Below are 56,403 nucleotides of genomic sequence, written 5' to 3'. Positions count from 1 at the left end.
CTGCCCGCCGGCAACGCTTCTCTATGTGGCGACGGCGCTTTGCACCGACAGTCCGTTGAAGATCGGCGCCCAGGATTGCCATACGGCCCAGTCGGGTGCTTTCACCGGCGACATCTCCGCTACGATGATTGCCGATTGCTTCGGTACCTTTGTGATCGTCGGCCACTCGGAACGCCGTACGCTGCATGGCGAAAGCGATGCGCTGGTGCGTGCCAAGGCCGAGGCCGCCCATGCCGCCGAACTGGTGGCCATCGTCTGCATCGGCGAGACCGAAGCCGAGCGCAAGGGCGGTGAAACGCTCGATGTGCTGAAGCGCCAGTTGGCCGGCTCGGTGCCGGATGCCGCCACCGCTGCCAATACCGTCATTGCCTATGAACCGGTCTGGGCGATCGGCACCGGCCTGACGCCGACGGCCGCCGATGTCGAGGAGGCACATGCCTTCATGCGCTCGGAACTCGTGGCGCGCTTCGGCGCCGAGGGCAAGAAGGTGCGCATTCTCTATGGCGGTTCCGTCAAACCGTCGAATGCAGCCGAACTGATGGCGATCGCCAATGTCGATGGTGCCCTGATCGGTGGGGCGAGCTTGAAAGCAGCCGACTTCCTTGCCATATCCAAGGTCTACGAAGCGCTTTAAGGCTCAGTGAGAACAGTTCGTGCGCTTGAAAGGCGAGGCGAGGGGCTTTCCAAGCGGGCGGGCCTCGTGTAAGAGCGCGCCAAACACATTTAGGTTCGGAACTTCCGGACAGGATTGGACATATGCAGACGGTATTGATCGTTATCCATCTGATGATCGTTCTGGCGCTGGTTGGCGTCGTGCTCATCCAGCGTTCCGAGGGCGGTGGTCTGGGCATCGGTGGCGGTTCCGGTTTCATGAGCGCGCGCGGTGCTGCCAACGCCTTGACGCGGACGACGGCCATTCTCGCGACGCTGTTCTTCATCACCTCGCTCAGCCTCGGCATCCTTGCCCGCTATCAGGCCAAGCCGACCGACATTCTCGACAAGCTGCCGACGACGACATCGGGCGACAATGGTCTTCTTGATGCGCTCGGCGGCAATGAAAAGAAGCCGGAAGCGCCGGTGGCGGCTGACCCGAATGCCATTCCGACCGATGGTGATAACACCCAGCCTGCTGCACCTGCGGATGCCGCCAAGCCGGCGGATGCTGCGAAGCCTGCAGACGCGGCAGCACCTGCTGATGCTGCCAAACCTGCGGATGCGACAGCCACGAAGCCGGCAGATGCCGCTCCGAAGACCGAGAACAATTCGACGCCGGCCCAATAATCCGGCACATCACTTCAAAAAGCCGGCGGGTTTCCTGCCGGCTTTTTTTGTGGGCCAATGACAAATGGTCTGGCCCTGGAACTCGTGGATAACAATTTTTCTCTGGCGGAATCAGCCGGGAAGCAGTATCGGGTAAAGCCCATGGCGCGATATGTATTCATCACTGGCGGTGTGGTTTCCTCTTTGGGGAAAGGCATCGCGTCCGCAGCTTTGGGAACGCTCCTGCAGGCGCGCGGTTACCGGGTTCGGCTCAAGAAGCTCGATCCTTATCTCAACGTCGATCCGGGCACCATGAGCCCGACGCAGCATGGCGAAGTCTTCGTCACCGATGATGGTGCCGAAACCGACCTCGACCTCGGCCATTACGAGCGGTTCACCGGACGTTCGGCCACTAAGACCGATAACATCACCACCGGTCGGATCTACAAGAACATCATCGACAAGGAACGGCGCGGCGATTATCTCGGCGCCACGGTTCAGGTCATTCCGCATGTGACGAACGAGATCAAGAATTTCGTCACCGACGGCAATGACGGCTACGATTTCGTTCTCTGCGAAATCGGTGGCACTGTCGGCGATATCGAAGCGATGCCGTTCATCGAGGCGATCCGCCAACTCGGCAATGAGTTGCCCCGCCATTCTGCCGTCTATGTGCATCTGACACTGATGCCCTACATTCCGGCGGCGGGCGAACTCAAGACCAAGCCGACGCAGCATTCCGTCAAGGAACTGCAGGCGATGGGTATCCATCCCGATGTCCTGCTGGTGCGTGCCGACCGGGAAATTCCGGAAGCCGAGCGCAAGAAACTGTCGCTCTTCTGCAATGTGCGCCCGTCGGCCGTGATTCAGGCGCTGGATGTCGCCAGCATCTATGATGTTCCGAACGCCTATCACAAGGAAGGCCTGGACGACGAAGTCCTGGCTGCGTTCGGCATCGAGCCCGCGCCGCAGCCGCGCATGGAGACCTGGGAAGAGGTTTCCCGCCGAATCCACAATCCGGAAGGCGAGGTCACCATCGCCATCGTCGGCAAGTATACCGGCCTCAAGGATGCCTACAAATCGCTGATCGAAGCGCTTTATCACGGTGGCATTGCCAACCAGGTCAAGGTGAAGCTCGAGTGGATCGAATCCGAAATCTTCGAAAAGGAAGATCCGGCCCCCTATCTTGAGAAGGTGCACGGCATTCTGGTGCCGGGCGGTTTCGGCGAGCGTGGTTCGGAAGGCAAGATCCTTGCGGCCCAGTTCGCGCGTGAACGCAAAGTTCCCTATTTCGGGATCTGTTTCGGCATGCAGATGGCGGTGGTGGAAGCTGCCCGTCACCTCGCCGGCATCGAGAAGGCCTCATCGACCGAATTCGGCAAGACGTCCGAACCGGTCGTTGGCCTGATGACGGAATGGGTGAAGGGCAACGAGCTCGAAAAGCGTTCGGCCGCTGGCGATCTCGGCGGCACGATGCGGCTTGGTGCCTATCGCGCCAGCCTCAAGAAAGAGAGCCGGATAGCCGATATCTACGGAACGACGGAAATTTCGGAACGTCATCGTCATCGCTATGAAGTGAATGTCGATTACAAGGACCGGCTCGAAAAATGCGGCCTCGTCTTCTCCGGCATGTCGCCGGATGGCGTGCTTCCGGAAACGGTCGAATATGCCGACCATCCCTGGTTCATCGGCGTGCAGTATCACCCCGAGCTCAAGAGCCGTCCGTTTGAACCGCATCCGTTGTTTGCGAGCTTCGTCGAAGCCGCACTCGAACAGAGCCGGCTGGTGTGATCGCATCAGGAAATCGAATGACCATTTAGAGCGTAGATCGGCCTTATTGAACCAATTCTGTTGGCTCAAACTGGTTTTCCGCGAGGAGAGCGGCGCGAGCTGTAGCCGTCGCGTACAGCCAAGCCGCTCGACGTTGCGGAGAGCCAGTTTCAGCCAACCCACCGCAGATTTGCTTACGTAAATCTGCGCATTATGAAAGTCGGGCGTGCTTTCGCTTCGCAAGAGCGAAGCGGCCGCCCGATGGGCGACATGAATTTTTGTCAATCTCTACGGTCTTTGTCGTCGACCGTGCCTATAGGTACGCTCTCGACAAAGTCCTTGATCCTAACAAAAATTCCTTGTCGCAGAATGATTCAATCAGGCCGATCTACGCTCTAAAACGCGGCCATGGCCGCGTTTTTTATACAGCAAGCCTGTCGTCGTTGGCGACCTTGAGCTTTTCGCCTTCCGAGGTGACAACCTGATTGCGGCCACCGGTCTTCGCCTTGTAGAGCAGGCTGTCGGCGGTGCGATAGACATCTTCGAAAAGGCTGCCGGATGAACAGGTAACACAGCCGATGCTGACGGTCAGCCGCAACTTGCTGTTACCATAACTCGGTTGCAGTTCGGTTCGCTGAATGGCCAGGCGGATTTCTTCGGCTTTTTTCGGTGCCGTCTCGCGGTCGGTGTCGGGAAGGAAGATCGCGAATTCTTCGCCGCCCATGCGCCCGACCAGATCCGTCTTGCGCACGGTGCTACGGATGATGCCTGCGACCAGCTGCAAGGCTTCATCGCCGGTGATGTGGCCATGCGTGTCGTTGACCTTCTTGAAATGGTCGACATCGATCAGCAGAAAGGCACTGGGGCTTGTGGCGCCCTGGCTGTTGGCGCGCTGGAACCACGTGTGAACACGATGGGTGAAGGCCGCCCGGTTAAGACAGCCGGTCAGGCCATCGATCGATGCGAAATCCTTGAGCTTGTGGTTCAGGATCGCCGTTTCGCGTAACTTGACGGTCAGATAGAAGAACATCGGGCCGGCGATGATGATCGGCAATACTATCGCGCTGATGATCGACTGAATGAACGCAGCCCGCCCAAGATCCCAGAACGCGGTGACATTATAGGTGACTGAAACCGCAATGCAGCCCAGCGTGCCGAATATGGTCCAGGCAGCAAGTTTGATCTTGCCCTTCCTTGAGATCGTCTGCAGCGATTCAAACAACGCACTACCCTCATCACCAATAGCCCATTGCTAGCGAAAACAGGTGAAGAAGTGGTTAGAGTCTTGATGCGAAGACGCTGAAAATCTCGAACAAATCACTCGATTTCGTGAGTAAAGACCGCATTTTTCGTCACGACATGACCGCGTCTGTATTCTTGTGAGCAGCCTGGCAAACCGTAGAGACTTTTGATGAGCAAGAATTTGCCGGCAGATCAGGATACCCGCCGGCAATAACAGCGTTACACAAGCATATCCCATCCGGACGCAAGGCCGGCATCCGGCGTGAATTCTCCGGTCAAAAGGTTGAGTTTGCCATCAGCAAACCAGGCTCGCTCTATATTCTCGAGATGATCAGTCCCACCACCAAGCAAGCGGATGGTGTTGGCATCCTGATCAAAAACGTAGGCCGAATAGCCATAGGCATAGAAGGCGCGGTCGAAGCCATGTCCGCCATCCAGCCTGTCATTGCCGCTTCGGCTCACGAACTGGTCGTTACCGTCTCCACCCTGGAGAATGTTGCTGCGTGCGTTGCCGAACAATGTGTCTGCGAAAGCGGACCCAACCAAGCCTTCGATCGACCTGTATGTATCGCCAGCGGCTTCACCACCGTTTTCGGCCGGCTTGTCCAGTCTGGCGACGATCCCTTCGCTGGCCATCTTGTAACTGGCGATGTCATAGCCATCGCCGCCAAAAAGCTCGTCGGAGCCCCTCCCGCCGACGAGATAGTCGTTGCCGTTGCCTCCGACCAAGGTGTCATCCGCCTTCAAGCCGTAGAGAAAATCATTGCCGGCGCCGGTTTTCAAAACATTCGCATTGTTGCTTCCGATCACAAGGTCACGATAGGGTTTCCAGAATCTGCTGCCGTCGACATCGACAGTCGTATCGTGATCTTCCGGTAAGTCCGCCCATTTGTGCACCCAGGCATTGTCGATACGCTGGCCATTCGTATAGTCCATTCCTCGCTCGATGATGGTGCCGCTGGCATCATAGCCCATGTAGGAGAGCTGTTCGATATAGCCGGCCTGACGGTAGATCCGATTGACGAAGGCCTGGTTGCTGCCTGCGGGCTCGGCTGCCGTCCAATCGTCCAAGCGTGCGGTTAGCGCATGGCCAAGTTCGTGGATAATGGCTGTAAAGGGAAAATCCTGAACGGCATTGCCATGGCGATCGATATAGCTCGCATTGTCGAGTTCGCGCATGTCGAGATAGACTTCGCCATTCCAGGCGCTGAAATCACCTTTGTTGTAGATGAAATCGATGTCGCGTCCCTTATCGATGACCCAATGATCAAACATCGCGCGGGCGATCGAGGATTCCGAATAGGCCTCCTTGATCACGGCGAGAATTGCCTTTTTATCAGCAGCCGAGAAATCCTCATCTATATTGATCGCAGCAGCGATATCCTTGTAGCTCATTGCATACTCCCAGCTTCCTCTTGGTCACGGCATAGCAGACTGGCGCATTGCCGTGATCGTTGCTCACTGAGTAGCTGATTCATGAGAGCTCAACGACTGGAAAAACCGCGCTGCTTGAGCGAGCGGTCCATGGCGCTGACGGCAAAGCCTGCCTGCTTCGGCCAATCGCCGTAAGCCGTTCGGGACGGTTCGAGCGACAGGCGGGCATGCAGGGGCCAGTTCGGTTCGTCGAGGGCGCCGCGACCGAGCGCGACCAGATCCGCCTTGCCTGAGGCGATGATGTCTTCGGCATCGTTCGGATCCGTAATCAGGCCGACTGCCATGGTGGGAATGCTAGCGCCTTCACGGAGGGCAGCAGCAAGGGGAACCTGATAGTTGGGGGCCGGATCGAAGCGGGCACCATCGAAACCGCCGGATGAACAATCGACAAGGTCCACGCCCAGGGCCTTGAGTTTGGCTGCCAGCCGGATGGAAAAATCGACACCATTGCCGTCCTGATGATTGTCGGAGGCCGAAAGCCGGACGAAGAGCGGCTTGTCTTCCGGCCAGGCCGCGCGCACGGATTCGGCGATTTCGAGCAGGAAGCGCATGCGGTTTTCGTCCGACCCACCATAGGCATCGGTGCGCTTGTTGGCGATCGGGGACAGGAATTCGTTGATCAGGTAACCATGGGCGCCGTGGATTTCAACGATATCGAAGCCGGCGCGATCGGCCCGGCGTGCGGCGTCGACGAAGGCCTGCCGAAGTGAAGCGATCTCATCGACTGTCAGTTCGCGCGGGATCTTGTAATCCGGTGACGATGCATGCGGGATTGCGCTCGGTGCCACCGGTTGCCAATCTTCAAAGCCGACCTCAGGCTTTTCCGCTTCGGTTTCCGTGAAGCCGCCGCGCCACCAGAGCGGTGTTGCAGCCTTTCGACCGGCATGTCCGATCTGGATTGCCGCGGCAGTCGACTGGGTATGAAGAAAATCCACAATACGGGCCAGCGGCGCAATCTGTTCATCCGACCACAGGCCGAGATCGGCATAAGTGATGCGGCCCTCCGGAACGACTGCCGTCGCTTCGACGACAACGGCACCGAAGCCGCCAAGACCGAACCGCGAAAGATGGGCAAAATGCCAGTCATTGGCCAGGCCATGCTTGGCCGAATATTGGCACATCGGCGAGACGACCGTTCTGTTCCGTAACGTTAGCTTACGTAAGGTAAAGGGAGAAAACAAAGCAGACATGGATTGCCTTTCGGGGAGATCATGCGTGGGACGCGGGATGTGGCAAGTCGGCAGGGATGTTTCAAGATGCAGGTTAGCACGTTGCTGCGCGATCATAGTCGCCAGCGGCATCTCGGTCAGATCAACCGCAGGCCCTTGAGGCTGGCATGGCCATCCTTGCCGATGATGATGTGATCATGAACGGTAATGCCCAGAGGCTTTGCGGTGGAGACGATGAGGGCCGTCATGTCGATATCGGCACGCGAAGGCGTCGGATCGCCGGACGGATGGTTGTGGACAAGGATGATGGCGGTCGCCGAGAGTTCGAGCGCGCGTTTGACCACCTCTCGCGGATAGACCGGGGTATGATCCACTGTGCCGCGCTGCTGTACCTCATCGGCGATCAGCTGGTTGCGTTTGTCGAGAAAGAGAATGCGGAACTGCTCGGTCGTTTCATGCGCCATGGCGGCATGGCAATATTCGATCACCGAAGACCAGGAGCCGAGCACCGTCTTGCCCCGGATCTCACTCTTCAGCGTGCGGTGGCCGATGGCCGCGACCAGCTTGAGATCGGTGGCGACGGCTTCGCCGACACCCTTGATCTCGCAAAGCAGGTGATGTGGTGCCCCGAAAACCCCGGCCAGGGTTCCGAACCGATCGAGGAGGGCCTTGGCGACCGGCTTGGTGTCGCGGCGGGGAATCAGCCGAAACAGCATCAGTTCCAGCAATTCATAATCCGCCAGACTGCCATCGCCCTGTTCGCGGAAGCGTGAGCGCAGGCGCTCACGGTGGCCGTGATAATGTTCGGCAGGCTGTTGCGACTGACCGTCCTTGACCGGCTTGGCTTTTTTCAGGCCGGAACGACCTGTCACAGGCTCGAAGAAAAAACCGCGTTCGTCGATGGCTTCGTTCTGCCCGTCTTCAGCCTGTTCGATCGGATCGTTCCGGCTTTCGGGCGTCGTTGCCATGATGCCTCACATGGTCAGGCCCGGCGTATCGAGACCGCCGGGTGAAAGCGTGAAGATTTCGCAACCGGTCGCGGTGACGCCGATGGCATGTTCATATTGTGCCGACAGCGAACGATCCCGCGTCACAGCCGTCCAGCCATCCGAAAGCACTTTGACATGCGGCCGACCGAGATTGATCATCGGTTCGATGGTGAAGATCATGCCTTCGCGCAGTTCCGGCCCGTCATTCGGTTGGCCGTAATGAAGGATGTTCGGAGCGTCGTGGAAAAGTTGGCCAAGGCCATGGCCGCAGAAATCACGCACCACCGAACAGCGTTCCGCTTCGGCATAGGTCTGGATCGCATGGCCGATGGCACCGGTGCGGGCGCCGGGCTTGACCGCCTGGATGCCGAGCATCAGCGATCGGTAGGTCACTTCCATCAGCCGTTCGGCCGCGCGCTTCACTTCGCCGACCGGATACATGCGGCTAGAATCACCGTGCCAGCCGTCGACGATGAAGGTTACGTCGACATTGACGATATCGCCTTCGCGCAGCGGCTTGTCGTCCGGAATGCCGTGGCAGACAACATGGTTGATCGAGGTGCAGGAGGCCTTGCGGTAGCCGCGATAATTCAGCGTCGCCGGCAGGGCTCCGTGGTCAAGGCCGAATTCGAGAACGAACTTGTCGATCGCATCGGTTGTGACGCCCGGCTTGACCAGCGGCCAGATCGCATCGAGGCAGCGCGCTGTCAGCTGGCATGCCTTGCGCATGCCTTCGAACGCGTCAGCGCCGTAGATCCGGATCGCTCCGGTGTTTTTCATCGGCGCTGTCATCGCATCGATATAGGTGACCATTTCACGCAATTCCCGGCAATATTCTCCATTCGAACCTGTATGCCGGGTTCATCCCGTGCAATCAAGCTCTTTGACGGGGCTAGACCCGCACGCGCACATAGGAACCCGGCGCTTCCTCGATCGGATTGAGCTGATCGCCACCCGGGCGCCGTGCCGGAACCGTCTTGGAATGATGTTCAAGGATCCAGCCATGCCAGTGCGGCCACCAGGACCCCGGCGTTTCCTTGGCACGTTTGGTCCAGTCTTCGAATTCGCCATCGAGCGACGGATCGGTCCAGTATTGGTATTTCACCTTGTCCGGCGGGTTGACGACACCCGCAATATGACCAGAACCGGACATGACATAGGTGACTTCGCCGCCGAACAGTTTCGAGCCGATATAGACCGATTTCGCCGGAGCGATATGGTCCTCTCGGGCCGCGAGATTGTAGATCGGGATCTTGATGTCATGGAGCGACAATGTCTGGCCGGCGAGCTCCATGCGGCCCTGCGCCAATGTATTGTCGAGATAGCAGTTGCGCAGATAATAGGAATGATTGGCCTTCGGCATTCGGGTGCTGTCCGAATTCCAGTAGAGAAGGTCGAAGGGCATCGGATCCTGGCCCTTCAGGTAGTTGTTGACGAAATAGGGCCAGATCAGTTCCGAAGCCCGCAGCATGTTGAAGGCGAGCGCCATCTTCGATCCGTCGAGATAGCCGTCCGCCTCCATCATCTTTTCGATGTTCTGCAACTGGGCTTCGTCGGCAAACACCTTCAGATCGCCGGCATGGGTGAAATCCACCTGGGTCGTGAACAGGGTGGCGGTCTTTATGCGTTTGTCGCCCTCGCGTGCATGCAGGGCAAGGGTTGCGGCCAGAAGCGTGCCGCCGACGCAGTAACCGATCGCGTTGACCTTCTCTTCGCCGGTGGCCTTGGTGATCGTGTCGAGGGCGAAATTGATGCCGTCGCGCGAATAATCAACCCAGTCCTTCTCCGCATGGCGCTCATCCGGATTGACCCAGGAAATCACGAACACGGTATGGCCCTGTTCGACGCACCATTTGATGAAGCTCTTTTGCGGATTGAGATCGAGCACATAGAACTTGTTGATCCAGGGCGGGCAGATGAGGAGAGGGCGCTTCAGCACCTCCTCGGTGGCCGCCTCATACTGGATGATCTGGCAGATCTCGTTTTCCGCGATCACCTTGCCCGGCGTCACGGCCATGTTCTCGCCGACCTTGAACTTGCTCGCATCGGTCTGCCGGATGCGGAGGTCGCCCTTTCCGGCTTTGATGTCTTCGGCGAGCTTTTTCATACCTTCGACAAGGTTGGCGCCGTTCTGGGCCACAGTCTCCTTGTAGAGAACCGGGTTCGTCAGCACAAAATTGGCCGGTGAAAGGGCCGAGGTCAGCTGCCGGACATAGAACTGCGCCTTGTGGCGGGTGTGGTCATCAAGGCCTTCGGCCTTGGCGGTCAGGGTTTCGACCCAGTCAGCCGTGACCGTATAGACCTGACGGAGAAAATCGAAGAAGGGTGTCGCCTTCCAGTCGGGATCGCTGAAGCGCTTGTCGTCGCGAACAGCAACGGCCGCCTTCTCCGACTGCCCCGCTGTGGCAGCAAGCGTCTGCATCCAGATGTTGAAATAGGCGGACATGAGGTAGGTCTGCGCTTCGAGCGTGCGCTGGGGATCCTTGATCCAGTATTCGACCACGCTCGAGAGCGTCTTGACGATATCTGTCACGGGCTCGATGACGATATCGACCTTTTCGCCGCTTTCACGCGGTTGCAACCATTCCGAGGCCGCCTTGCCGAGATTTTCAAGCGATCGGGCGATATTGACGGACAGAGCCTCCGGATTCTTCACCAGAAACGGTTCGATCATTTTCGGATCGAATTGCGGTGGCGGTGCTGCCCCTCCGGCTTCGGCCTTCGTATTGCTCATGTCCTCGCTCCCAGAATTCTTATTGTCTTTATACATTTAGTTTGCACGAAACCTGTCTGCAATTCTAGCTTTGTCATATCGATAAATGGTAGGGTCCGGTTCGGAGATTTACCTCCAGAGCGCATGCGCAGGGCCGGATATGACAGTCGTGATCAGAATCGCTTTCCTCCTTCTCCTCGCCGGAGGTCTGTCTGGCTTGCTTTCCTCGTGCAATTCGAGCGGGAATGCGAATGATGCGCTCAATCCGGTGGCTGGAGCCAACCATTCGGAATTTTCCAAGCCGCTGACAACAGCGATGCCGCAAATGAGCGATGCAGAAGCGGCAAAAATGTCCAAGGATCTCTCTGCCCTGGCGCAGGGCCGCCGCGATGGGACGATTTCTGAAGCCGAATACTGGCGTCGCGTTCGCGAGATGCAGGCACTGGCGGGAAGCAACGCCGAATAGGCACGATGGGCGCCAACGTCCTCTGTTTCGGCGCTTCGATCGTCCGGACGCCAATTTGCGCTTGCCTTTCTCGACTTTTGGAAGCAAAGCGTGATTTGCGGCAGGTTTGTGCCGCTTTGAAGCCACGAGGTTCCCATGGAAGAGTTTCACAAGGTCCGGCGCCTTCCGCCTTATGTGTTCGAGCAGGTCAACCGTCTGAAGGCGGCCGCGCGAGCCGGTGGCGCCGACATCGTGGATCTCGGCATGGGCAATCCCGATCTGCCGACCAACAAGTTCATCGTCGACAAGCTGATCGAATCCGTGCAGCGGCCGGATACGCATGGTTATTCGAGCTCGAAGGGCATTCCGGGCCTGCGTCGTGCCCAGGCTGCCTATTATGAACGCCGTTTCGGCGTGAAGCTCAATCCCGATACGCAAATCGTTGCGACGCTCGGTTCGAAGGAAGGCTTCGCCAATATGGCGCAGGCCATTACCGCGCCGGGCGATGTGGTTCTGTGCCCGAACCCGTCCTATCCGATCCATGCTTTCGGCTTCCTGATGGTCGGCGGCGTCATTCGCTCGATCCCGATCGAACCGGATGCGGAATTCTTCCGGGCGCTGGAACGCGCCGTCGTCCATTCGATTCCGAAGCCGATCGCGATGATCCTCTGCTATCCGTCGAACCCGACTGCTTCCGTGGTCGAGCTCGATTTCTACAAGGATGTGGTCGCCTTCGCCAAGAAGCATGGCATCTTCGTGCTGTCGGACCTTGCTTATTCCGAAATCTATTTCGACGGCAATCCGCCGCCGTCGGTCCTGCAGGTTCCGGGCGCCATCGATGTTGCCGTCGAATTCACCTCGATGTCGAAGACATTTTCCATGGCCGGCTGGCGCATGGGTTTTGCCGTCGGCAACGACCGGCTGATTTCGGCGCTGACGCGTGTGAAATCCTATCTCGATTATGGTGCCTTCACGCCCATTCAGGTGGCCGCGAGTGCTGCGCTCAATGATCCGGATGCGGACAAGCATATCGATGAGGTGCGTCAGGTCTACAAGCGTCGCCGCGACGTGCTGGTCGACAGTTTCGGCCGTTCCGGCTGGGACATTCCGGCGCCGAAGGCCTCGATGTTCGCCTGGGTTCCGGTGCCGGAAAAGTTCCGTCATCTCGGCAGTCTCGAATTCTCCAAGCTCCTGATCGAAAAGGCCGACGTTGCCGTCGCACCGGGCATCGGGTTCGGGGAACATGGCGACGATTATGTCCGTATCGCACTCGTCGAGAACGAACATCGCATCCGTCAGGCGGCGCGCAACATCAAGCGCTTCTTCTCCACCGCCGATGAAAACCTCCACAATGTCGTCGCGCTGAAATCGGCGCGTTGAAGTTTTAATTGAAGACAGGATTTGGATATGGCTGAGGCCCTCAAGATCGGTATTGCGGGGTTGGGAACCGTTGGCTCTGCGCTTTTCAAGATCATTGAAACGCGGCAGAACATGCTGGCCATCACATGCGGCCGCAAGATCGAGATCGTCGCCGTTTCGGCCCGTGACCGCAACCGTGACCGCGGGATCGATATGTCTGGGGTTGCCTGGTACGATGATCCGGTGGCCATGGCATCGGAAGCCGGGATCGATGTCTTCATCGAACTGATGGGCGGTGCTTCGGGTGCGGCGCACGCGGCTGTTAAGGCAGCGCTTGGGCGCGGTCTCCATGTGGTGACAGCCAACAAGGCGCTTCTTGCCGCCCATGGCGTCGATCTGGCCGCACTTGCCGAAGAGAAAGGCGCCATTCTCAATTTCGAGGCTGCGGTTGCCGGTGGTATTCCGGTCATCAAGGCGCTCAGGGAATCTTTGACCGGCAATACGGTCAGCCGCGTCTATGGCATCATGAACGGCACCTGCAACTACATCCTGACCCGGATGGAGAAAGAGGCAATGTCGTTCGAGGCCTGCCTCAAGGAAGCGCAGCGTCTCGGTTATGCCGAAGCTGATCCCGCCTTCGATATCGAGGGCAATGATACGGCCCACAAGCTGTCGATCCTGACCACGCTTGCTTTCGGAACCCGGATTGCCGCCGATGACATCTATCTCGAAGGCATCACCAATATCTCGCTTGAGGATATTCGGGCTGCCGGCGAACTCGGCTACAAGATCAAGCTGCTCGGCGTGGCGCAGAAAACCGCAACCGGCATCGAACAGCGCGTGCATCCCACCATGGTCCCGGTGGATTCAGTCATCGCTCAGGTGGATGGCGTCACCAATGCGGTGGCGATCGAAAGCGATATTCTCGGCGAATTGCTGATGGTTGGCCCCGGTGCCGGTGGCAATGCCACGGCTTCGGCCGTGCTCGGTGACATTGCGGATATCGCCAAGAGCCGCCCCGGTGCCCAGCTCGTGCCGAGCCTCGGACGACCGGCCCTGCAGCTCGAACCATTCGTGCGCGGTGAAATCCAGGCGCATGAGGGCGGCTATTTTATTCGCCTGACGGTCGAGGACCGGATCGGCGTTTTCGCGAGCATTGCCAAGAACATGGCGGACAACGGCATCTCGCTCGAATCCATCGTGCAGCGGCCCAGCGAAACCGCCGACGAACTGGCACGCAAGACCGTGATCCTGGTCACGCATGCGACGGCGGAACATGCCGTGCGCAAGGCGGTTGCCGCGATCAAGTCGGAAGGCTATCTGTCGGGCGAACCGCAGGTCATCCGCATCGAGCGCCCTAAAGCGGGGTGAATGGTGGCGGGGTGATTGTCTCAGCGGGGTTGCTGCGGTTCGGCTCTGGCAATAAAGGTCAGTGAATGGAAGAACGCGCCGATCCCGTTGAACGAGCCTTTCTCAATGTCGAACGCTCGGTGCTCGGCCAGCGATGGGTTTCGCGTATCGATCAGGCCGGCCAGAACCGGGCGCTGGCGATGGCCCAGCAGCATGGCCTGCCGGAGCTGACGGCGCGGGTATTGGCCGGGCGCGGCGTCGGGGTTGCCGAAGCGCTTGCCTTTCTCGACCCGACCATCCGGTCGCTGATGCCGGACCCCCATACACTGACGGATTGTCAGAAGGCGGCCGAGCGGATTGCGCTTGCCATAAGGCGTCGTCAGCGGATTGCGATCTTCGGCGACTACGATGTCGACGGCGCATCGTCCTCAGCCCTGATAGGGCGGTTTCTCCATCATTTCGGCATTGACTGCGAAATCTATATTCCCGACCGGATTTTCGAGGGTTATGGACCCAATCCCGCCGCGATCAACCAGCTGATCGATGGCGGTGCGCAACTGATCGTGACGGTCGATTGCGGTTCCACCAGCCATGAATCGCTCAAGGTGGCTGAGGAGCGCGGGATCGATGTCGTTGTCATCGATCATCATCAGGTGACCCATGATCTTCCGGCCTGCCATGCCCTCGTCAATCCCAACCGGGAAGACGATCTGTCCGGGCAGGGGCATCTTTGTGCGGCCGGCGTGGTTTTCCTGGTGCTGGTGGCTGTGCAGCGGCATCTACGCCAGCAGGGCGATGAGAGGGCGGCGGCGATCGACCTACTGGCTATGCTCGATCTCGTTGCTCTGGCGACGGTCTGCGATGTGGTGCCACTGAAGGGGCTCAATCGCGCCTATGTCGTCAAGGGACTGGTGGCGGCCCGCCATATGCAGAATCCCGGGCTGACGGCACTCCTGGTCAAGGCCGGCATCGGCGGACCGGTCACGCCCTATCATCTTGGCTTCCTGATCGGTCCGCGCATCAATGCCGGCGGTCGCATCGGCGATGCGGCGCTGGGCGCGCGGCTTCTGATGGAAGACGATGCCGGACGCGCCGCCGAGATCGCCAGCCGGCTCGACGAGCTCAACAAGGAGCGTCAGGCTATGGAGGCGGCGATGCTGGCGGAAGCGGAGGCCGAAGCGCTTGCCGAATATGGGACTGGGGAAAAGGCATCGGTGATCGTCACCGCCAGCGATCGCTGGCATCCCGGCATCGTCGGGCTGCTTGCTGCGCGCCTGAAGGAAAAATTCCGCCGACCGGCTTTTGCGATCGCCTTCGACCCGTCCGGAAAGGGAACCGGTTCCGGTCGCTCGATCAACGGCTTCGACATGGGCCGCATGGTGCGCGCGGCGGTCGAATCCGGTTTGCTCGTCAAGGGTGGAGGGCACGCGATGGCAGCAGGCCTGACGGTGGAGCGCGCCCAGCTTGGCCGCCTGCGCGGCTTTTTCGATGAACAGGCACAGCGCACCGTATCCGAACTTGTCGCCAACGAGGTGTTGAAAATCGATGGCGCGCTTGGGGCTGCCGGTGCGAGTTTTGATCTGGTGGATCAGCTGGAGAAGGCTGGGCCCTATGGTTCGGGCCACCCGCAACCGGTTTTCGTGCTGCCGGCGCATCGTGTGATCGATAGCCGCTACATTGGCACGAACCATGTCAAGGTGACGATGCAGGGATTGGATGGTAGCCGGATCGATGCGATCGCCTTCCGGGCGGCGGAAACCGATCTGGGACGCCTGCTGCTTTCCGGGCGGGGAGACCAGATCCATGTCGCCGGGACGCTCGGTGCCGATCACTGGCAGGGAAGCCGCCGGATCCAGTTCCGCATTCTCGACGCGGCCAAAGCCCACTGATGTCAAGCTCCTGGTCCTTCGGATGGTCCGGAAGACACAATGACAGGCTACAGCGCTGGGAAGCGTTTGCTGGTCCATATTTTCGGGGAAATCAAAGAAGTGGCACGCCCTAGGGGAGTCGAACCCCTCTTCCCAGAATGAAAATCTGGTGTCCTAACCGATAGACGAAGGGCGCTTCCTTCGTGGTGGCGCCCTTATAGTCAGGCACGGAGATTCCCGCAAGCGCCAGTTTGCATTTTTTTGCAGAAAATCGAGAAAATCTTTGAGGGAATTTTATTCGGGCAAAACATTAGGAAAATAGCGCAAGCCATTCTGTTTGCGTTTCAATTCGACAATGCTTGTGGAGATGATGGCACGCCCTAGGGGAGTCGAACCCCTCTTCCCAGAATGAAAATCTGGTGTCCTAACCGATAGACGAAGGGCGCTTCCTTCGTGGTGGCGCCCTTATAGTCAGGCATGGAGATTCCCGCAAGCGCAAAAAAGCGGAAAATGACAAAAAAATGTAGAAAAAAGCACGAGCGTAAAAAATGCGTTTCACAAAACAAAACAGGCGCTTACGCGCCTGTTGATCTCAACCCCGCCGTTTGCTGCGCCGGCATCGCCAATTCCAGTCGCGTTCGCCGCCGACATCGATATGGACCGAGTTGGTGTGGCAGTAGGTGCCGACGCCGCCGCGTCCGGGGATGGAGCGCAGGTAATCGGCCAGCGCCCATTTGGAAACGCCCTGAACCTGGATATCGGCCGCTGCGCAAAGCGTGTGGAGCGAATGACGCACCCCGCCGGCGCGACGGTTATGCCGCGGATCCCGATAGCCTGAGGTTACCACGACCGGCCGTTTGTAATGATCCTCGACAAATTTGATCACGTTGACGAGTTCGGGGCGAAGGCAGGAGACTTCCACTTCCGGCGTCTGGGTCCAGATGCCGTTCGAAGCCATCCGCGTCATGCTGGGCAGAGATGCGAGCTTCATGAGCCCCACAGGCTCGCCATCATCCTCGTCGCCCTGATCGAGCGGCTGGGCCTGCGGGAACATGGCATTTGTGGTGACGCCGGGCAGGGCGGCATTCGGCAGTGCAGCTGTGCGCATGTTGGGAATCGACGATGTGCTCAGACGCTTGCGCGACGAATCGCCGAAACGGGACGAATCGAAATTCTCTTCATCCTCTTCGTCATCGGCATTGCCGAAGAAATCTGCGAGCGTGCGGGCTTTGCGAACCGGTTTCTCCTTCGGCTCCTCCGTCTGTTGCACCACTTCAGGGGTTAGCACCGCGGGATTGACCATGGCCACCTGTTCGACCGGCTGGTTTACCGCCGCATCCGGATTGATTTCGGCAGCAAGCGGCGCTTCATCCGGCGGCACGAGACCCGCAAGCGCCATGTCCTGCGCCTGTGCCACCGTTTCGGCATTCGGCAGCGGCACCGTTTCGCTGGTGACGACCGGAGCCGTCGCCCCGGCATAGATGCTGTTCTGCGTCGCATTCATGGCGGCGCTAACAGGCTTGCCCGTGACCGGATCGATCGTCTCGGTCAGCGGACGGTCGGCTGTTTCCACAGGGACAGGCTGGGTCGAAAACAGGCTGGTCTTGGTTGCCGCGACATTCTTGCGACCGGGAACGATGGCGTTTTCGGTCGCGTTCGGATTCTCATTGAGCATTTCCGCATCCTGCGCTGCCTGCGAGGCGATGTCAGAAGGCGGATTTTCAGCCGACGTATCGGCAACAACCGGTGCGTTGGCGGCTGCGAGCGTCTGCGGTTTGGTGGTGCTGATGGATTCCAGCTGATCGGTGGTTGACGACATGCATCCACCAAGCCCGAGCATCGTCGCAGCGAAAAGGGCAAACTTCAGTGATTTGCCGGCTCCGAACGTTGTTGTTCGCTGGTTCTGCAATAATAGGCTCCAACTCTACACTTCGCCGTCGCGCGTCAACATGTAACCAAGAAATCGCGGAATGTAAACTGAAGTAAACATTCCGTGATCGCGAGACGGGGCGCGGGCAGGATGACCCACGCTTGAATGGCCGGATCTATGGCGTCAACCTTGCGCCAGGAGTTCCGTCCTATGAAGACGGATTACCAGACGCCTGTATTCGGCATCGAAGCCCAGGGTTCGCTAGAGGGAAGGGCGGCTCCCTTCTGGAGGATTTCGATCGAGATTCCATCCGGCGAACGGACGAAGGCCATGCGGCCATCGCGCGGCGGCCGGTTGATAGTAACGCCCATATCCATCAGTCGCTGGCAGGTTGCATAGATATCGTCGACTTCGTAGGCGAGATGGCCGAAGTTGCGGCCGCCAGTATAGGCTTCCGGGTCCCAGTTATAGGTGAGTTCGAGAAGCGGTGCCGATTCGGCACGGCCGGAATCGATATCCTCCGACGCCGCCAGGAAGACGAGCGTGAAACGGCCGGCCTCGTTCTCCATCCGGCGAATCTCGGTCATTCCGAACTTGTTGCAATAGAAGTCCAGCGATTCCTCGATATTGGTGACGCGCACCATGGTGTGCAGATAACGCATTGTATTTTCTCGCTCCAGTCACAAAGTCCGGCAAGCTTCTCCAGAAAGCCAGTTTGAGGCAAGCCTTTTGTGCGAGCTATCGACGTGGGTTTTCAACAGCCGGGACTTGCATCTGTATCATTTCGGGATGTTAATCACGGTGGTGAAGAATCAATTAACCGGTAGCGTGCGTAACGAGGGGCAAGACAATATGGCGGATAGGATTTCTTCCAAAGATTCCTCGCTCTTCGGGGATATCGTCCAGGATCCGGTCGATCTCGTCGAAATCACCGGCGTCATCAAGTGGTTCGATGTTGCCAAGGGGTTTGGCTTCATCATTCCTGATAATGGCATGGCAGATGTTCTTCTTCACGTCACCTGCCTGAGACGCGATGGATACCAGACCATTCTGGAGGGTACGCGCGTTGTGGCTCTGATCCAGCGGCGTGATCGCGGCTTCCAGGCCTTCCGCATTCTCTCGATGGATACATCGACGGCCGTGCATCCGTCGCAGATGCCGCCGGTCCGGACCCATGTTCAGGTGACCCCGTCGAGCGGGCTTGAGCGGGTGATCGTCAAATGGTTCAACCGCACCAAGGGGTTTGGCTTCCTGACACGCGGCGAGGGCACCGAGGACATCTTCGTGCATATGGAAACGCTGCGGCGCTACGGTATTACCGAACTCAGGCCGGGCCAGAGCGTTCTGGTGCGGTTCGGCGATGGCGACAAGGGGCTCATGGCGGCCGAAATCCATCCCGATATGGCTGTGCCGACCAACCGGGCCCATTGATGCGAGTGGGCGGCAAAACCATCACAAGCGCCGTTTCGGCGCTTTTTGTGTTTTTAGGTCTCGTTCAGAGCGTCTGGGCGCTCGAGCGGCAGGCGCTTCGCATCGAAGGCGAGGGTGGCGTCAAGGCGCGCTACCAGGTCGAACTGGCAAGCACATCCGACGAGCGGATGAAGGGGCTGATGGACCGGCAGGCGCTCGATGCCGGCGCCGGCATGCTGTTCGATTTCGGCACGCCACGGCGTGTCTATATGTGGATGCGCAACACCTATATCCCGCTCGACATGATCTTTATCGGCACCGATGGCCGCATCGGCCATATCCATCGCAACGCTGAGCCGCTGTCGGAGACGATCATCGATTCGCACATCATGACGCTCTACGTGCTGGAGGTGAATGCGGGCGAGGCGGATCGGCGCCATTTGAAAGAGGGCGACAGGGTCATTGCCCCCGCAATTGCGGCCACCACGTCCAACCCTTGAACGGAAGGGTGTGAAAGTGGAAATGGGGGTTGCGGTGCCGGTATGAACCGTGTAATCCAGCCAGCGTTTCGACAGTCGGAGTGTAGCGCAGCCTGGTAGCGCATCTGGTTTGGGACCAGAGGGTCGGGAGTTCGAATCTCTCCACTCCGACCATTTCAACAGCCTGAAAATCGCTCGGGATTGCGGCCGGACAAGTGGCTTGACTTGCGGCCGGCGACTTGTCATTGCCTGATCGTCAGATCGGTGGGCCAGCGCGGCGGATATCGCCAATTCCGGCTTGCGAGGTCTGTTGGAATTTGCCTTCGATGTCGTTCACAAACGGGTGAATCTGTGGCAGAAGGGGCAAGCAAGTCCGCGCAGTCGATGAGGAAAAGAGCATGTCGGCGAAGATCTACCGCCCCGCCAAGACGGCGATGCAGTCAGGAAAAGCCAAGACCCATCTCTGGGTGCTGGAATTCGATCAGGAAAAGCCGAAGACGATCGATTCGCTTACCGGATATACCGGCAGCAGCGAGATGAAGCAGCAGGTTCGCCTGAATTTCGAAAGCTGCGAGCTCGCCAAGGCCTATGCCGAACGTCACGGTATTGCCTATCGGGTGATCGAGCCCAAGGAAGCGACGCGCAAGAACGTTTCTTACACGGATAACTTCCGTTTCAACCGCATGCAGCCCTGGACTCATTAAAGTCCCTGCCGCCGGTCAACGGCGGCTGATGGCCCCTTAGCTCAGCTGGATAGAGCACCTGCCTTCTAAGCAGGTTGTCGCAGGTTCGAGTCCTGCAGGGGTCGCCACCCACTTTTTAAGTAATTGAAAATCAATCGTTTTTTTGATTTTCGCCCACACCTGTTTCGAGGTGTGGGGATAGGATGTTCTCATTTAGTTTCTCGGCGGCTGACAAGGCCATCCGGCGGCGGTCTGCTTTTCGGGTGTAGAGAGACGCCATGGCGTCCGAATTCCAGCCGAAGAGCGCCTTCAGTTCGCTGTTGCTGCCACCCAGTTCTGCCAGCTTTTGCGCGACAGATTTGCGGATGCCATGAGCCCGAACCGAAACCCCGGCTTCGCGGCACATTTCACCGAACCAGTTGCCGAATGATGCTGCGGACTTGAACGGGCGCCCGTGGATGGGCGTCACCAGATAGGCCATATGCCCGGTCTTTACAGCGGCAAGGGATGCCTTGAGGATTGGATGTAGCGCGATATAGAGATCTTCGCCGTTCTTGGTTGCCCGGTATTCGATGACATCGCCACGGATATGTTGCGGCCCGATTCTGTAGACGTCCGATCGGCGAAGCCCGGTGAACATGAGCAGCTCCATTGCAAGCCTGGCCTGGCTTCCGGCGGGATGCTTTCGGTAGAAGGCAATGATGTCCTCTTCGGACCATGGTTTATGGCCGTCGGTCTTGACCTTCGGGCGCTTTACCCCCTTGCAGGGGTTTTCGTCCATGTAACCGGCATCGACACCCCATTCGAACAGATAGCTCATCATCTTCATGAAGCTGATTGCAGCGAAAGGTGTATCGGCGCGCTTGTCGCGGCCGCCGGCGATCGTGGCGCGCCCGATTTGCGACAGGAGTGCGGATCCAGCATCACCCTTGCAGACGTTCTTGTACATGTTGCGCCTGACAGACTGGGTGGCCGGAGACAGTTGCTTGAACGCCGCTGATTCCTGGTACTGATCGACCAGCCATTGAAGCGTCATTTTCCCGGCCGGCCTTTTGGGCGCTATCGTCTCGCCGGCCAGAAGCCTGCGGTGCGCTTCCATGAATTCCTTGTCGCCATATTGACCCGGCATTCTGGTTCGCGGGCCGGTGCCAATGCGAAAATACCAGACGATTTTTCCGTGTCTGGTGACATGCTTTTGCACATAGAGCGGGCGCGGTTTCGGCATGCCTTCCATCAGAGGTAATCCAGAATCGGTTTTTCAAGTGATTTTTCAGATTTTGGCGGGTTATCCCCGTTGATGATGACCGCGCCGCTCGGTTCAACCCGGATGGATTTCACCTCGACGCCGGCCTTTTGAACGGCGGATATCGCACGGACAATGGCATCCTGCGAGACAGCAACAGCTTTTCTGCCCATTCCGGTTTCCTCTACAACAGCGCCCATTGGCGGTCGGCGGCTTCCGATGCTGTCTCTGGCCTGGCGCCGGGCGGCAGCATCCATTTGGCGGGGGGATCGGCGACGCCATCGTCGTCGCGGTGCCATTCGAAATAGCCGAGCTCGCCACGGCAGGGGATGAATTCAACCGGTTGCGGATCACGCAACAGCAGCCCCTTGGGGCCAAAGAACCACGGGCTATGGGATTGCGACACGACATCGATGATCTCAACGGTGCCGATGATGCCGCCACGCAAAAGCCTATCTGGTGATGGCGCCAGATGCACAACGCCGGCGCTGCGGAAAACATCGATCGCCATCGCATATTCGTGCCGTGTCATGCCCTTCGAGGCATGGATGCAAACGCGGCCACGAAAATCGAGTGCCGCACCATGGGCCGATTTATAGCGGCGGTTCCATGAGCGGTTTTCGATGTTCTTGCCGGCATGAATGATGGCCCATGCCCATGGCTGGCGAACGGATAGGGCGAGACGGGGGAGGGTCATGGGGCGACCCTTTCTCGGATAGCGGCAGCTATCCTGTCCGTGTGATGAGACAATGGTGAGTTTTGCACGATACGCGCCGCTTCCTCGAATGCAGCGTTGCGGGCATCGGCAAGGGCTCTTTCTGCGGCTTCGGCGCGTCTTTTTAATCGATACTGCTCCGGGGAGAATGGAAGCCAATCAAAGCAAGCAACCCCTTCATTGCGAGATTGTATGATGGCACACGGACCGCAGCGGACTGGTCCACCTTCAGCAAAACAAAGATCAGGCGTGTCGCATGTGGATTCGATATCTGATCTTTGCAATAATCTTTGGTGATCGGTAAGCGTAAAATTCACGCGATCCCTAAGCTCGTCCCGCTCTTTCTCCGCCTGCTCAAGGCGAGAGCGAAGCGCACCAAATTCATTGTTGATCATCACAAATGGCGACTCTTTCATCGCCTCTGCCGCCATCTCAATGCCCTGTATTCGGCCATATTCAAGCGCTGAATTTATATCAGCACATTGCAATGGCTTCATAGTTGCCCTTTCAATTGCTTCACGCTTCCTCTTCGCTTTTGCCAGTAGCAGTTCAGATATCCGTTCCACGATGTCACTCATGGTCGCCTCCCTTGAGGGTGGCGCGGTCCAGCCGTTCAATTTCAGCGATGATCAGTGCGCCGGCCTTAACAAGGTCGCGGCGTCGGCCTGTTGGCTTCCACCATTTGATGTCCCAAGGCCAACGCGCTTTCATCCATCCTGGTGTTCCATCAGCGCCGTGGTTATCGCCTCCGGATACTATGAGATCCTGCAGACGAAAAAGATGCGCGGGCATTTCAAGGGATCGATCATTCCGCTTCTGGGCGATCTTTCCGCGCGGCGTTGGCTGTGCGGCGAAGGCATAGAGACCACCGGCTGGCTGGCCGCACAGGAAGGCTGGCGCGATGACACATTCTATTTCGCCGCCGGCAGCCTGGGCAACATATCCGGCCCGGCTGACCCGGACAGCAGCTTTTACCATCCCAACCTCACCAAGCCGGACAGTGCCGGCCGCGCGCGGCGGGTGAAGGTGGGCGGACCGGTGCCGAAGCCGGGCAGTGAAGGCGACTGTTTTCAGGTACCGGCGCATGTGACGGATCTCGTCATCGGTGCGGATGGCGACTGCGAGAAGGTGCGGACCCTTTCGGATATGGCGCGGGCTGAGGCCCGCCTTGCCCGGCCCGGGCTCACGGTCAGCATATGGTGGCCGCCCGAAGGGATGGATTGGGCGGATTTAAGCAGGGGTGCGAAATGACATCGAACGGTTTGCCGGAAGCGGTGCTGCGCATGGCGCAGATTGCCGCCGAACAACGCGCGGCCTATGGCGCCAACCCGGACCCTTTGCCGGTTCTTGAGGCGGATCTGCCGGAGCCGGCCCTTGAGCCGTCTGACGACGAAAAGCTGGAAGAATGCGCCGCCGCACCGGAAACCGACATGGGCTTAGGCGACCGGTTTCGCATTCGCTATGGCACCATTGCCCGGCATGTAACGCATGTTGGCTGGCACGGGTTTGATGGCAAGCGCTGGAAGGAAGATGATTCCGGCGCCTTTACACGCCGGCTGGCGCACAAGACTGCGCAATGGATCGATGACGAGGCCATTCTGCTCGAATGTTCCGACGATGAGCGGGCGAAGATCGAGGCCGGGCGCCTGGCGAAAGCGGCCCTGCAGGAGATGGGGCAGCCGCCGAAAGCAGGTGAATCGGTCTCGCTCGACGAGCTCGACCGGCTGATTGCCGAGGGCGACGAGGCCGAACTGATCAAGACGAAAATGGGCAGGCCGAAGGCGGACTGGGACGCGGAAAAACACGCGGCCTATCGCGCAGCCGGTGAGGCGATCGCCGCTGGTGCCGCCGCGCGCAAGAAGCGCTTGCGGGCCCAGGAAGGGCAGGGCTGGACGCCGGAGCGGCTGAAGGATTACGAACGGCTGCAACGCGATATCGATCGGATGGAAGAGGTGGAAGAGGATCGTGCAGGGCGGATTTCGTCGCGGCATAATTTTGCCCGCGCGGCGCAGAGCACCAGCCGCATCAACAATATGCTCATCGAGGCCGCACCTTATCTCTCGATCTCGGTCGAAGATCTCAACCGCGATCTCCATTCGCTCAATTGCCGGAGCGGCACGCTGCGCTTCGTGCGGCGTGACGGGCGCTGGAATGTGATGGAAACTGGCCATGAGGCCAGCGATTACATTTCCAAGCTGGCGGAGGTTGATTTTCGCCGTGATGCGGCGGCACCGGCCTTCAAGCGCTTTTTGATGCGGATCCAGCCAGACCCCGATATTCGCGCCTTTCTGCAGCGCTATTTCGGTTATTGCCTGCTGGGCGTGACGCTCGAGCAATGCATGGTGTTCTTTTATGGCGCCGGGCGAAACGGCAAATCGACGCTCATGGATCTGCTGGTCGAGATCCTCGGCGATTATGCGGTGTCGATGTCGATCGACAGTTTTGCCGGCGACAGTCGCAGATCCGGTGCCGAGGCAACGCCAGACCTTGCCCGCTTGCCGGGCGCGCGCCTGGTGGCCGCAAGCGAGCCGGAAATGGGCACCAACCTCAAGGATGCCCTGATCAAGACCCTGACCGGCGGCGAAAAGATGCCGGTGCGGCGGCTCAACCAGGATTTCTTCGAGCTCAGGCCGCATTTCAAGATCGTGCTTTCGGGCAACCACAAGCCGCAGATCCGCGATGATTCCGACGGCATCTGGCGGCGCGTGCATCTGGTGCCGTTCGAGATCCAGATTCCCGAAGAGGAGGTCGATCAGGACCTTCCCAAAAAGCTGCGAGCCGAGGCCGAAGGCGTGTTTGCCTGGATGGTGGCCGGCGCGCTCGATTATCTCAATGGCGGCTTGCGGGTGCCGGACAAGGTGCGGGCAGCAACCGCCGAATATCGCGAGGAGAGCGACCCGATCGGCGCTTTTCTGCGCAATGCCTGCGAGATCACCGGGCGCGAGGAGGACCGGCAGAGCCCGCTTTCGCTGTTCGAGGCCTTCTGCGCCTATGCCAGGCGCGAGGGCTTGCCGGAATTCAAGCAGGCGACCTTCACCAAGCGATTGCCGGACCAGACCCGAAAGCACTGGCTGGGACCAGACAAGGCCCTGCACCAGTTCTGGAAAGGCAAGAGCGGCACCACCGTTTATTGCGGCATCCGCATTCTGCCGGACTTCGAACCGCAGGCTGGCGGGCGCGGGCGCGACGAGCGCTTTCCGCCGCCCAGCGATGAGCCGTGGCCGGATGACATGCGCTGATCCCGGACCCTTGGCCGGGACGCGCGGGCAGCAAAGGGCTGTTGCGGCCCTCCTGCGCCATCTCAAAGGGTCCGGGGTGGTTCGGATTGGGACGCAAGGGACGGTAATGCGAAACGGTTGGGACGGAAATCAAACGAAGGGTTGGGGGAAATGGAAATGAAAACAATGGCTTTGGACGCTAGGGGCGCTAGGGACGGAAGTTTCCGACCTTCCATGATGCGCGCACGCGCAAACGGGAATGCACAATGAGTGTGAACGAAAATGGCGAGAGGTTGCGCGTGGTGCGAAAGGCGGGATTTTGCGTCCCTAGCGTCCCAACCTTTGTTTTTGTTCGCTTATTCAGGATTTTCCGTCCCATTTTGCGTCCCAAACTCTCTTTCTCATCGTCCCTAGCGTCCCAAATGACTGTTTTTGACACCGACAGGAGGTTCTGATGCTTCGCATTGGCTTTATGGAATTCATGAAATGGGCTTTTGCAGAGGAGCTGGTGCATCTCGCCTCCAACAACGAGAGTGCGGCCTGGTCTCGGATGGCTTCCTATGCGGCGCTCGGGACGGTGATTGACCGGTCCGGATATGGCGTCGGCGGATTGCCGGATATCGACGATGTGCATCCGGACGCGGTGGCGGCGAGCGAAGCGGTGATGCTGCTTTCCGCTGAGACGTTCGACCTGCCGGAAGGCTGGAACCCGATGCCGGAATTTGACGATCCGCATGGGCTGATTGCCGAAACGGTCGCGACGGTGCTGAAACAGCGGGCGAACCGCGATCGTGAGACCAGCACCAACAATCTGATCGCGACCGTCATTGGGTATGCTGTGATGCAGCGAGAGCCGGAATGGCGGGTGGCGTGGCCAAAATACCGGATGGTGACGCGTGGAGGTAAGCCGGCCTGGTTCCGGCAGGAGACATTCAAGGATAGTCTTGGTCGCAGCAACTCACTCGAGGTGGATGGTTATGATGCGCGCACCCATCGACCAAAGCCGGGTGCCTATCGCAAGTTCGAACTGTCGGAACCGTATGAAGGGGCGGTTCGGTCGCGGATCGACTGGTATCTTTGGGCAAAGGCTGTTGCAGTGGTCTCGAATCGCCTTCAGACCGGTCTTGTGGCCCATCGCGTCGAGCGCTTTGAACCGCATCCCGAAATCTGGACTGTTGTTCCCGCGAGTGAAGCTGTTGAAAATGCTTGAAGAAAAATTCGCATTGCAGGGCTTCACTGCGGCAGAAACTTGACATAGCCTTGAAGCGTGGAAATTTATCCAGAACCCGCTGGCGGAGACGCTTCAGCGGGTTTTGCATTTCAGGTGGGTGCGACGTGGCAGAGATCCGGTTCGACGCTTCCGAATTCGAACAGCTCGGGCGGGCGTTCCGCAATCTTCCTGGCGAGATCAAAGCCAAAGCCATGGCGCGGGCGATGAGCCGCATGCGCGATATGGCGAGGACACGGATCATCCGGCTCGGCTCGGACCGTATCGATATCCCGCAAAAACATATTCGCGAACGCGCAACGGCTTACTTCAATTCCGGAAGTAGCACGATCGAAGTCGTCGAAAGATCCGGTTGGATTGCGCTATACGAACTCGGTGCGAGCCAGACGAGGCGAGGCGTGTCCGTCAAGTTGCGCGGATCGTATCGGCATGCGTTCATCGCGGCCATGGGGTCGGGTCATAAAGGCGTGATGCGGCGGGTCGGCTCGGAGCAGTTACCTATCCGCGAACTGTTCGGCCCGAACCCTGCGCATGACATCACCAACAACCCGGATGACTATCTCGACGTGATGGAAGAGATCATCGAGCAGAACATTCTGCCGCGTGTCATCCACGAGATCGACCGGCTGCTGCCGCGCTGACCCTCCGGGCGGGCGCGACCCACCCCCGGGGTTAGGGACCGTATGCCGCAAAGCCAGCCAACGGGCCCGGCGGACCCCGAATTCCCGGCAGTCTGAGGGTAAAACTGAAGCCTAAAGGTTCTAAAGGTCGTTAAAGGATTAAAGGTCGAGATTTAGCATGGGCCCGCAACTCGTTTCCAAAGGCGAATTTGCGGCCATGATCAATGTCTCGCCCGGACGAGTTTCGCAGTTCATCGCGGCGGGGCAGATCAGCGCTGCGGCGATGGTGGGCAGCGGCCAGCGGGCGAAGATCGATGTCGAGCGCGCCAAGGCGGACCTTCGACTGACACTGGATGTGAGCCAGCGTCTCGGAAATGGTGCCTCGACCAATATCGATCCGGGTCTCTCTGGTGCGGCGCCGATCTCGGCTCCGAATGTCTATGACCCGGAACCGATCCTCGGCATCGATCACAAGATCAAGCAGCAGAAGTTCGAGCAGCTCCAGCGCGCCAACCGCAATGCGGCGGTGGCGGAAGCCAGAGATGCCGGCCAGCTGACAGATGCTCAGGCGGCCAAGGCTGAGATGATCAAGATCGCGGCGAGCATGCTGGACGTGTTCGATGGCGGCATCAACGATATGGCCATGGCTGTCGCGGCCAAGTTCGAACTGCCGCAGCGCGATGTGAAACACCTGATGCGCACCGTATTTCGCGACGTGCGCGAGCGGGCCGCGAAGGTGGCGCGCGAACGCGGTGCGGAGATGCCGGATCTGGCATCAACGACGATTGAGACCGAGGAGACCGATCAAACGGCGGTGACATGAACCAGATCGTCATCGACGTGGCCAATGCCGAAAAGGTTGCCTGCCAGGCGCTGTTCGAGGTGCTGAATCCTCCGGCCCGTGTGGACTATCTCGCCTGGGCTGAAAACAACATCGTATTTTCGGAGCTGGAAAGCCCGGATTATCCGGGCCCCTACAGCCGGCGTCTGTTCCGGTACTTCGACGAAATCCTGATGGCGCTGTCGCCGGACGATCTTTGCCGCATCGTGACGATGTCGAAATCGGCGCAGATCGGCGCGACCGTGATCGCCACGATTTTTACTTGCGGCTCCATGGACATGGATCCGTCGTTTTTTCTCTATGTACAGCCGACGGTTACCAAGGCCGAGAGCTGGAGCAAGATGAAGCTTGCTCCGATGCTTCGGGGAACGACAGCGCTTTCAAAGCTCTTTCCGATGAAGAGCCGCGATGGACTCGACAGCCTGCTCTACAAGGAGCGCGTCGACGGGCGCGGCGCCATCCAGATCATGGGCGCCAATGCGCCGATCGACCAGGTGACGATGAAGCGCCAGGTGCATGATGACCTGGCGAAATGGGAGATCAACTCCGCCGGTGATCCGGAAACACAGGCCGACAGCCGGTCGCGCGGGATCGAGGAAGCGAAGATCTTCAAGATCTCCACGCCGCTTGTCATGCCAGGCTGCCGTATCACGAAGAATTTCGAGGATGGCAGCCAGGAATATCCCTACGTCCCTTGCCCGCATTGCGGCTTTATGCAGGTGCTCGAGTGGGAGAACATGCTTGCCAACCTGGATGAAAACCATCCGGAGAAGGCGCATTTTACCTGCATCGATTGCGGGACCGAGATACAGGAATATCACCGGCAGCAGATGCTGGATGGGCTCGAATGGCGGGCACACAACCCTTCGCAGAAGCGGTTTCACCGATCCTTCTATATCTGGAGTGCCTATTCGCCGCTGCAGAGCTGGGAACGCATCGCCCGCGAATGGCTCTCGGCCAAGGGTGATCCGGCTTCGGAACAGGTGTTCCTGAACGATACTGTCGGCCGCGCCTATGTCACGGCAGGAGAAGCGCCGCCCTGGGAAACGCTCCGGGATCGGGCAGCCAATTCGGAAGTGCCGCGCGGCACGATCGCCATCGGCGGACTGATCGTCACGCTCGGGATCGACTGCCAGGACAACCGGGTCGAATGGCAGGCTGTGGCCTTCGGGCGCGATTTCCGCCGCTTCGTGATCGATTGCGGCATCATTCCCGGCCATATTTCAGAGGATGAAACGCGGCGGCGGCTTGACGGGCTCCTCGAGCAGACCTGGCCGAACGCGCACGGGCGGCGGATCGGCATCGACAAGGCAGCAATCGACGGCAACGCCTATACCGAGGAAGTCTGGGAATGGGCGCGCCGGCACCCAGCGTCAAAACTGGTGATGGTGCGCGGTGCGAAGGAAGAGACGGCGCCCTTGACCGCCAGGGTCAAGAAGGAGCGTAACCACAAGACCGGCAAGCTCCTGAAATATGCCAAGCGGTTTTACAACTTCAACGGCTCGGTCCTGAAGATGGCGCTCTATCGGAATTGCGCCAAACAGGACCCGTTGGAGCGGGGCTATGTGTTTTTCCCGCGCGGTCTTGATGATGAGTATTTCCGGCAGTTGACGGCGGAACGACGGGTTCCGAAGCGACGCAAGGACGGGTTTACCGACTATCGTTGGGAAAAGGACCCGAACCAGGCCAACGAAATGCTTGATACGATGAACCAGGCTGAGACGGCGGCGATCCTGTTCGGTGTTCGCGGGCTGCCCGACAAGATCTGGGACCAGCTCGAAGCGGAACGGGATTGTCCACCGCAGGAAGCGCAGCTCGATTTCGAGGATGGTCTGTTCGGGCTCGGCCAGATGGACGGATCCGGCAGCAAGCCGGCCGTGAAGAAACAGACCGGTTCGACCGAAAACAGGTGGAAGAAACGAAAATGACGAAGCCACGGGTGCGGGTACAGGCTGGCAGCCGGTCTGTCGGCTTACCCGTGTCACGGCCTCAGGCCTCCTACCTGAGGGATACGCGTTCCGGCGTGATCGCATCTCGCCCGGCCTCGCTATCCGAACACCGGGACCAGGTGCGTGCCGTCTGGCGCAGGGCCGGCGCGCTGGCGATGGACATGATCCAGAATTCCGGCCGGTTGCGCGGCGTGGTCGACCAGATCATCGTCGACAGCTGCGGCACCGAACTGACGATGAGCTATCAGCCGGATCTTAGCCGGTTCGGCTATCACATCACAGAGGCGACCGACCTCGCCACCGTGGCCAACACCACCTATCACCTGCGTTACACCGAGGCCGATGGCTTCGTTCTCAAGAGCATGACCGACCTCGCCTATAATCCATCCAGTGCTCTCGAAACCGATGCGGCATTCGATTCCGCTTTCGATGATATTCTGGTGGCGCGAGTGGTGACCAATGGCGCCAATGTGGCGACCATCACCAATCTTTCCAACAAGGCGCGGCTGATCAAGCAGGTGAACCGCCGTGACGTGCTGATGTCGGCGCTTGACTGGACCACGCTCTCCGGCAGCGGAATGGCACTCAACTGGGGGAGAACGCCGGGCATCAGCTCCTGCACCATGCAGGAATGGCGCTCGAACAATGCCGGGCCCGATGGCAGCGTGACAGCGGAAAGCGCCGGAACGGCACGGGCCGTGGGCGCGCGCATCCCCGCAAACGGGGTGTCGCGCTACAATATTTCGGCGCTCGAATACTACTACGAAGACACGACCTTGAACCACGGAACTGCGAGTTTCGTGGTATTCGCAACTGCATTCTGAGGTGGACCATGGCCGCTAACGTGACATGCATTACCTGTGAGCCTGGTGTGTGGACCCTGCTTGCCGAAAATGTCTCTTCGATCGCCTTCGAATGGCGCTCGGAAACGGCGGTGGGGAAATGGGTGATCGGGCAGGGGGATGCGCCCGAACCCACAACGCAGGACTACAAGACCATTCGGCCCAAGAGCCCGCAGAGCCTCAACGATCTTTCGGTGTCCGACAAGATCTGGGCCATGCCGGAAGGATCGATCGCTCAGAAAATGGAGGTGATCACGCCATGAGGACCGGCAATACGGGCGAGCGCTTTGCGCTGCGCGGCCGGGCGCCGCTTGCGGCTAGCCTGAAGGATGTGAGCGCTGTGCCGGTGGTGCGGCTGACGCTTGCTGGTTTCACGCTGGTTCTGGATGGCAAGGTTGTGGTATTGGAGCGTAGTGATGACTGATATATCCGACATTCCACAGTTTTCGCTCGATGCGCCGGGGCCTTTGCAGGATCAGATGGCGACGGCCTTACGTGCGGCCCTACGGCTCGAGGACCTGGCCAGTTCGACCAATGGCAGCGCAGGATCTTTGGGAATTGATGATCTTGGTACGCCGGCGCTCTTGAAGATCAGAACGATCAATATTGTTCACGAGGGTGCCAGCGGTGATGAGGCGGAGGACGCCACCCCATTCATCGCCTCCGCAATCGCGAAAATCAGAGCGCTTGGTGGTGGTGCTCTGCTCATCCCGCGCGGCACGTTTTCGACCGACAGCTTCGACTATGGATACCTGGCCGGCGGGTCCGGAAAACTCGTTGTCGAAGGTGATGGTGTTGCATCGCTACTAAAGAAGCGGGTCAATGACGGGGCGACATTCTTCAAGATTGGGCGCAGCAGTGGATCGAATACGTTTCAGGGTTCTGTAATGCTCCGCGACTTTGCCCTGTCAGGTATTGATGGCGGCAGTGAGCGCGTCATGGATCTCTGGGGTCTAACGAATTCTATCCTGCAGGGCGTCCGCTGCAGATATGGTGCATCAGCCATTGTTTTGAACAACTGCGTGACCAACACGCTCATCGGATGCATTGGTGCAAATGCGGTAAATGGCCTTACGCTTATCAAGCACGTATTTGAAGATAGCACATACTCAGATCCAAACCTGAACACGGTTGTCGGGGGCGCGTATAAAGATTGCAGTGGCTGGGGCATCAAGGTTCTGAACGGCACTCAGACTGTTCTGGAAGGCACCCAGATTGAAAACAACGGCACCGTTGGGGACATGAACACCGGTGGCATCCTTGTTGATTCAAATGCCGGATATCTTTCAGGTGTTTATCGTCTTGGACGGGCGATTTCCATGCGCGGCGGATGGTTCGAAAGTTGCAAAGGTCGCGCGGCACTTGTCCTCAAGGCTGGATCCTCGCTGCTGGAAGGTGTTCACTTTCCAAACAACGCCGAAGCGACGCGTGAGATTTATAACGACGGCGGGAAGTACGTTATCCTTGAGTGTACCATGGCACTTGGCCGCACTGCCGGTAATATCGAAGATACGGCGAATGCGAAGGCAGGCAGCCTGATCATCGGCGGCGAGATTGCCACCCTAATCGGAAGCATCGATACATCAAAAACTTCATTTTTCGAAATTAACGCCGGAACAAATGAAGCTCCAAACCGCATTACTCTGATCAGAGGAATGGGGTCTATTCTTTCAAAAGATGGAAAGGAACTTGCTAGAGTTAAGGGAGTCGATAATTCACCTAGTGGTACGGTCATCAACTTTGGAGTGACTTTCAAAAGCGCCCCAGAAATAACGCTTCAGGAGCGTGGTGCCGATAACTCTCGCATATTCCAAGCTAGGGTGTCATCTCCCACCACTACCGGCTTCACAATCAACAAACTTTCCTTGACGAGCGGATCTTCAACGATCTCGACAACGAGCGATACCGTTCAGTGGGAAGCAATCGGCGAGCTCGCATAGTCTTTCTTGCGCCAGCGCTGGGCTATTGCTAATGAGCAATATCTCATCGCGGAGCATTTAAATGGCGAGAATCACCGAGAACTTTGTGTTTGTGCATGTCCCCAAGGCCGGCGGAACATCGATCACTGAAACGCTGTTCGAACTGGTGGACGAAAGCCAGTGGTACCCGCGAGAGAAACTTTTTGGGTATCCGCTATTTCGCGAAGTTCCGCCGGCAGATGAGCCGAATTTGTACATTTCCCATTTCGGTTATAACTTCTTCCGCGGCTCCGGTGGCAACTGCATGACGGTTCTACGCGATCCTGTCGAGCGCATCCTGTCTCTCTATTCGTACTGGAAAAATCCGGGTGGCCGCATGGCGCCTGGTGATCCGATCCCACCTGATATGACGCTTGAGCAGTTCATCGAAAGTGATAGACCAGATATTCGGATGAACATCGACAATGCGCAGACGTGGCAGCTTGCTTTTTCTCTCGATGTCGCCACGCGCGAGCGCCTTGCTGGAATCTATCCCGTTGAACTTCTGAGCATCGCCCAAGCCAATGTGAAATCCTGTGTTGTGGCTGGTGTGATCGAACGGCCTTGGCAGTTTCTCCTTCAGCTTGCCGATTTTTTCGGGAAGCAGGTGCCGGACTTCAAACTTATCAATGCAAACCGGTCCGTGGAGCGCGTTTCTGCGACAGAGGTCGATGGGGCGACGATCGAAAAGATCAAGACCATGACTTGGATTGACCAAAAGCTCTATGACTATACGGCTGCATTGTCACAAAAGCGGGCAGCGAATATCGAACAGATCAATACGTTGAAATCCAGGACAGAAGAGTTGCGCCGGACGATGGAGCCTGATTACCTCGCGTTATAAATTTCATGTTCAGCCAATGATATTTACCTAATTCGATCATGCTTCGTCCCGCGCACCTCGCACGGGCGGGTGAATGTGCCCGCCCAGATGCCGGCTCTCACATCGGAAATATGTTACCATTTCTTGTCACAGACCTTCCAACCGTTAACCAACGGTTAACCATGAACTGTCAGAAATTGCAGTGCTTTACATGTGAAGGATGCTGACGATGGTTGCTTTTGCGATTGAGAAGAAAGTGGTTTCCGCAGGTTCGAAGATCACGAGCGGCCAGCATGATTTTTCATCGCTATCGGCGCAGACACAGCTTTATGCGATGGAGTATTTCGACCAGTCTGGCACCACTCGCATTGTTGTCATCAAGACGGTGATCCCGCTTTCTTCCGACAAGTTCGCAATGATGTCGTTTCGCGGCAAGGTGCTCACTCTGTTCAAGAGCCAGATCCTGGGCTGGGAACCGGTGCTGGTGCTGGATGAAGACCCTTACCCGGCAGGCTGGTGGGAAGCGCCGGTTGCGGGTGAAAATGAAGTTCTGAACTGAACTTCCTGCGCGGCCTGGATCATCCGGGCGTTAACGAGCCGACAGCATTGACCAAATCACCCGCCTTTTGGCGGGTTTTTTCGTACCATCGAAAGGAAACATCATGGACATCAAGAGCGTCCAGCAGAGGCTGCTGGCGATTGGATATCGATTGCCGAAATTCGGCGCTGACGGCTTCATGGGAGCGGAAACGGCTGCCGTGCTTTCTCAATACCAACGGGCGCACGGCTTGCCTGTGACGGGCCAGCCTGATGCGCTGACGCTTGCGGACCTGTTTCCGCCTGCCGAGGCGCACAAGATGGACCGGGGCGTGTTCTATGCTGCCGTTCGCTCATCACTCTTCGCCGGCAAGCTGACGCAATACCAGGTCGAAGGGTTCGAGGTGCTTCTGAATGCGCTCGAGGCCGACCGCGACGATGGCACGCCGCTTTCCCTCGACCACGCCGCCTATATGCTGGCGACCGCCTACCACGAAACCGCCTATACGATGCACCCGGTGCGGGAAACCCTGGCATCATCGGACGATGAGGCGATCCGCATCCTTGATCTTGCCTTCGCGCGTGGGCGCCTGCCCTGGGTGCGCAAGCCCTATTGGCGCAAGGATGCGGACGGGAAGTCCTGGCTTGGCCGTGGCTATGTGCAGCTGACGCACAAGGCGAACTACCAGAAGGCGGCGGAAAAGACCGGCATTGATTTTGTCGGCGATCCTTCGCTCGCCATGGTGCCGGAACATGCCGCCGTGATCCTGATCAGGGGCATGGACGAGGGCTGGTTCACCGGACGAACGCTCGACGACTATCTCGATGGCGTGGACGAGAGCGATGCTGTCGATCTCGCGGAGTATCGCGCGTCACGCCCCATCATCAACGGAACCGACAAGGCGGCGGCGATTGCTGGCTACGCCCTGAAATTCGAGGCTGCGCTGAAAGCGGCCGGTTTTTGAGAAAGGAACGGACATGGGCGCTCTCTCGGCAAAGCTCCGCGGTGCGACGAACGGCGGCATTTTGTTCTGGTGTCCCGGCTGTGATGGCGCGCATAAGTCATGGTCGGTGAAGGGTCAGGCCCGCGCTGGGGCTATAACGGTGATCCTGACAAGCCGACGTTCACACCAAGCGTTCTGGTAACGGGAAAAAAGATCACCCGCGACCAGTCTGGAAAATGGGATGGGGACTGGGAGCGAGACGCTTCCGGAAATGCCATCACCTTTGTCTGCCACTCATTTGTCACGGATGGGCGCATCCAATTCCTCAACGACTGCACTCACGACATGGCGGGGCAGACCGTCGATCTCCCCGATTTTGATTGAAAGGAAGAACCATGGAAAAAAGCTGGTATCAGAGCCGCACGATCTGGGGCGGCATCATCACGGCGGGGCTTTCGGCCTCGGGCATCGCGCTCAATTTCGACCCGGCAACGGGCGATTTTTCCGGCAACATCTATCAGATCTGGCAACAGGCATGCACGCTGCTGGCCGGCCTGTTGGTGATGTATGGCCGGACGCAGGCAAGCGCGCCGATCAGATCCACCCGCCGCAAGAAATAGCGGGGCCGGGATGGAAGAGGGGCATCAATATGCGCTGATCCTCGATCGGCTCGGACGGATCGAAACGAGGATGGACGCCGACAAGGCCGACGCCAGCGAAAGCCGGCGCCGGGTGCATGAGAAACTGGAGCAACAGGGGTTGACGCTTGTGGCGCTCGACCACCGGATGGCGGCGGTGGAAAAGAGCGTGGACAGCGCGGCACCGACGCTTTCGGAATTTGCCCAGCGAAAGGCGCAGGCACAGGGGGCGGGAATGCTCGGGCGTGCTTTGTGGTATATCGGAGGCTGGCTGCTTGGCGGCGCGGCCGGCATCTACGCCTTGCGCGACCAGATCTATGCCTGGTGGCATTGGGTGACGATGCGATAGGTTGACAGTTTAGAGCGAGGGCAACCGGTGGCGCGAATGCCGCCGGTTTTTTTATGGCTCTATCGGCTGTTGCGGCGGCGAAATGGTGATGCTGATCTTGCGACCGCCGCACGCGCTGCATTTGAGCTTCGGCGTGAGACCGGCGGACAGTGCCGGGTGATCGCGGCCAAGCCGTTCGGCCAATGCTGGCAAATCCAATTCCTTCGACCGTCCGCAGCCTTGCGCCTGGCAGTGGGCGTAGATGGCGTAACCTCGATCGATGAGGCTTCCCAGCGTATCCATGGTGATCGGATATTTCACCATATGCCAATCGCCTCGGCAATGCGCAGGGCGAGCCCGGCGATGGTGGCAAGCGTCAGAATGACGATGACGGCGAAGGTGATGCGGATATTCCCGAAGACACGATGAGCCATGTGATTGATGAATGGTGGCCAGAGCGCTTACTGTGACCTTGTAAGGTGAGGGCGGATCATAAAATCATATAACAAATTCAATGATAAGATAATGCTTTGGTGTGGGGGCTTTATCCATTGAATTCATTGAATAAAATGCTATTTATGCTTTTCCTGCAGGGGTCGCCACCCATTTATGCCTCGCCAGATTCCCCCGGATTCTCGCCACGATTTCTGGACTCGCCGCCCGGAGCCAGGGTCAGAGTGTGGTCAGCCGGGCATCGTTAGCGGCTGTGTATTTGCGATCGACGAAAGACGCCACGGACTCGAGGATAACGCCCGCGTCCGCACCGTAGAACCGCGCGGCGTTAAAACAATTGGCCTCGACTATTCCATATCGTTCGCCCGAGAGAGCTATATCAAGGCAAAACACATCCGCTGGCACCCAAAGCTCGGCTGCCTCGAATGCCAAGTCGATTGCTCGGTGAGGGACGTGAAGGTTCATGTTTCCAATGCCGTTGTAGCGATAGGAGGATGCCGCTACGACCTCTCCGCCGACGATAAATGTGCGCCATTCCGCGTCGACCTGTATCGGCCTTGCGATGATGATCTGCGTGCGATCGTTGATGCGACCCTTTGAGATTGCCGGGTCGAGAGCCGCCGTCAGTGTCTTCCGGTCATAGGGGCCGCCGTCGAACGCCTTGCTGTCCTCGTCGGGGCGAACGAAGGCGCATTCAGAAGCAATTCGCGCCATGGCTTCCGGCAGGTTAGCGACGAGAGCATCGGCGCTCAGCATCCGGTCCCCCCAGCCATCACGGAAGGCGGACCAACGGAAAGTCGCAGGATCGAAGAAGATTCCGGGCGAAAGGCGAGGATATTCCAAGGCGCGCGGCACGAAGGAGGGGCCGTAACACACCGTGGGGCGAGACAAATCCAGGGTTTCCGGCAAAGGAATGTCCGTTGAGTTGCCCTTGAGCGCTACAACGGCGACGTCATTGCCCTGATCGCGCAAGATCTGTTCGATCTCGCGGATGGAGGACAGGTGCGGGTGGTTGCCCTGGAGTAGCCATTGGACCGTCATCGTTGCCAGCGGAGCCTGCTTGCTTTGACGGTGGTCGAACCCATATGCGCGATGAACATGCTTCGCAAAGTCTCGCGGCGTCGCATTGCATTCATCCTGCCGATAAAGGTTTCATCATCGGCCAGAAACAGCCAGTCGACGAAGTCATCTGCGGAGACTGTTCCATGCTTGGGAATGAAATCAGTCACATGCATGAATTGGCCATCCTGCACGCTGCCGCAATAGCCATGACCGGCACAGACAGCGCGCACCAGCGATGCAAATCCGAGTTTTCCGAACATTGATTTGGCCCGCTCGCCGGGCCTCAAAACACGATGTACAGGCCTAAAAGGTCACGCGAAACAACCTTTGTCAACAGGCGCGCTCTTCAGTTGCGATCATCCGCATCACCGCCATCCGTTCAGTTGAGAATGGCAACCGCCAGGTTCAGGCTGCTAGCGAAGGTGAGCCAGAGCGCATAGGGGGCAAAGCAGGCAGTTGCGATCCGGTCCCGCGAGCGGATCATGAACAGAACGGTCGTGGCCAGGAGCGCAAGGATGATCACCAGCGCCGGCAGGATCAGCTGGGCGCCGAAGAAGACGGGCGTCCAGGCCCAGTTCAGCAGCATCTGCACGAGCCAAAGGCGGAAGGCGGGCGCGCTTGCGCCTTCGGTCACAAAGGTTCTCCAGCCGGCAACGGCAATAAGGATATAGACAATCGTCCAGACCGGGCCGAACACCCAGCCGGGCGGCGTGAAGAAGGGTTTGTTGAGGGCGAGATACCAGTCTCCCGGCCGGAAAACGAAGCCGATCGTGAAACCGACCGCCAGCACTACGAGCAGGAACAGGCCGAGATAAAGAAAATCGGATTTCAAACGGGTCATGGCAATATCCTCTTGAATTCGTGCTGCTTATACGGACCGAAATGGGGATTGGACCAGCGGGACGGGCTCTTTTGGTGCTCCGGCAGGGGCGAGGGTCGGCGCTCGATTGGGAAAAGGCAAGAAAATCAGGCAGGGGCGATTTTCCACCTTGCGCGACGGGCGCTTTCGAACTATCAGAACCGCACTCGGCGCCAAGCGCGCCTGAGGGCGATTAGCTCAGTTGGTAGAGCGCTTCGTTTACACCGAAGATGTCGGGAGTTCGAGTCTCTCATCGCCCACCAATTTCTTCCTGTAGCTTCATGAACATACTGGATTTGCTGGCTTTCCGCAAGACGGACTGCTACAGAAAGGTTCACGTATGGCGACCAGGCGAAGGAGATGGGTCATGACTGGCCCGTGGCCGCATCCTAACTCCGGGATGTTTTATTTCAGGAAGGTGACCCCAACCGACCTGTGGAATCAGCGCGAGAAACTCCTGGCGATGAAGCTGAAGGTGACTCACGAGGTTCAGCGCTCGCTCGGTACTCGGGACCCCAAGGCCGCTGCGCTGGCTTACAAGCGTGTCAGCCTTGAGGTCGAGGAGATGTGGGCAAGATGGCGGTCGCTTCTTAATGACGCCCCGCTGCGCCTAACCCACAAGGATATCCATGCGCTGGCCGGTCAGGACGCCCTTGCGTTCCTTCGCGCCAAGGAGGCCGATCCGGGGGAGCTTCGTATCTGGCAGGAGCTGGTCAAACATGAGATCGATGCCGAACTATCTAACTGCAAGCCTGGTCCAAGCATTGACAGACAGCGGCTCTTTGAGTTGGGGCAGTGGCTTATGCTCCTCCACCGCTTTGATGCCTTGGACACTATTCGGGGCCTCCTCGAACAGGAACCGAAAGGCACTCCATGCCACCGCGCCCTTGCGTCGCTATATCGGCAGACCGAAGACATCCTCAAGATTTGGGGCGTAGCGCGGGCGAATGAGCTTGTCCGCCAGATGGGTGTGCGGCTGGACGCTGAAACAATGGCTTCCTTGCGCCAACGCTGCGGGGAGCGACTATTGGACGCCCTTGGTAGTCTCAGGGTTCGCTGGGAGGAGGGCGACTACAGTGAGCCAGCCTGGGCTCAGCGTATTCCCCCATACGAAGGTCCCAGACCATCCTCGGAGAAGGCAGCCCCGCCGACTACCCTCAAGCTCACCCTTGAGGACATCGTGGACGAGGAGGAGAAGCGGGGACAGGACAAGACTGCCCTGATGGCCTCTCGGCGCGGCAAGGCCATAGCGACCATCAAGAAGTACCGCCGAATAGTGCTTGAGTTCTCTCGCTTCAGGAAGAGCGAACTGGCGAGCACCGTAACAGTTTCGGAGGTCATGCGCTGGATGGAGGCCCTTCACAAAGGCGGAGCCTCACGGACCACGGTGAGGGATAAAGCGAACACCATAAGAGCTGTCACTCACTGGGGACAACGCCAGACAAGCGGACAGCTTTTCCCCTCTGGCCTCCCTCTGGAGGAGCTTGCCGTCCCGGATCGCGAGGATGTGGACAGTCGGTCCCGCACATACAGCCTTGAACAGGCGGCTACGATCCTCAAGGCATCGCGGCAGGAGGTGCTCGCGGAGAGACGCTGGGTCCCGTGGCTGCTGGCCTACTCGGGGATGAGGGTGGGGGAGGCAGCCCAACTCACCAAGGAGGACTTCGAGGAGATCGAGGGGCATTGGTTCGCTCATGTCCGCTCGGACGGGGACCGCACCACAAAGACCCACAAGTCTCGCAAGGTTCCGCTCCACAGTGCCGTGGTCCAAGAGGGGCTCCTGGAATTCGTCAAGTCGTCGGCATCTGGTCCGCTGTTTCCGAGACGCACCCAGGCGAACCTTTATGAGTGGATCACAGAGACAGTCTTTGCCGGTGTTGCCAATCTTCCTCCCGCCAGCCATGCTTTTCGCCATCTCTTTGAGGACCTTTGCCGACGCTACAGGGTGGACGCCGAGGCTGCTCATTACATCTCGGGGAGGGCGTTCGGTAGGGAGCATGCGGAACTGGCGTCCAGCTCGGCGCGGGGATACGGCGGGTCAGACGTGATGTTGAAGGGCTACGCTGAGGAGCTGGAGAAGATTGTCCAGATCAAGGTTTGATCCGAACCCTCCTCCGTCCTATTCATAGCTCAAGAAGGGTGTCCTTGTTTATAAGAACCGCCTCGACATCGTGCAATGATACGATTTGAGCGCCAACCTTGATGGCTACTATCTCGTCGCCTGCCCACATTGTGAGGTAGCCACCGGGAGCATTGACCTTCAGCTCAAGGACATCAAAGCCTTCCCCACCATCATAGCTGAAAGAGGACGACGTGTTCGCCACGAGGGTGTCATTCCCGCTGTCCCCGAACACCTTGTCTTTGCCGCTGTAGGTGAAAATGAAGTCGTCTCCGGCCCCACCATGGTAGATGTCCGCAGTCGGACGGTCGGGCCTCTTCCCGATGTCGCCCAGCCAATCATCACCTCGGCCCGCAAACACTTCGACGGGCTTGAGGCTGTACAGTACGTCCGAACGCTTGGTCCCGTATAGCGTGAACACCTCATTCCTCCATGATCCGCGATGCACATTCCTGCTGGCGATGCCTTGAGCTGCTGGGAGCTTCTTAACCCGATGATCAGGGCCATATGTGCACGACTCTAGCGGTGATTGGCGATTAAACCTTTACTCGCGTATTGTTTTTCCTTGGGAATCGAATTTCCACCCCTGAGGAGGGGAGCCAAACTCAACTCCCATGTCGATATTATCCAAATTAATAGCCATCGCCTGCATCGCATAGAAAAGCGGTACCAGGTCATAAGCATCTGCGCGTATTTTTCCTTCAGGGGGCAGCTCGTCATAGAGCGCTATCAGTTCCTCAAGCGCCTGGTAGACTCTCTTAAATCCATAGGGGTCGTGCGACTCATAGGGGCTTAACTCTGAAGGAAACTCGATCCCGTTTGTTGTATATGTCCTCGACACAGCTAGCCCGAGGTGCTGTACGAGGCTTTGGTCGGCAAACTTCCCCGCAAGGTCCACTAAGTTTCCAATGTCTCTCGTTTGGCCATACCGGTCGCGGTGCCTAAATACCTCCCTGCTTGTTTTCAAACGCCCTGCTAGACGGAGAACGAAGGCATCAAACCTCCGAATGAGTTCGGCGGATTTCCGCTCTTGTTCTGCCAACTGTAGCAGACCGGTCTGCGCCGTGATTTGCAGCGCCTGGTCTTGAAGCGCAAGACGGGATTCCGAAGCCTCAGTCCGAGTAAGGCGCAGCTCTTCTCTTTGTAGCTTAAGCTCTTTCGACTGGATGAATACCGTGAAAATTAGAAATACAAAGGCCGGAGGCGCGAATGCACCCGCAAGGAAGTCTCCCAGGTCCATTGGCGTCCTGCATGCAAGAAACCTTTCCAAGAACCCTGGGTATGTAAGGCTGTCGCAGTGCCGGAGCTGTGGAATAACCAGCGCAAACACAATTAGAAACCAGAGAGCGACCAAAGACCATGCGATGATCCAGCTTCGATCAAACCGCTTGGCTGTGTTTGAGGCGACCTCCTTCGACATATTTCCTCCAGCCTAGTCCAGACATAACACATCACTCTATTCTCTGGTGGCAGTGTTTCTGCGTCAACTGAAAATTGTGGGACTCATCAAGGCACTTCCGCGGGATCCTGACCCTAAGCCCCGTCACAGGGCACCGCTTGATCTCGTGCGCCTACAGCCGCCCTTGCTTGTCCCACTCGATGCCGAGCCTGATGGGCGGGAGGTGAGCGAATTGTTCTGCCGTAGAGAGGCTGGATGGTGGATGGGGAGGAGGAAGGGCATCCACATCAATCAGTGGTTCGGCCCAGCGCAAGGCCCGCCCTAGTACTCTAAGAATCGCGCTTTGCTAACTCCTGTCGCTTGCCTTCCCAGGCCACCAGCGCCTTCTCGGCCATCATCGGGTGGGCCAATATGCGGTAGACTGTTTGTCTGGTCAGGCCCTATTAGCGGGCACCACGCCGTTGAGCGTAATCTCGTGCTAGACCCCGCCAGTAGGCTCCGCAGGGTAGGTACGTTAGCTCGCCCTTGACTGAGGATGACATCTGTATTTCACCTTTTCGCCATCTCTTTGAGGGCCTTTGCCGCCGCTTCAGGGTGGACGCCGAGGCTGCTCATTACATCTCGGGGAGGGCGTCCGGTAGGGAGCATGCGGAACTAGCGGCCAGCTCGGCGCGTGGATACCGCAGGTCGGACGTGATGTTGAAGGGCTGCGCTGAGGAGCTGGAGAAGATTATGCCGATAGGAGAGTGTTCAAAGTATTATTTCCACTGTCGTGCTGATTTATAGTTTTAAACAGTGTCTCTAAGACACAGGTATTCTTTCTGCTCCGATTGGAATATCGGATATCATGCCAATTGACAGTAATAATCTTAATCCAAGATATGTAATTCTTCGTTTTCCTTTTGGGCGGCCACTTGATTCGAATATGGGAAGTAATTGTGGTGAGACCTTTGTGTGGTCACTTGTGAATCTTTCGGTTTTTTGTAGTTGATTTGCAAAGAATAAAAGACCGACTCGCTCAAGTTTTGCGGAGCTGGCCTCTATGCTTTGAGACAGTTCCAAACGCTCCTTCGCATTTTTGATTGCCTTTGGCTTATTGTTGTCTTTGTTTTGATTATCGGATGGCGGCTTTGGTCCTATTTGAATAACGGATGATTGATAAAATTTATATAGTAATGCGGTTTCCTCGTCACTCAGCTCGCAATAAATGGATAGCAATCTCCGGCGCCAGTATCCCTCTTCGCTCATCCCTTTCAGGCCTGATTCAACGCAAGCTACAATTTTTTCAAGTCGGTCGGGCGAGGTTGCTCTTGCGGCGGCATAAGCTCCATCCTCTATCAAAGCAATACTCTCCGGGTCATTCTTGATAAACTCCTTGATGTGGTGCTCCATTACTTCAACTCGATTGTCAAGCATGCCTAGATACTTCGCCAGACGGTCAACTCGTTGATTGGGAACAAGTTGAGTAATTATCTCACCTATTACACCACCAAGAACTGGTACGAATCCCGCTCCCCCTCGGCCAGCCGCTACGGTATAGTCAATCCAGTTATTGCTGATATTCAGGCGTTCATTGGTTTCTGACATCAGCAGCGTTGCCTAGGTTGCGCAGCCACATCGCGATGCGACGTAGTGCCCGAGAAGTTTACAGTTGTCGCAATATACTACAGCATTTTGCTGTGCCAGTCACCCTGCGGCCTGCCGAGTGATCCTGACCCTAAGTCCCGTCGCAGGGCACCGCTTGATCTCGTGGACCCATAGTCTCCCCTCCTTGTCCCATTGCATGCCACGCTTGATGGGCGGGAGGAGATCCCATTGTTCTGCCGTCGAGAGGCCGGATGGTGGGTGGAGAGGAGGAGTGGGCGGTCCATCAATTGCCTCTACCAGCCCCATGAGCAGCTTCTTAAGCCTCGACCACATTGCGGCCCTCCTTGCTGGCTTCCGCCTCCCGTAGACGCTTTGCTAGCCGACTGAGAGTTGACATCGAGCATCCCGTTGCAGCCGCTATGCTACGCCAGCTTTGGCCGCCTGCAAGGAGTTTCATGATGGCCGCGTTCCGCTCCTCATCCTCTGGCCTGCCTTTATAGTCGCCCCGTGCCTTGGCGCTCTCGATGCCCTGAGCTTGCCGCCGCCGCCGATCCTCGTAGTCTTTCCGCGCAATGGCCGCCAACATGTCCAGCATCATGCCGTTGATGGCCTCTAGGATGCGCGATTGCACATCATCCCGCTCCGCCGTCGCGAGCATCCAGGAGGTGGGCAGGTCTAGGGCAACCACGCGGACTTGCTTCGCCTTGATCTCGGCCTTGAGGCGCTCCCAGTCGTCGGCATTAAGTCGGCTGAGGCGGTCCACCTGTTCGACCAAGAGGATGTCTCCAGGTTCGGAGTCGGTGAGGAGGCGGAACAGTTCGGGCCGCTGGAGTGAGGCACCGCTTTCGTTCTCCGCGTAATAGCCCGCGACCCTAAGTCCTCGCTCTTGGGCAAACTTGGCGAGGTCGGATCGGGCACGGCTCGCGTCCTGCTCTTTGGTACTGGCTCGAAGGTATGCTCGCAGTAGAGTCATGGCATTCAAAGCTCCTTTGCTTCGTTTTAGGTGCTTCGTTATGTCATGCTTCGCTATGGGTGGTCAATGGCATTTTTCGAAGCGCTACTGTAGCGGCCCCACCACGCTTCGCTTCATGCATACCTTATCGAAGCGCATACTGGGTGGAATTCGCGGGTATGCTGCGCGGCCAGTTGGTCCGGTGTCTTCCGTCCCGTTGCCTCAAGGTATTCTGCCAATATCCACCCGTTTTGTTTAGTATATCATTGGGCAACTCCACAATATTCGGAATGTGGTAGTGATTTAGTGTTGATTAGATGAATGTGCGGAATGTGGTAACTATTTATCAATGCCACATTATTCTATTTGTGTAAAGTGGATATGCTTTTGATATATCGATAAAATTTCGATCAACATTGACTTTGTGTCTCGAATACAATAAGGATTGTTCATCGCAGGTTGGCGATTGGTCAAAAGGTTGAAAGGAAGTTCGCAATGTTTACTTGGTCTGAAAAAGTCCTGGCTGCACTCGGTTTCAAGGACGCCTATCTGGAAATGAATTGGAGCAAGTTTTCGTTTTGGCGCGTGGATCGCTGGGAGGAAGGCGGGTGCCGCTTTGTTGACCTCGGGCCGGTCCATCTAGTCTATCAAGCCTAAGTCCGCCCACAGAACTAATCGCAAGAGGCCGCCACGCAAGGCGGCCTTTTTGTTTGTGCGGGTAGCGGGTGCTGTGAAGCCAACGCGAAAACGCCCCACGCGGCAACGTGGGGCGCTTGATGATAGGGGGTGGAGCGAATTCCCTAAGCCGCGTCCGCGACCGTGAACAAGTCCGCAAGCCGCGAATGGAAGTCCGCCAAGGCGCAAGCCCCTTTGAACCTACGAACGGCGCGACCAATAAGGATGAACAAGAGGTCATCGCGGGCTTTGCCTGGCATGGTCAAAGCCTCAAGCGGCAGGCATGAAGTTTTGCCGCCACCGTGCCATAAGGCCCAATCCCCCAATATCCCCGCTTTGGGTCGAATTTCCATCGGAGCCAATTCAGCAAGGATGACCGCAAGCGCTGGCTTTAGAATGAGACTGGCATTATCGATCATGAGCGCGACCATGCCGTCATCCGCTTCTGACGCCTTTTCCACATAGCGTGGCATTCTGCAAGCCAAGGCCATTTCGACCGAGATGCTGTTTGACATTGGATAAATCCCAGATTGCACAAAGCACCTTCGCATAAAGAGGGGCTACAGGTCAATATTAAATAAAAACAATGAGATAGTGTGCATTTCCACAATGTGTATAAAGTGGGGCAATGTGTAATCCTGCACCAATACGCAACCTGCAATGTGCGCAATGTGGAAGCGACCGTAAAGCCACCCGGTGTGGAGTGTGGCAGTATCGAAATGACCCCACCCCAGAGGGGGGAAAGCTCCTCGTCGCGTTGTCACGTTCTAGATGTCGCGTGAGTGACCCCTTGTAGGGCTCCGGGGCGGCTTCGCCTTCGGATGAGACACCATTCATCTTCATCGCAGCCGCGAGTAGCTGCCTCAAGTCCGACCCGATATCCGAACCACCCGTATCGTGATGTCCAACTGTCTGCTCCCCTGCTGTCGGGTAGTGCTCAGGGAGTCCTCTCTCAGCCCTACCGCAAGTCCATCCACCAAGCCCGACCAGAAGCCCACCTGAGGTCTGACCCGATGTCCTCCCCAATGTCCACGCAAAGCTAACCCCGAGCCTACTTGATGCCTGCCGCGCTGCGCTGGAGACACCAAGCAGCTCGTGATGGGGGCCGCAGGGTTAGGAGCGTGAGGTTAGGGTGAGGAGCGGGACCGTGTGGATACGCTGCTGGGGAAGCCGCAGGGTCGGACAGTAGGAATGCCGTTGGGGAGGGGCATTGGGTGGGGACATTGGGTGGGGACATGAGGTCTTGTGGTGAGGATGGTTGGCTTGCTTCAGTCGGCTCAGCCTCCTCTTCATCTTGATCAATCAGTCCGGCACCATGTCAGTCACTTTGAGCACTAAGGCATGCTGAGACAGCATTAGAACCGCAGAGGTCTACCTCTTATGCGGATGAGGAGATGATGGTGACCAATACCTAAAGGGGGAACTAGGGGGCCTTAGTAACTACAACTTATTGTCCCTTGATGCTCACAGGAAGTTCCACTCCTAGTAGTTTCTTGGAGCGCTGCCGCATGATCGCCGCCACATCTTCCGCCTGGCTTCGCGGTGCTAGGACAGCATCATGGAGTGGCAAGCCGACCAGCCCTCGCTCCCTGAGGCGCATCAGGACGGAGACCAACAAGGTTGACTCCAGGAACATAAGTTCCAGCCCCAAGTCCTTCCCGAAGGCACCCCGCAGCCGTGGGTGCTTGTCCTCCATGGCCCTGACCAGACGCTCAGCACTCCATGATGCACCGAGCAATTCCCTGAGGTCAGCATTTAGGGTCTTCATTGGCGTCGCTCGGGAGAGGAGGGAGAGGAGAGCAAGCTTGGCGGCGTCTCGGCTCAGGCCGTCGATCTCGTAAGGGTCCACCTCAGGCAGGGGCAGGCCGAGGAGGCAGTAAGCAAGGTTCGGATAGGCAGACTTGAAGTCCACCTCCGCGATCTCTTCCCCACCGATTGTTATGTCCCGCCTTTCCGCCTTCGAGCACCACAACCAAGGCCCGCCGCCGAATAACCGCCCTCCGAGCGTGAAGCTCTTAGGGTCGCCGCCATGACGCAGGATAAAGTTGCGCTTCAGGTGAATGGGCGGAAGGCTCTTCCCGCGCATCCTGATGTCCGCCGCATTGAGACCCTCGTTGATCGCCTCCATTTCCCTCCGCATCGATATGGTGATGTCGGTGTCCTGATAATCGATGAGGTCTTTCGGAGGCGGCTTGCCACCCAGGGGCTTGGCGTTTTCTCGGCGAGCGTACAGCCAGATTGACTCGTCGCCCTCCGCTCGTCCTAGGTCCGTGAGTTCCACCCCCGCCGCGTCGAGCATGTCTAGCAGCTCTGAGGTTGGCAGGACGGTGGTTGCCCTCCGCCTGTAGGCATACTCAAAGCGCTGGACCAAGCCGCTCCTCTCCATCTGCTGGAGCGTTTCCGAGAGCAGGCGCTTAGGGAAATCGCTGCGGTCATACCGTGTGGAGCCTGCCCGTATCGCTGTGGGAACCGCTAGCCTCGTGTCCGCGTCCTTGAGGGAGACCCGTGCCATCAACGCGAGGTTAGCCAGCACCGTTGAGACAGCCGTCTGTCGCCGCTGCATCGCGTCTGTCCTAGACCAACGAAGCCCCAGGCCGGACTCCAAGCGCCCCCCGATCTGGAGCGCCACGTCTGCCAGTGGTTTTCCATCGCGCGGCTCTAGGTATGGATCGAAGAAGAGCGCCGGAGTGGTGTCTGGCGACCATCGGCTGTCTGCTGTCAAATCCTCCTTCATCGGTCAGCCTCCTCGCGTGTGGACACGAGCATTAGCCTCATCCTCTTCTTTCCGCAGTGTCTTCCAGTAGTCAGAGCCTTCAAGCTCTGGGAGCCTGATCTTGCCCCAGACCCTCGGGAAGCTTAGGTCGAGGTCGGACGCAATGGATGCCTCTCTGGCCCGTTCCAGGCCGAACCGTGCGGCCCTCAGAGCCACCGCCTCAACGTTTTGGGGGTAGGCGGGTTCTGGTTTTACCTGCCGCCACCGCCTCGGGACAGACGCTATGGCCGACTTGAGGTCAACCACCCACTCATGGCCATCATACAGTTTCTGCTTCTTCTCATCCCGGACCCCGTTTCGGGCCACGATGGTAGCCAACAGCGGCATTCCCTTCGAGAGGATCACGATGTCTGTCTCGGGCGTGTCATAGAACTTGATGGCTTCCGCAAGTCCACCCATTCGGAACCAGTCCTGGGTAGGCGCAAGGCCGAACATCGTGAAGACGTGGTGGGGTCTGTCGTCATGATGCCTCGCAATGGCTACCCCTGCCGCCATAAGGAATGACCCCCGTGGGGCAATGAAAGCATTCTGCTCGGTCTCAACGTCGAGATAGACGCGGAGTTGGGACTTTGGGTTGGTCGTCATTGGGAGCCTCTGTGAAGGGAGGGATGATAGTGATTGGCTGCCGTCACTGATCGGATGTGACAAGAGTGCATTTCTATCATGATTGATATGCGAAATACGCATGGCTAAGGAGAGCGTTTTAGCAACGAAAATTGCGCTCTATATTCTATACCAAGCCTATTGTTCTGAGCGGTTGTTCTAAACCTCGCCTATTGTTAGATAGGAGGGGAATTCTCCACATCCTCTCGCCGCTCGCGGTTGGCATCCAGCAAAGCAAAGAGGTTATGGAGGTTCTCGACATAAGGCCCGACCATCGCCTTGTCTGGGAGGCCCTTCGAATTGTGAGCGAAGAACTCAGCGTTCGCTAGGAGCCTGTCCCTGTTCTTGCTGCCTCGACGGAACGCGCCAAAGTCACCGTGGAGCGGCACCATTCGGTTCGCGTAGACACCAAACTTCACCAGCAGGTAGGAGCCCTGCGAACGAAAGTACGGCCCCATCTGGTAGGAAGTCCCTTCAGATGCCTTGACAGCCTTCCTCATCGCATTGGACCCCGGAAGCGCGTCATTGTGCGAGCGGACGAAAACGTACCCGTTCAGGTCCTGGAACTGGTCAGCCTCCACTGCCGTCGCACACCGAGCGACCTCCATAATGATCGCGAACTCGGTGACACTGAGGCGACAATTCGTCCGCCGCTCGGTGTTCTCGGTCTCGGGGTTCGCCTGTCCAATGACAATCCCGAAGTGCGGCTCCCCGTTCTTGTCTTCGAGCCTAACCCACCGTCGAAGCCATCGCGGATGACTGATGTCTCTGCTGGGGAACGCCTCGGCGGCAAGGGTCTCAGGCGTGATGAGGGGCGAATGCTTAAACGAAATGGCGCGTCTCATGGTGTCGATCCATTGTGGCGATGGTGGATGATGGAGATGAACAGGGCGGCACAGCCCCCAAGGACAAGAACGAACTGTGCCGCCCATCCGAGCAGACCGTCATGGTCCGCACGGGAGCTTACTGACTGGAAGGTAGGCCGAGAGACTTGCGGAGCTGATCCCCCGCCGATGTCTGTCCCTTATTGTCGAGGTATTTGGCGGCGGCCTTGTACTTGTGCTGGAGCATGGCGGCCCCGATCTCTGGGTTCTCCATCTGGAGCCGCTTGAAGGCTACCGCACGGTACTTCTGGATGATGCCCTGGATGGCATTGAGACGGCTGCCGAGCTGGCTGGTCTCCCCGTCTGGCATGGCTTGGTAGTCCTCGGTCGAGATGAGCTTCTCCAGGCTTTCCTTGAGGCTCGGACCCTTGTCTTCAGGCTTTGCGGCCAGCTCCTGGTACCTGTCGTAGGCATTCTGGCCCGACTTCAGGGTGATCTCGCGGAGGTCCACGCCGTTGTGCGTTGGCTGTGGCATGGAGATGCCCTCGCTGGTCTCCAGCATGATGCGGTTGACCTCGGCTTCCACCGGGTCTTCCTTCATGGTGGTTGACACCCCGATCCTCCTCGCCACCGGCTCCCCGTAGATGTCACGACGCGGAGGCAGGCCCTGCGAGTACCCAGGGATATCCTTGAGCATCCTATCGAGGAGACTGCGGGCCTCCCTCAGGTATGGGCCCGTGTTGACGTAGCCACGCATGGCTGAAGACATCGGGACCATGGAGCCAAGGGTACTGCCGAGGAACTTCTCCATCTTGTTCTCAGGGTCGCTGAGGGCGTCGATGAGTTGGTTCATGGTGTTACCTCGTTGTGGGCTGGATGTGATAGGCTGCCTGCACCCACCTTGAGGGGTACGGACTGTCGTTGATGAGGGTGAGAGAGCACTCGTCTGCTCGCATCTGGACCGGGAAGTCATGCTCCCCGAAGTGCTTGGGCTGACGGTTGTTGATCTGCTCGGCGATGGTCTTGCGGCCATCATACCGTCCAGCTTCCAGGACCTCTCCACGGGTGTTCTTGATCTGGACCTTGTAGGTGGAGGTCTCCGCGTGTGAGACACGAAGCTTCTGGATCAGGATGTGGTCTGGAAGGGCCGTGCCATCACCACTCTGGAGGTAGAGCTGGCTGAGCCGCATGGACGCCGTGTTCTTGGACCCGAAGTAGAACTTGTGGTGTCCAGCGCGGCACTGGATTTGGACGGTGTTACCATCCACCCAGGTTACCTTGAGTGTGCGCCCACGGACCTCTCCGTCTGTCGGATCGTCGTTCTCGATGGCCACATAGTCGCCTCGCAGCTCGGATGAGACCGTATAGGGCAGGTCAAGGGTTGCCAGGTGGTTGGCATCGAAGGAGGCTCCAGTCTGGTCAACACGATGGTCGAGCCGGATGTCCCTGAACTCTGAGGTGGCCGGGTCGAGGGGGAAACGCTCGGTTACCAACTTGGAGCCTATCTGAATGAGGAGGTAGAGGTTACCGTCGTTTACCGCACCAGCAACCACCTTGTCGGCCCCACCAAACGTCCACTTGTTCCATGAGGACTGGATGCGGTTCTCACCCTGGTTGAACCACTTGTAGACAAAGATGGTCGTATCGTTGCTGGTGATGACCACGGTGGTCTTGGACGCATCGTTCGGGATGATCTGACGCAGGGTTCCACGGATGAAGCGCGGGCAGTGCTCATTGAGAGGCACCTCCCCAATCGGGGTTCCGTTGCGGTAGAGCACCTCGGTCAGCCGTGAGCCATCGCCCACCTTGGTCCCAAAGATGACGCTGGACATCCCAAAGGATGCTGGTCGGCACCTTCCGTCATAGTCGTAGTTCGTGGAAGGGATAACGTCAGCAGTCTCCTCGGTGAGGGCACTGTCACCACTATCAAGTCTGAGCTGGTTGCCATCACCCCAGAAGAACAGCTTTCCACTGGCCGCCACGGTGGACCTGATGACCGTCACCGTGCCTGACTGGATGTCGAACATGATGGGGTCGGTCGCTAGGCGGGTCTGGGCGGTATCAGGGAAGAAGCAGAAGGCGTTCCTCGCACGGGATAGCGCAAAGGCCCCCTCGGTGTTCAGGGACAGACGACCGGAGATGAAGTTGATGGAGCGGATACGCTTCCCCACGAAGTTCGGTGTCTTCGCCGAGTTCACCCCATCGCCGCTGATCCGCGTGTTCCAGACCCCGCGTTCCACCGAGAAGGCATTCTTGGCAACGTTCTTGAGGAGGTGCGGCATCGTGTCAGGGTCAAGCTTGTACTTGATGCCAGGCTTTACGACTTCCTCCCACGACCCCGTGGTCTCGGGACCATCGAACTTGACCCAGTAGTCGTCCCTCTGGTCGGACTTGGAGCCTCGGATGCCGACCACGAAGCCGTTCGGTGCCCGGATCGGGAGGTCTGAGAACTTGCCAATCCACTCGGAGAAGGCGATGAGTTGGGTGTCACCTTCACCGTCCTCGGAGTCCAGCTCCCAGGAAATGGAACTATCGGAACAGGAGATGACAACGTTTGAGCCTCGGGCCGCGAATGTGAACGCAGCGAGAGCAGGCGCTACTTCTGCCTTTTTGATGTTAAAAGCATCGGCAAACTCCCTGGCGAGGACATTGGTTTTGATATACGCGGCATTCCCAGCGTCCGAGTTGTCGGGTGTCGGGTAGGAGGCGATATAGGATGTCCCGTTGACCTTCAGGATGCACTTGTAGGTCGTGCTATAAGACCCAGACCTGAAGTAGAATATCCCCTTGTTAGGGCGGGCAGGTGAAAGGTCCGGTAGCATCTTCACCGTCTTCTGGCGGTTCACGATGAATGTCGTGTCGTCCACCGTCACGGCGTCGAATGCTGTCCTGGCTGGCCCAGTGTGCTTGAAGTAGGCCGACCTCTTCGAGAAACCACGCTTTGAACATAGGGTCCCGGTGATGAGGTTGATGATCAGCATCTCCCCATCCTCAACGAGTATCTTGTAGTGCTCCGTGGAGGAGCGCCTGATCTCGTGGACGAACGGGTCTGTGAAGTTGTAGGTGGTGGTCCCAAGCACCAGTCCACCCGGTCTGGCATGCACCCCGTTGAGCGGGGAGTTGATGCAGTTCTGCTGGGCCTCCATGAAGTGGCTCGGGCGATCCTGCGGGGACTGTTCCGAGACACCTCCGACTAGGCTGCTCAGAGTGTAGACCGGAGGTTTGCCGAACTGTTCCTGCTTGGGGACTTCAACCATGGTCCTGCCCCTTCCATGCCTGCCGAGCTGCCTCGTATTCTGCCGAGCAGGCAGTTATCAGCTCATTGAAATGACCCATTTGCTCACGGACTGCTCCCTCGGATACTCGACCCGCAATGGTGGCTTCGAGAGCATCTGCAAATTGGCGGATGGTTTCGGCCTCAGGTGGTGATGCGCCATAGCTGGCAAGTGTTTTCGGGCGGTAGTCTGTCTGGGTGGCGCGTCTGCGCAGCTCCATCGCGGCTCGCACGTCGGCACCGCAGAAAAGGCTTAATGCTGGGGTCTCGTGGTTCGCTATCAGGATGGTTAGGATGCGGCTATCTCGCCGCGTAGTGGAGGGGCGAAGCTCCAATTGAGCACCAACTTGGAGCAGGAACTCCAGTAGCTGCTGCTGGCTGGCGGACAAGGTGTGACCAGCTAGTGCCGGTGACGCTTTGTTCTTCCCGTTGTGCGGTGTTGTGGTCATGGTTTGGTCCTTGGTTGACGTTGGACATGGCTTTGGGTTCCCCCGGCGCGAACGCCGAGAGAGGTCTCGAAGGATGGGGGTATGTTGATCAGCGCTGCTCCGTGGCAGGGGATAGGTGCGCCTCGCGCTCCACCTCGACGGCGAGAAGAAGTGCTTCCAGGTTGTCCAAGTACGCTTGTACTGAGAAGCCTTCGGGTAGGGTTCCTCCCAGTTCCCGCTCCCGAACCAGACGGCGGACATGATGCTTCAGGAGTTCCACCGCGTCCTTTTTGGGCCGCCCCTCATAGGTCTTCGCTAGGTTGACCGGTCGGAGGTCGGAGCAGTTGTCCAGCATGCTCTCCGCCTCATGCTCGATTGCGGCGGCAAAGAGCCTGCCAATTGGGGTGTTGTCTTGTGCTGCATCTCGGAAGATGAACTTGGCGTAGATGCGGGGGTGCGCCTTGGCGTGATTTGAGTTTGTCGCCACTGAGTGACCGAGCGCTGTGCAGTGAAGCAGCAGGGCAAACTGTAGGGCTGTCATTGTAACAGACACTCGGAGCTTCTTGCCCAGGACGACCGCAATGGTTGGGGATAGTCGGGGGTCTTCGGCTGCCTCCTCAGTGTCTACCAGTGTCCAGGTGGTTGCCCATGCGGGAAGCTGTTGAAAGGCAACATCAGGGTCGGACTTAGCGAGGGCAGGGGTGATGAGATCGGTATGAACCGTGGTTGTCATTTGCGAATACCTTCTTGAACCGTTTCACGACTAGGTGCTACAGGAAGGTATCGGTTAGGCAGCCGACCACTTGTTTATGTTCTCGGGGGATAATGCTTTAAAGCCAATGGCTTGCGGCTATCACCCGGAGGTCTTGGAGGCGTAACGAGGTGACTTCGAGTCTCTCATCGCCCACCATTCCATATATAAAGTCTGTAAGTTAGTATCCGCGCTGATTGCAGATGCGATGCAGGTTAGTGTTACAGTCGAGTAGGTTCGATCACACTTCCTTTCCTCTCGACCTGGCGCTACAGATTTCGGGTCATGCCCATACTCATACTGATTCTACTGGCAATTCTCATCGTGATCGTCGCAGGTCCTTGGGCACTGGGCCTAGCTGTGGCACTCCCTGCCTATCTTGTTTGGGCAAGTGGCATCCTCACATTTCTGTTCTGGGCCGTCATAGTGATCGCTGCATTTTACGCCCTCTATGGCATTGCGATCGCAATGGACGTCGTGACCAGCAAAGTAGGGAGACGAGCCTGCCCCAAGTGTAACCATCGACAAACACCAGATCTCAAGTTCTGCTTCAAATGCAGTTATGAATACCCGGTTGTTCAAGAGACAGATCCCAATGGGCAATAAATGCCAGCGGATCATAATAGGCGGGCTTTGTTGTCGGGTTGTCGCGCGTAGAATCTATGATCCGCGGCCGGGTGACTGCACATGGATTCGGGGTCGAGGAAACACGATCTCTTTTGCGCCTTCGGCCCTTTATTCAGCAAGGATATAGCGTTCGTCAGTTTGAATTGCACCGAGGCCGAGGCGCGCGCCGCCGGCTGGCGCAAGGCACGAACGGGCTGATTGATTTCAGCGATCCTTTCACTGGAGATGGTTTATCGCGACCTCTTCATGCCCGGATTGCCGTTCCAAAACCCGCCGCGCGCGGCCAATCACAATCGTCGTCGAAAGTGCCGTCGCGCACACCGTGCGGCACTCACCCTACAAGGTCGGGAATGAAGCCTATCGTTACGGACTGACGCGCTGGATGGCGGCGACGAGTTTTGCCGGGTCGAAGGGCTTGACGATCCAGCCGGTGGCGCCGGCCTTGCGGGCTCGCTCCTTCTTTTCCGTATCGCTTTCGGTCGTCAGAACGAGGATGGGAATGGCGCGATATTTCTCATCGCGGCGCACGCGTTCGATGAAGCCAAAGCCATCGAGCCGTGGCATGTTGATGTCGGTGACGATCAGATCCGGTGCGGTCAGTTCCAGGGCATCCAGCCCCTCAAGACCATCTTCAGCGCGGATCGTTTCATAGCCGGCGGCCGAAAGCGTGGCATTGAGCATGGCGAGAATGGTTACGGAATCGTCTACGGTCAGGATCTTCTTCACTTCGGGTGCCTCATTGCATGCTTTTCTGACACCCACTTACATTTGAATCGGAACCCGTGCCACCGGAACCCTTTTGCAGCGAGAATGCCGCGTTTACTCTTTGGGAAGAATTCGACCACCGCCGTTAACTCGAAAGTCATAGGTTCGCTCATTTCCCGAGGCGATCATTGGTTCAACGAATATCATATGTTGCAGGGCTTTGAAGCGCCTGCAGCCCATGGCATTTCTTGTGGCACAACAATCGGGGAACGCCAGCATGCGCGCTATGTATTATGAAAAATTCGGGGTCCGGCCGGAGATCCGCACCTTGCCCGATCCGACACCGACCAGGGACGGCGTCGTGATCAAGGTCGAGGCCTCCGGCCTCTGCCGTAGCGATTTTCACGGCTGGTGCGGCCATGATTCCGATATTCACCTGCCGCATGTGCCCGGTCATGAACTGGCGGGAACGGTTGTGGCTGTGGGCGCGTCGGTCCGCTCGTTCAAGGTGGGGGACCGGGTCACCGTGCCGTTCGTGTCGGGTTGCGGGCGCTGCGAGGAATGTCATTCCGGCAACCAGCAGGTCTGCTCGCACCAGTTCCAGCCGGGCTTCACCCATTGGGGATCCTTCGCCGAACTGGTGGCGATCGACTATGCCGACACCAATCTCGTGCATCTGCCGGACAGTCTCGATTTCGCGACGGCCGCCAGTCTCGGCTGCCGGTTTGCGACCTCGTTTCGGGCCATCGTCGACCAGGGCAAGGCGAGGGCGGGCGAGTGGGTGGCGGTGCATGGCTGCGGTGGCGTTGGCCTGTCGGCCATCATGATAGCCACGGCGCTCGGCGCCAATGTCGTTGCCATCGATGTTTCGGAGGAGAAGCTGGCATTTGCGCGAACGATCGGTGCGGTGGCCACCATCAACGGCGCTGCGGTTGCCAATGTCGCCGAGGCGGTGATCGAGGTCACGCGCGGCGGTGCCCATGTCTCGATCGATGCGCTGGGCCACCAGACGACATTTTCCAACTCCATTCTCAACCTGCGGCGTCGCGGCCGGCATGTGCAGGTGGGGTTGATGACGGGTGCCCACGCCCAGCCGATCACGCCCATAGGCAAGATCATCGCCCATGAACTGGAAGTCTATGGCAGCCACGGCATGCAGGCCTGGCGCTATTCGGCGATGATGGACATGCTCGAAACCGGCAAGATTGCGCCGCAGAAGCTGATCGGTCGCCATATCAGCCTCAGCGAGGCGGTCGATGGTCTCGTCAATCTCGACAAGGCCACCGATATCGGCATCAGCGTCATTACCGATTTCTCGGGCTGATCGCGCTCAAAGCGCGTTCTTGAGCAGGCTGATTGAGGTCAGGATCTTCCAGAAGTAGGGAAT

Annotated in this window: 57 protein-coding genes, 5 tRNA genes and 1 pseudogene (2 of these 63 cut by a window edge); 31 read left to right on the top strand and 32 right to left on the bottom strand. The window is 58.1% G+C overall.

Annotated elements, in window-relative coordinates; genetic code table 11:
- The 3 genes from tpiA to pyrG form a co-directional block, all read left to right on the top strand.
- Positions 1-634 carry the 3' portion of a triose-phosphate isomerase gene (tpiA, locus tag Q4481_RS17900; RefSeq protein WP_304377766.1) on the top strand. It extends 128 nt beyond the left edge of the window, so 634 of the gene's 762 nt are visible here — the last part of the coding sequence; the start codon falls outside the window, past its left edge; it ends in the stop codon at positions 632-634.
- Between the two features lie 122 nt (positions 635-756).
- A complete protein-coding gene (gene secG / locus Q4481_RS17895; RefSeq protein ID WP_304377765.1) occupies positions 757-1,281 on the top strand; it encodes a preprotein translocase subunit SecG in 525 nt (174 codons plus the stop codon).
- Between the two features lie 141 nt (positions 1,282-1,422).
- A complete protein-coding gene (pyrG, locus tag Q4481_RS17890) occupies positions 1,423-3,051 on the top strand; it encodes a CTP synthase (protein WP_304377764.1) in 1,629 nt (542 codons plus the stop codon).
- 400 nt (positions 3,052-3,451) lie between these two features.
- On the opposite strand, the gene Q4481_RS17885 is transcribed toward pyrG, so the two are convergent.
- The 6 genes from Q4481_RS17885 to Q4481_RS17860 form a co-directional block, all read right to left on the bottom strand.
- A complete protein-coding gene (locus Q4481_RS17885) occupies positions 3,452-4,252 on the bottom strand; it encodes a GGDEF domain-containing protein (RefSeq protein ID WP_304377763.1) in 801 nt (266 codons plus the stop codon).
- A gap of 239 nt (positions 4,253-4,491) precedes the next feature.
- The gene (locus tag Q4481_RS17880) at positions 4,492-5,667 is read right to left on the bottom strand and encodes a calcium-binding protein (protein ID WP_304377762.1); all 1,176 of its coding nucleotides are present in this window, start codon (positions 5,665-5,667) and stop codon (positions 4,492-4,494) included.
- An 89-nt stretch (positions 5,668-5,756) separates the two neighbouring features.
- On the bottom strand, positions 5,757-6,896 hold the full coding sequence (locus tag Q4481_RS17875; RefSeq protein ID WP_304377761.1) for an NADH:flavin oxidoreductase/NADH oxidase: 1,140 nt from the start codon (positions 6,894-6,896) through the stop codon (positions 5,757-5,759).
- A 116-nt stretch (positions 6,897-7,012) separates the two neighbouring features.
- Complete coding sequence (gene radC / locus Q4481_RS17870; RefSeq protein ID WP_304377760.1) at positions 7,013-7,843, bottom strand: RadC family protein; 831 nt, start codon at positions 7,841-7,843, stop codon at positions 7,013-7,015.
- 6 nt (positions 7,844-7,849) lie between these two features.
- Positions 7,850-8,677, bottom strand: a complete 828-nt coding sequence (map, locus tag Q4481_RS17865) for a type I methionyl aminopeptidase (protein WP_304377759.1) — start codon at positions 8,675-8,677, stop codon at positions 7,850-7,852.
- A gap of 79 nt (positions 8,678-8,756) precedes the next feature.
- Positions 8,757-10,598 carry a PHA/PHB synthase family protein gene (locus tag Q4481_RS17860; protein WP_304377758.1) on the bottom strand — a complete coding sequence of 614 codons (1,842 nt, stop codon included), beginning with the start codon at positions 10,596-10,598 and terminating at the stop codon, positions 8,757-8,759.
- A 148-nt stretch (positions 10,599-10,746) separates the two neighbouring features.
- Here Q4481_RS17860 and Q4481_RS17855 point away from each other — a divergent pair, with 148 nt between their 5' ends.
- The 4 genes from Q4481_RS17855 to recJ all read left to right on the top strand — a co-directional run bounded on the left by Q4481_RS17855 (position 10,747) and on the right by recJ (position 15,620).
- Positions 10,747-11,043 carry an SHOCT domain-containing protein gene (locus Q4481_RS17855; protein WP_304377757.1) on the top strand — a complete coding sequence of 99 codons (297 nt, stop codon included), beginning with the start codon at positions 10,747-10,749 and terminating at the stop codon, positions 11,041-11,043.
- 135 nt (positions 11,044-11,178) lie between these two features.
- Positions 11,179-12,402: an LL-diaminopimelate aminotransferase gene (locus Q4481_RS17850; RefSeq protein ID WP_304377756.1), complete on the top strand. Its 1,224-nt coding sequence runs from the start codon at positions 11,179-11,181 to the stop codon at positions 12,400-12,402.
- 27 nt (positions 12,403-12,429) lie between these two features.
- Entirely contained in the window at positions 12,430-13,752 is a 1,323-nt protein-coding gene (locus tag Q4481_RS17845; RefSeq protein ID WP_304377755.1) for a homoserine dehydrogenase, read from the top strand.
- Between the two features lie 65 nt (positions 13,753-13,817).
- Positions 13,818-15,620 carry a single-stranded-DNA-specific exonuclease RecJ gene (gene recJ, locus Q4481_RS17840; protein ID WP_304377754.1) on the top strand — a complete coding sequence of 601 codons (1,803 nt, stop codon included), beginning with the start codon at positions 13,818-13,820 and terminating at the stop codon, positions 15,618-15,620.
- Positions 15,621-15,720: 100 nt separating this feature from the next.
- Here the strand turns inward: recJ and Q4481_RS17835 are convergent.
- The 4 genes from Q4481_RS17835 to Q4481_RS17820 form a co-directional block, all read right to left on the bottom strand.
- Positions 15,721-15,795: transfer RNA gene (locus tag Q4481_RS17835), tRNA-Glu, on the bottom strand.
- 175 nt (positions 15,796-15,970) lie between these two features.
- Positions 15,971-16,045 (bottom strand) — tRNA-Glu (locus Q4481_RS17830).
- 146 nt (positions 16,046-16,191) lie between these two features.
- Positions 16,192-17,418 (bottom strand): D-Ala-D-Ala carboxypeptidase family metallohydrolase, encoded by a 1,227-nt coding sequence (locus Q4481_RS17825; protein WP_304377753.1) that lies wholly within the window; start codon positions 17,416-17,418, stop codon positions 16,192-16,194.
- Between the two features lie 272 nt (positions 17,419-17,690).
- Positions 17,691-18,131 (bottom strand): VOC family protein, encoded by a 441-nt coding sequence (locus Q4481_RS17820; RefSeq protein ID WP_304377752.1) that lies wholly within the window; start codon positions 18,129-18,131, stop codon positions 17,691-17,693.
- A 190-nt stretch (positions 18,132-18,321) separates the two neighbouring features.
- Between Q4481_RS17820 and Q4481_RS17815 the strand changes: the two genes are divergently transcribed.
- The 5 genes from Q4481_RS17815 (at position 18,322) to Q4481_RS17795 (ending at position 20,169) form a co-directional block, all read left to right on the top strand.
- On the top strand, positions 18,322-18,900 hold the full coding sequence (locus Q4481_RS17815; protein WP_304377751.1) for a cold-shock protein: 579 nt from the start codon (positions 18,322-18,324) through the stop codon (positions 18,898-18,900).
- Positions 18,901-18,947: 47 nt separating this feature from the next.
- Positions 18,948-19,379, top strand: a complete 432-nt coding sequence (locus Q4481_RS17810; protein ID WP_304377750.1) for a DUF192 domain-containing protein — start codon at positions 18,948-18,950, stop codon at positions 19,377-19,379.
- Between the two features lie 76 nt (positions 19,380-19,455).
- A tRNA-Pro gene (locus tag Q4481_RS17805) sits at positions 19,456-19,532 on the top strand.
- Positions 19,533-19,756: 224 nt separating this feature from the next.
- Complete coding sequence (locus Q4481_RS17800) at positions 19,757-20,062, top strand: ETC complex I subunit (protein WP_304377749.1); 306 nt, start codon at positions 19,757-19,759, stop codon at positions 20,060-20,062.
- Between the two features lie 30 nt (positions 20,063-20,092).
- Positions 20,093-20,169 (top strand) — tRNA-Arg (locus Q4481_RS17795).
- 23 nt (positions 20,170-20,192) lie between these two features.
- On the opposite strand, the gene Q4481_RS17790 is transcribed toward Q4481_RS17795, so the two are convergent.
- The 4 genes from Q4481_RS17790 to Q4481_RS17775 are packed head-to-tail and all read right to left on the bottom strand — an operon-like array spanning position 20,193 to position 22,577.
- The gene (locus Q4481_RS17790) at positions 20,193-21,266 is read right to left on the bottom strand and encodes a tyrosine-type recombinase/integrase (RefSeq protein ID WP_304377748.1); all 1,074 of its coding nucleotides are present in this window, start codon (positions 21,264-21,266) and stop codon (positions 20,193-20,195) included.
- A gap of 8 nt (positions 21,267-21,274) precedes the next feature.
- The gene (locus Q4481_RS17785) at positions 21,275-21,457 is read right to left on the bottom strand and encodes a hypothetical protein (protein ID WP_304377747.1); all 183 of its coding nucleotides are present in this window, start codon (positions 21,455-21,457) and stop codon (positions 21,275-21,277) included.
- Between the two features lie 11 nt (positions 21,458-21,468).
- The gene (locus Q4481_RS17780; RefSeq protein WP_304377746.1) at positions 21,469-21,981 is read right to left on the bottom strand and encodes an ASCH domain-containing protein; all 513 of its coding nucleotides are present in this window, start codon (positions 21,979-21,981) and stop codon (positions 21,469-21,471) included.
- Positions 21,978-22,577 (bottom strand): hypothetical protein, encoded by a 600-nt coding sequence (locus tag Q4481_RS17775; protein ID WP_304377745.1) that lies wholly within the window; start codon positions 22,575-22,577, stop codon positions 21,978-21,980. Before Q4481_RS17775 ends, Q4481_RS17780 begins: the two co-directional genes overlap by 4 nt.
- A 202-nt stretch (positions 22,578-22,779) precedes the next feature.
- On the opposite strand from Q4481_RS17775, the gene Q4481_RS17770 reads away from it, so the two are divergent.
- The 16 genes and pseudogenes from Q4481_RS17770 (at position 22,780) to Q4481_RS17695 (ending at position 35,946) form a co-directional block, all read left to right on the top strand.
- Positions 22,780-23,250 carry a hypothetical protein gene (locus Q4481_RS17770; RefSeq protein WP_304377744.1) on the top strand — a complete coding sequence of 157 codons (471 nt, stop codon included), beginning with the start codon at positions 22,780-22,782 and terminating at the stop codon, positions 23,248-23,250.
- Positions 23,247-25,238 (top strand): phage/plasmid primase, P4 family, encoded by a 1,992-nt coding sequence (locus Q4481_RS17765; protein WP_304377743.1) that lies wholly within the window; start codon positions 23,247-23,249, stop codon positions 25,236-25,238. Before Q4481_RS17770 ends, Q4481_RS17765 begins: the two co-directional genes overlap by 4 nt.
- 433 nt (positions 25,239-25,671) lie before the next feature.
- On the top strand, positions 25,672-26,427 hold the full coding sequence (locus Q4481_RS17760) for a hypothetical protein (protein WP_304377742.1): 756 nt from the start codon (positions 25,672-25,674) through the stop codon (positions 26,425-26,427).
- A gap of 125 nt (positions 26,428-26,552) precedes the next feature.
- A complete protein-coding gene (locus Q4481_RS17755; protein ID WP_304377741.1) occupies positions 26,553-27,086 on the top strand; it encodes a hypothetical protein in 534 nt (177 codons plus the stop codon).
- 157 nt (positions 27,087-27,243) lie between these two features.
- The gene (locus Q4481_RS17750) at positions 27,244-27,888 is read left to right on the top strand and encodes a hypothetical protein (protein ID WP_304377740.1); all 645 of its coding nucleotides are present in this window, start codon (positions 27,244-27,246) and stop codon (positions 27,886-27,888) included.
- Complete coding sequence (locus tag Q4481_RS17745) at positions 27,885-29,834, top strand: phage terminase large subunit family protein (RefSeq protein WP_304377739.1); 1,950 nt, start codon at positions 27,885-27,887, stop codon at positions 29,832-29,834. The genes Q4481_RS17750 and Q4481_RS17745 overlap by 4 nt, the downstream gene beginning before the upstream one ends.
- Positions 29,831-30,679 carry a hypothetical protein gene (locus Q4481_RS17740; protein ID WP_304377738.1) on the top strand — a complete coding sequence of 283 codons (849 nt, stop codon included), beginning with the start codon at positions 29,831-29,833 and terminating at the stop codon, positions 30,677-30,679. The genes Q4481_RS17745 and Q4481_RS17740 overlap by 4 nt, the downstream gene beginning before the upstream one ends.
- An 8-nt stretch (positions 30,680-30,687) precedes the next feature.
- Positions 30,688-30,960: a hypothetical protein gene (locus Q4481_RS17735; RefSeq protein WP_304377737.1), complete on the top strand. Its 273-nt coding sequence runs from the start codon at positions 30,688-30,690 to the stop codon at positions 30,958-30,960.
- Positions 30,957-31,121 (top strand): hypothetical protein, encoded by a 165-nt coding sequence (locus tag Q4481_RS17730; RefSeq protein ID WP_304377736.1) that lies wholly within the window; start codon positions 30,957-30,959, stop codon positions 31,119-31,121. The genes Q4481_RS17735 and Q4481_RS17730 overlap by 4 nt, the downstream gene beginning before the upstream one ends.
- The gene (locus Q4481_RS17725; protein WP_304377735.1) at positions 31,114-32,637 is read left to right on the top strand and encodes a hypothetical protein; all 1,524 of its coding nucleotides are present in this window, start codon (positions 31,114-31,116) and stop codon (positions 32,635-32,637) included. The genes Q4481_RS17730 and Q4481_RS17725 overlap by 8 nt, the downstream gene beginning before the upstream one ends.
- A gap of 61 nt (positions 32,638-32,698) precedes the next feature.
- Positions 32,699-33,499 (top strand): sulfotransferase family 2 domain-containing protein, encoded by an 801-nt coding sequence (locus tag Q4481_RS17720; RefSeq protein WP_304377734.1) that lies wholly within the window; start codon positions 32,699-32,701, stop codon positions 33,497-33,499.
- A gap of 208 nt (positions 33,500-33,707) precedes the next feature.
- Positions 33,708-34,037, top strand: coding sequence for a hypothetical protein (locus Q4481_RS17715; RefSeq protein WP_304377733.1), 330 nt, complete (start codon positions 33,708-33,710; stop codon positions 34,035-34,037).
- A gap of 103 nt (positions 34,038-34,140) precedes the next feature.
- Positions 34,141-34,980, top strand: coding sequence for a peptidoglycan-binding protein (locus tag Q4481_RS17710; RefSeq protein ID WP_304377732.1), 840 nt, complete (start codon positions 34,141-34,143; stop codon positions 34,978-34,980).
- Between the two features lie 13 nt (positions 34,981-34,993).
- Positions 34,994-35,343: pseudogene (locus Q4481_RS17705) on the top strand (ubiquitination-like system serine protease family protein).
- An 11-nt stretch (positions 35,344-35,354) separates the two neighbouring features.
- Positions 35,355-35,579: a hypothetical protein gene (locus tag Q4481_RS17700; RefSeq protein WP_304377730.1), complete on the top strand. Its 225-nt coding sequence runs from the start codon at positions 35,355-35,357 to the stop codon at positions 35,577-35,579.
- A gap of 10 nt (positions 35,580-35,589) precedes the next feature.
- Complete coding sequence (locus Q4481_RS17695; protein WP_304377729.1) at positions 35,590-35,946, top strand: hypothetical protein; 357 nt, start codon at positions 35,590-35,592, stop codon at positions 35,944-35,946.
- Positions 35,947-35,997: 51 nt separating this feature from the next.
- Here Q4481_RS17695 and Q4481_RS17690 read toward each other — a convergent pair whose 3' ends face one another.
- The 4 genes from Q4481_RS17690 to Q4481_RS17675 all read right to left on the bottom strand — a co-directional run bounded on the left by Q4481_RS17690 (position 35,998) and on the right by Q4481_RS17675 (position 38,281).
- Positions 35,998-36,249, bottom strand: a complete 252-nt coding sequence (locus tag Q4481_RS17690; protein ID WP_304377728.1) for a hypothetical protein — start codon at positions 36,247-36,249, stop codon at positions 35,998-36,000.
- Between the two features lie 348 nt (positions 36,250-36,597).
- Positions 36,598-37,419, bottom strand: coding sequence for an ATP-grasp domain-containing protein (locus Q4481_RS17685; RefSeq protein WP_304377727.1), 822 nt, complete (start codon positions 37,417-37,419; stop codon positions 36,598-36,600).
- Positions 37,416-37,613, bottom strand: a complete 198-nt coding sequence (locus Q4481_RS17680; protein WP_304377726.1) for a hypothetical protein — start codon at positions 37,611-37,613, stop codon at positions 37,416-37,418. The genes Q4481_RS17685 and Q4481_RS17680 overlap by 4 nt, the downstream gene beginning before the upstream one ends.
- Before the next feature lie 206 nt (positions 37,614-37,819).
- Entirely contained in the window at positions 37,820-38,281 is a 462-nt protein-coding gene (locus Q4481_RS17675; RefSeq protein ID WP_304377725.1) for a TspO/MBR family protein, read from the bottom strand.
- Between the two features lie 205 nt (positions 38,282-38,486).
- On the opposite strand from Q4481_RS17675, the gene Q4481_RS17670 reads away from it, so the two are divergent.
- Together Q4481_RS17670 and Q4481_RS17665 are read left to right on the top strand one after the other, a co-directional pair.
- Positions 38,487-38,562: transfer RNA gene (locus Q4481_RS17670), tRNA-Val, on the top strand.
- A 104-nt stretch (positions 38,563-38,666) separates the two neighbouring features.
- Positions 38,667-40,400 (top strand): DUF6538 domain-containing protein, encoded by a 1,734-nt coding sequence (locus tag Q4481_RS17665; protein WP_304377724.1) that lies wholly within the window; start codon positions 38,667-38,669, stop codon positions 40,398-40,400.
- A gap of 22 nt (positions 40,401-40,422) precedes the next feature.
- Here Q4481_RS17665 and Q4481_RS17660 read toward each other — a convergent pair whose 3' ends face one another.
- The 13 genes from Q4481_RS17660 to Q4481_RS17600 form a co-directional block, all read right to left on the bottom strand.
- The gene (locus Q4481_RS17660) at positions 40,423-40,839 is read right to left on the bottom strand and encodes a hypothetical protein (RefSeq protein WP_304377723.1); all 417 of its coding nucleotides are present in this window, start codon (positions 40,837-40,839) and stop codon (positions 40,423-40,425) included.
- Positions 40,840-40,962: 123 nt separating this feature from the next.
- Complete coding sequence (locus Q4481_RS17655; protein WP_304377722.1) at positions 40,963-41,838, bottom strand: hypothetical protein; 876 nt, start codon at positions 41,836-41,838, stop codon at positions 40,963-40,965.
- Positions 41,839-42,618: 780 nt separating this feature from the next.
- Positions 42,619-43,404 (bottom strand): hypothetical protein, encoded by a 786-nt coding sequence (locus Q4481_RS17650; protein ID WP_304377721.1) that lies wholly within the window; start codon positions 43,402-43,404, stop codon positions 42,619-42,621.
- A 316-nt stretch (positions 43,405-43,720) separates the two neighbouring features.
- Positions 43,721-44,377 (bottom strand): recombinase family protein, encoded by a 657-nt coding sequence (locus tag Q4481_RS17645; protein ID WP_304377720.1) that lies wholly within the window; start codon positions 44,375-44,377, stop codon positions 43,721-43,723.
- A 779-nt stretch (positions 44,378-45,156) separates the two neighbouring features.
- Positions 45,157-45,546, bottom strand: coding sequence for a hypothetical protein (locus tag Q4481_RS17640; protein WP_304377719.1), 390 nt, complete (start codon positions 45,544-45,546; stop codon positions 45,157-45,159).
- A 932-nt stretch (positions 45,547-46,478) separates the two neighbouring features.
- Positions 46,479-47,765, bottom strand: coding sequence for a hypothetical protein (locus tag Q4481_RS17635; protein ID WP_304377718.1), 1,287 nt, complete (start codon positions 47,763-47,765; stop codon positions 46,479-46,481).
- A gap of 3 nt (positions 47,766-47,768) precedes the next feature.
- A complete protein-coding gene (locus Q4481_RS17630; RefSeq protein ID WP_304377717.1) occupies positions 47,769-48,389 on the bottom strand; it encodes a hypothetical protein in 621 nt (206 codons plus the stop codon).
- Positions 48,390-48,583: 194 nt separating this feature from the next.
- Positions 48,584-49,252: a hypothetical protein gene (locus Q4481_RS17625; protein WP_304377716.1), complete on the bottom strand. Its 669-nt coding sequence runs from the start codon at positions 49,250-49,252 to the stop codon at positions 48,584-48,586.
- A 118-nt stretch (positions 49,253-49,370) separates the two neighbouring features.
- Positions 49,371-50,084, bottom strand: coding sequence for a hypothetical protein (locus Q4481_RS17620; RefSeq protein ID WP_304377715.1), 714 nt, complete (start codon positions 50,082-50,084; stop codon positions 49,371-49,373).
- Positions 50,085-50,088: 4 nt separating this feature from the next.
- The gene (locus Q4481_RS17615) at positions 50,089-52,488 is read right to left on the bottom strand and encodes a phage nozzle protein (protein WP_304377714.1); all 2,400 of its coding nucleotides are present in this window, start codon (positions 52,486-52,488) and stop codon (positions 50,089-50,091) included.
- A complete protein-coding gene (locus Q4481_RS17610) occupies positions 52,481-52,954 on the bottom strand; it encodes a hypothetical protein (protein ID WP_304377713.1) in 474 nt (157 codons plus the stop codon). Before Q4481_RS17610 ends, Q4481_RS17615 begins: the two co-directional genes overlap by 8 nt.
- A gap of 88 nt (positions 52,955-53,042) precedes the next feature.
- Positions 53,043-53,666 carry a hypothetical protein gene (locus Q4481_RS17605; RefSeq protein WP_304377712.1) on the bottom strand — a complete coding sequence of 208 codons (624 nt, stop codon included), beginning with the start codon at positions 53,664-53,666 and terminating at the stop codon, positions 53,043-53,045.
- 1,008 nt (positions 53,667-54,674) lie between these two features.
- Positions 54,675-55,037, bottom strand: coding sequence for a response regulator (locus Q4481_RS17600; RefSeq protein ID WP_304377711.1), 363 nt, complete (start codon positions 55,035-55,037; stop codon positions 54,675-54,677).
- Positions 55,038-55,293: 256 nt separating this feature from the next.
- On the opposite strand from Q4481_RS17600, the gene Q4481_RS17595 reads away from it, so the two are divergent.
- Entirely contained in the window at positions 55,294-56,340 is a 1,047-nt protein-coding gene (locus tag Q4481_RS17595) for a zinc-dependent alcohol dehydrogenase family protein (RefSeq protein WP_304377710.1), read from the top strand.
- A gap of 6 nt (positions 56,341-56,346) precedes the next feature.
- Here Q4481_RS17595 and Q4481_RS17590 read toward each other — a convergent pair whose 3' ends face one another.
- Positions 56,347-56,403 carry the 3' end of a phospholipase D-like domain-containing protein gene (locus Q4481_RS17590; RefSeq protein WP_304377709.1) on the bottom strand. 2,049 nt of this gene lie beyond the right edge of the window, so the window shows 57 of its 2,106 coding nt (coding positions 2,050-2,106); its start codon lies off the right edge, out of view; the stop codon is at positions 56,347-56,349.

It is taken from the genome of Fluviirhizobium alvei (assembly GCF_030551875.1).
Classification (GTDB): Bacteria; Pseudomonadota; Alphaproteobacteria; order Rhizobiales; family Rhizobiaceae; genus Rhizobium_E; species Rhizobium_E alvei.
The sequence above is the reverse complement of the archived record's forward strand: the minus strand, read 5'-3'. Positions and strand labels throughout refer to the sequence as shown.

Coding starts and splice junctions, on each gene's coding strand:
- Q4481_RS17690 (WP_304377728.1), bottom strand. CDS start 36,249: ATGGTGAAATATCCGATCACCATGGATACGCTGGGAAGCCTCATCGAT.
- Q4481_RS17820 (WP_304377752.1), bottom strand. CDS start 18,131: ATGCGTTATCTGCACACCATGGTGCGCGTCACCAATATCGAGGAATCG.
- Q4481_RS17620 (WP_304377715.1), bottom strand. CDS start 50,084: ATGAACCAACTCATCGACGCCCTCAGCGACCCTGAGAACAAGATGGAG.
- Q4481_RS17765 (WP_304377743.1), top strand. CDS start 23,247: ATGACATCGAACGGTTTGCCGGAAGCGGTGCTGCGCATGGCGCAGATT.
- Q4481_RS17700 (WP_304377730.1), top strand. CDS start 35,355: ATGGAAAAAAGCTGGTATCAGAGCCGCACGATCTGGGGCGGCATCATC.
- Q4481_RS17695 (WP_304377729.1), top strand. CDS start 35,590: ATGGAAGAGGGGCATCAATATGCGCTGATCCTCGATCGGCTCGGACGG.
- Q4481_RS17790 (WP_304377748.1), bottom strand. CDS start 21,266: ATGCCGAAACCGCGCCCGCTCTATGTGCAAAAGCATGTCACCAGACAC.
- Q4481_RS17635 (WP_304377718.1), bottom strand. CDS start 47,765: ATGAAGGAGGATTTGACAGCAGACAGCCGATGGTCGCCAGACACCACT.
- Q4481_RS17760 (WP_304377742.1), top strand. CDS start 25,672: ATGCTTCGCATTGGCTTTATGGAATTCATGAAATGGGCTTTTGCAGAG.
- Q4481_RS17640 (WP_304377719.1), bottom strand. CDS start 45,546: ATGTCAAACAGCATCTCGGTCGAAATGGCCTTGGCTTGCAGAATGCCA.
- radC (WP_304377760.1), bottom strand. CDS start 7,843: ATGGCAACGACGCCCGAAAGCCGGAACGATCCGATCGAACAGGCTGAA.
- Q4481_RS17745 (WP_304377739.1), top strand. CDS start 27,885: ATGAACCAGATCGTCATCGACGTGGCCAATGCCGAAAAGGTTGCCTGC.
- Q4481_RS17675 (WP_304377725.1), bottom strand. CDS start 38,281: ATGACCCGTTTGAAATCCGATTTTCTTTATCTCGGCCTGTTCCTGCTC.
- Q4481_RS17680 (WP_304377726.1), bottom strand. CDS start 37,613: ATGCATGTGACTGATTTCATTCCCAAGCATGGAACAGTCTCCGCAGAT.
- Q4481_RS17730 (WP_304377736.1), top strand. CDS start 30,957: ATGAGGACCGGCAATACGGGCGAGCGCTTTGCGCTGCGCGGCCGGGCG.
- Q4481_RS17815 (WP_304377751.1), top strand. CDS start 18,322: ATGGCGGATAGGATTTCTTCCAAAGATTCCTCGCTCTTCGGGGATATC.
- Q4481_RS17785 (WP_304377747.1), bottom strand. CDS start 21,457: ATGGGCAGAAAAGCTGTTGCTGTCTCGCAGGATGCCATTGTCCGTGCG.
- Q4481_RS17735 (WP_304377737.1), top strand. CDS start 30,688: ATGGCCGCTAACGTGACATGCATTACCTGTGAGCCTGGTGTGTGGACC.
- Q4481_RS17860 (WP_304377758.1), bottom strand. CDS start 10,598: ATGAGCAATACGAAGGCCGAAGCCGGAGGGGCAGCACCGCCACCGCAA.
- Q4481_RS17650 (WP_304377721.1), bottom strand. CDS start 43,404: ATGTCAGAAACCAATGAACGCCTGAATATCAGCAATAACTGGATTGAC.
- Q4481_RS17780 (WP_304377746.1), bottom strand. CDS start 21,981: ATGACCCTCCCCCGTCTCGCCCTATCCGTTCGCCAGCCATGGGCATGG.
- Q4481_RS17750 (WP_304377740.1), top strand. CDS start 27,244: ATGGGCCCGCAACTCGTTTCCAAAGGCGAATTTGCGGCCATGATCAAT.
- Q4481_RS17775 (WP_304377745.1), bottom strand. CDS start 22,577: ATGAGTGACATCGTGGAACGGATATCTGAACTGCTACTGGCAAAAGCG.
- Q4481_RS17715 (WP_304377733.1), top strand. CDS start 33,708: ATGGTTGCTTTTGCGATTGAGAAGAAAGTGGTTTCCGCAGGTTCGAAG.
- Q4481_RS17850 (WP_304377756.1), top strand. CDS start 11,179: ATGGAAGAGTTTCACAAGGTCCGGCGCCTTCCGCCTTATGTGTTCGAG.
- Q4481_RS17625 (WP_304377716.1), bottom strand. CDS start 49,252: ATGAGACGCGCCATTTCGTTTAAGCATTCGCCCCTCATCACGCCTGAG.
- Q4481_RS17720 (WP_304377734.1), top strand. CDS start 32,699: ATGGCGAGAATCACCGAGAACTTTGTGTTTGTGCATGTCCCCAAGGCC.
- Q4481_RS17610 (WP_304377713.1), bottom strand. CDS start 52,954: ATGACCACAACACCGCACAACGGGAAGAACAAAGCGTCACCGGCACTA.
- Q4481_RS17740 (WP_304377738.1), top strand. CDS start 29,831: ATGACGAAGCCACGGGTGCGGGTACAGGCTGGCAGCCGGTCTGTCGGC.
- Q4481_RS17655 (WP_304377722.1), bottom strand. CDS start 41,838: ATGTCGAAGGAGGTCGCCTCAAACACAGCCAAGCGGTTTGATCGAAGC.
- secG (WP_304377765.1), top strand. CDS start 757: ATGCAGACGGTATTGATCGTTATCCATCTGATGATCGTTCTGGCGCTG.
- Q4481_RS17645 (WP_304377720.1), bottom strand. CDS start 44,377: ATGACTCTACTGCGAGCATACCTTCGAGCCAGTACCAAAGAGCAGGAC.
- Q4481_RS17825 (WP_304377753.1), bottom strand. CDS start 17,418: ATGTCGTCAACCACCGATCAGCTGGAATCCATCAGCACCACCAAACCG.
- Q4481_RS17770 (WP_304377744.1), top strand. CDS start 22,780: ATGCGCGGGCATTTCAAGGGATCGATCATTCCGCTTCTGGGCGATCTT.
- Q4481_RS17710 (WP_304377732.1), top strand. CDS start 34,141: ATGGACATCAAGAGCGTCCAGCAGAGGCTGCTGGCGATTGGATATCGA.
- Q4481_RS17605 (WP_304377712.1), bottom strand. CDS start 53,666: ATGACAACCACGGTTCATACCGATCTCATCACCCCTGCCCTCGCTAAG.
- pyrG (WP_304377764.1), top strand. CDS start 1,423: ATGGCGCGATATGTATTCATCACTGGCGGTGTGGTTTCCTCTTTGGGG.
- Q4481_RS17800 (WP_304377749.1), top strand. CDS start 19,757: ATGTCGGCGAAGATCTACCGCCCCGCCAAGACGGCGATGCAGTCAGGA.
- Q4481_RS17615 (WP_304377714.1), bottom strand. CDS start 52,488: ATGGTTGAAGTCCCCAAGCAGGAACAGTTCGGCAAACCTCCGGTCTAC.
- Q4481_RS17845 (WP_304377755.1), top strand. CDS start 12,430: ATGGCTGAGGCCCTCAAGATCGGTATTGCGGGGTTGGGAACCGTTGGC.
- Q4481_RS17875 (WP_304377761.1), bottom strand. CDS start 6,896: ATGTCTGCTTTGTTTTCTCCCTTTACCTTACGTAAGCTAACGTTACGG.
- Q4481_RS17595 (WP_304377710.1), top strand. CDS start 55,294: ATGCGCGCTATGTATTATGAAAAATTCGGGGTCCGGCCGGAGATCCGC.
- Q4481_RS17665 (WP_304377724.1), top strand. CDS start 38,667: ATGACTGGCCCGTGGCCGCATCCTAACTCCGGGATGTTTTATTTCAGG.
- Q4481_RS17725 (WP_304377735.1), top strand. CDS start 31,114: ATGACTGATATATCCGACATTCCACAGTTTTCGCTCGATGCGCCGGGG.
- Q4481_RS17685 (WP_304377727.1), bottom strand. CDS start 37,419: ATGACGGTCCAATGGCTACTCCAGGGCAACCACCCGCACCTGTCCTCC.
- Q4481_RS17880 (WP_304377762.1), bottom strand. CDS start 5,667: ATGAGCTACAAGGATATCGCTGCTGCGATCAATATAGATGAGGATTTC.
- map (WP_304377759.1), bottom strand. CDS start 8,677: ATGGTCACCTATATCGATGCGATGACAGCGCCGATGAAAAACACCGGA.
- recJ (WP_304377754.1), top strand. CDS start 13,818: ATGGAAGAACGCGCCGATCCCGTTGAACGAGCCTTTCTCAATGTCGAA.
- Q4481_RS17630 (WP_304377717.1), bottom strand. CDS start 48,389: ATGACGACCAACCCAAAGTCCCAACTCCGCGTCTATCTCGACGTTGAG.